Origin of the sequence: Streptomyces sp. NPDC093094, from assembly GCF_044754345.1 — a bacterium.
GTDB lineage: Bacteria > Actinomycetota > Actinomycetes > Streptomycetales > Streptomycetaceae > Streptomyces.
Genome location: NZ_JBIVOX010000022.1, coordinates 1 through 49,904, shown reverse-complemented (window position 1 = coordinate 49,904; position 49,904 = coordinate 1). Strand labels below are relative to the sequence as shown.

Below are 49,904 nucleotides of genomic sequence, written 5' to 3'. Positions count from 1 at the left end.
CCGTACTGATCTCAGTACCAGAGACAACAGGACCGGTACTGATGTGCGTACCGCTCTGCTCCGTACCGAACGCCGTCCCCGTACTGGTCTCAGTACCAGAGACAACAGGACCGGTACTGATGTGCGTACCGCTCTGCTCCGTACCGAACGCCGTCCCCGTACTGGTCTCAGTACCAGAGACAACAGGACCGGTACTGATGTGCGTACCGCTCTGCTCCGTACCGAACGCCGTCCCCGTACTGGTCTCAGTACCAGAGACGAGGGGGCCGGTGCTGATGTGCGTACCGCTCTGCTCCGTACCGAACGCCGTCCCCGTACTGATCTCGGTGCCGGACGCCCGCTCGTCACCGAAGAGCCCGCAGTCGTTGACGATCGGTACCAGGGCCTCGTCGACGGCGGCGGCCAGGTCTTCCCCTTCCAGGGCGAACCTCAGCAGCGCGAGTACGGCGGGGACCGACTTCCTCTCCGCCACCGCTCGGCCGAGGTCCACCATGAACCGGTCCCGGGACACCGGGGTGTCGCGGTGCTCGACGACGTAGTCCCGCAGCCATGCCAGCACCTCTGTGTCCGAGGCCACCGAGTGGATCAGCTGGTTGACGACCGATGCCTGCTGCGGCGAGAGCCTGCTGCCGCCGACATACTCGGACAGGATCTGCGCGGGGTCCGTGACGAACTGTTCGCGGAGCAGGAGGTCCGCCGACATGGCCCTGAACAGGGCGTCAACTCGTCGGCCGATGCCGACCGTTCGCAGCGACGGAGGGGCTGGCCTCTGATTCTCTTCGCCGACAACAGCCACGCGCATGCCCTTCTGTCCCGGGGAAATGCTTGCCCTCCACCCGTAGCACAGCGGCATATGCCAGGTGGGGGAGATCCGAGGTCGACTCGCTCAGCGCAGGCCCACATGCGCCCCTAAAGGGCCAATCGCGGCTGTCCGCTCCACGGTTCCCGCTCCGGATCGGCGCGCAGGAGGTGGAAGGCGTCCACCGGATCCGCCGCACGGGTGACCGCCCGTCCCACGACCACATGTGACACACCGGCGGCATGAGGGGCCGGGCCGCACGTGGAGTGCGACAAGCCCGCCCCGACTGCCGAAACGGGCTGGTCGGGTCTGACGGCCGTGCCCGGATCCGGTCAGGGGGGCGGCTCAGGTTCCGGATCCGGGCGGCGTGTGCCCGTGGTTGCGGTGGTCTCGTCGGAACGGGTCCGACGGCCGGCGAGGCGTCGGCCGGGGCTGGGCGGCTCGCCGGCCGAACGGGTCAGGTGCGCAGCCAGGCCGCGGTGTCGGGCGGAAGCTGTCCGTCGACGAGGGGGAGGGAGGACAGGAGGACGTCGGTGTGGGCGGGGAGGGGGGCGGGGGTGGTGGTGAGGTTGACGACGCACAGGAAGTCGTCACTGCGGGAGAAGGCGAGAACACCGTCTTCGGTGGGATGCCATCGCATGGGGCCGTCGCCCAGGGCGGGTTCCGCCGCGCGCAGGGCGAGGGCGGTGCGGTAGAGGGTGAGTACGGAGGCGGGCGTCCCGGCGAAGAACCCGAATCCCAGGCGATAGGTCATGACGCCGTGCGGCGGTTGCTCACGGGGGTGAAGGACGAGACCACGCGCACCGCGCTGTTCCTCATGCTGCGGGGATACACGATGAAGGAGATCGGCGAGTTCCTCGGCCTCTCGGCAGCGGCCGTCGCGATGCGCATGTCCCGGCTGAGAAAGAGCCGGCCGCAGCTGAGCGGCCCCGACTTCGCGACCTTGCTGAAGCAGTCCTCGCTCGGCACGCCCGGGGCGACGGCCCTGCGCGCTCGCACCGGCGCCGAGGCGCGTGAGCGCGTCGAGAAGCGGCTGGCCGAAATGGCGGGAGGCGCCCCCGGCACCGCACCGCCCGACAGCCCCGGTGAAGCCGAACCCGTACGAAAGACAGCCGGCCGACTGAGCGCTCTGCTGCGCGGCTACATCGAACAGCGCCGTCGGCAGACCGAGGAACAGCCGCAGAACAAGGATCGTCCCGACACCTCGGAGGTGGTCTGCGAGGTGGGCATGCGGCTGGTGGTCTCCAGCAGTTCCTCGGCGCGCGTCCCGACGAAGCTGCGATACCGGCGCTCGGATCCCTACGCCATCGAGGCGTGGTTCCGGACCGGCCCGGACGAAGAGGTGCACTGGGTGTTCTCCCGTGAGCTTCTCGCGGCCGGCCTTCGCACCCCCGCAGGCGAGATGGACGTGAAGATCCGGCCCGCCGTCACAGTCGGAACGGAGGTCGTCCACATCACCCTCCAGACCTCTGAGGGAACAGCTCTGCTGGAAGCCCCCCGAGCAGCTGTGCAGAGGTTCCTCCGACGCACGAACGAACTGGTGGCGCCTGGAGACGAGAGGCGACACGTCAACATGGACGACCTGCTCGAACTCGCCGCCTCCGATGGGCGGGACGCACCGGGCAGACCCGGCACCCCCGTCGAACCGGTGGCTCCGGAGGGCGAGTACGAGGACGACGAGTACGAGGGGGAAGAATACAAAGGGGAAGAGCACGAGGACGACGAAACAGCCGAGCCTGGTCAACTCCTCGACGAACAGCAAGGGCACGACCACTGATGCCGCTGCCGAGCCCGTCCTCCCGGGGCCGCGATCCGTGTCCGTCGACCGCAGTGCGATGAAAGGCGGCGCCACGCCCGGCGGGTTTCGTCGGACGGGGGCGAGGGCGCCGTGACGGATGGCTATGTGCTCCGCCGGTCTTGGGTGTCCTGGCGGAGCTGTCGGGTGTGCCGGGTCAGGGCGTCGATGCGTTCGGTGAGGTCGGTGTCCTGGGGCCGCAGGTGTGCCCGGGCCGCGGCCAGGGGCTGCACCAGGCGGGCGGCGTCGTTGTCGGCGAGGGCCAGGTTCAGTTCACCGACCGCGTCGTCGGCACCGGCGGGGAGGCCGGTGAGGGCGGTGACCTGTCCGGCCAGGCGGCGCAGGTCGGCTGCGTTGGCCCGGGCCCAGGTGGCCACGGTGCGGTCGGCGGCGCGGGTGTCGCGGGTGGCCTGGACCCGTTCCTCGCCGGTGCTTCCGGCCTTGCCGGGGCGCAGTCGCAGGTAGCGGCGTTCGGCGGCCTGCCTGCTGGCCACGCCGAGGGGGCCTGCGAGGTCGGCCCAGCTTGCGCCCTGCCCGCGGGCGGTTTCGATCAGTGTGCTCTCCCAGCCGGCGAGCTGTTCGCGGACCTCGCGCAGCATCAGCAGCGCGGCCAGGGCGTCGTCCGGGGCCGGTGCGGTGGTGGCGGGCGGTGGTGCGGGGTGCTGCTGTGCCTCTTTCAGGGACTGGCTGATGGCCTGCAGTGCTGCTGTGGCGGCGTGGAAGGGCATGGGGGCGGGGTGGGGGTCTGCCGGCGGCACGGCACGCTCCGTCTTCTTGTCGTCCTCCTGATGACGTTCTGTTTGTCATCGCTTCGATGACATGTTACAACGGGAGCACGTTGAAGCGCATTGGCAGTTCCTGCCTGAACCGTCTGGAGGTGTTTCGCGATGTTGATGCGCACCGACCCGTTCCGCGAGATGGACCGGATCGTCCAGCAGCTGTCGGGGACGTCCGGGACCTGGTCGAAGCCGTCGGTCATGCCGATGGACGCCTACCGCGAGGGCGACGCGTACGTGATCGCCTTCGACCTGCCGGGGGTGAGCACCGAGGCGATCGACATCGACGTCGAGCGGAACATGCTGACCGTGAAGGCGGAGCGCCGCCCGGTCGCGAAGGCCGACTCCGTCAAGATGGAACTCTCCGAGCGGCCCCTCGGTGTCTTCTCCCGCCAGATCATGCTGGCCGACACCCTCGACACCGAGCACATCCAGGCCGGCTACGACGCGGGGGTCCTGACCCTGCGGATCCCGATCGCCGAGCGCGCCAAGCCCCGCAAGATCAGCATCGGTACCGGGGCCGGCCCCAGGCAGATCTCCGCCTGAGGCTCCCGAGCCGGCCGGCAACGGAGGGCGGGAGAAGCCGATCCCCTCCGTCACCCGGCCGGCCTTCTTCACTCCTCCCCGGAGGTGATGCAGATGCCGATGCACAAAGAGTCGTTCCTGGCCCATGTCCAGGAACGCGGTGAGTACGAAACCGCCGAGGAAGCCGACCGCGTCGCCCGCGTCGTCCTGGCCCTGCTGGGCGCACACCTGGTCGGCACGGTGCGGGCCGAGCTGGCCGCCCGGCTCCCCGAGAGCTACGCGCTGATCCTCCTCAACCCGCTGCAGGCCGCGGAGCCGCTCTCACCGCAGCGGTTCGTCCGGGCGACCACGGCCTGGATCGAGGGCGCCACGGAGGAGACCGCCCTGTGGGACATCGGCGCGGTCCTGTCCACCGCGGCCGCCGCCGCGGGCGACGTCCTCACCCGCGAGATCCTGCTCCAGCTCCCGCCCGGCTACGACCTCCTCTTCGGCCGCCTCCAACCCGCCTGATCACCACCGACCACCGGCCGCCGGCCGGTTCCCTCCGCACAGAAAGGCAACCACAGCCATGCACGACCAGCCTCGTCGAGCGACCCCCTCCCGGCCCGTCATGACGTTCGACCAGATGCTGGAACGCGTGCGCTACGAAGGCGCCTACCCCACCCGCGAACGAGCTGCTGAAGCCGTCCACCACGTCCTGGGCGCCCTCGGCCGCCGGCTCACCGGGGACGAACGCGTCGACCTCGCCCAGCGCCTGCCCGTCGAAGCCGCCCTCACCCTGACCGCCCAGATCCCCGCCACCGAACACCTCACCGGCTGGGGCTTCGTCAAGGACCTGGCCGCCCGCACCGGCGCCACCCCGGCCACCACCCGCTGGGACACCGGCGCCGTACTCGCCGTCGTCAAACACCTGGCAGGCCCCGACCTCCTCACCAGGATCCTGCACCAGCTCCCGGACGGCTACGCCCTCCTCTTCGGCCAGGCAGAACTGCGCCGACCGCAGCCCACCGCCGCCTGACCGAACCACCCGCACGCCGACCCGACACGCCGTCGGGGCCGGGACCGCCGCGGCGGTCCCGGCCCCGACGGCGTGAGATTCAGTGCCTGAAGGCGTCCTTGCCCTTCTCCTTGGCCTCGCGCGCATCGCCCCTGGCCTGCTCCGCGCGGCCCTCGGCGGCCATCCGCTCATCGCCCGTCAGGCGACCGGCGGTCTCCTTGAGCTTGCCCTTGGCCTGCTCGCCCTTCGCCTTGGCCTTCTGCTCACCAGACACAACTGATCACTCCCTGCTCGATCGGAACGGCCTGACAGAACCCTCGTATGACCGCTGGGAGCCCCCATAAACGGGCAGTACCGCCCGACCTCAAGCACATCGCTGACAGGCCGGGTTCCACTCAGGCGGGCACGTGGGCCCGTCCCGGACGACCCCACCCGCTGCACCTCCGCCAAGACTCGCAAGAACTACGCCGGCACCAGCCCCGTGACCCGCACCTCCGGCAAAAGCCGCACCGTCCAGGCCCGCCGCGTCCGCAACAACCGCCTTGCCGACGCCCTCCAGCGCCATGCCTTCACCTCGCCGATGGCATCCCCGTACAGCACCTCACCGATCTCGTATCGCGGCATCGGCAGGCCGGATTCACCCATGAGCGCCATGCACATGACAGGGTCGAGCGGCATGAACAGGTTACGGACCAGGACCTGGCCCATGTGTGAAGGTCGACCCGCTCCCCCGGCGAAGGCCAAAGCCTGCCCGAGCCCGGGCAGCCCTGGCGCGGACGGAGCGTGTCCGACGCGGTGACTTCGAAGGCTCTCCCCCGTACCGCCGCTCACTCCGGTCGAACCGCCTGCCCGCGCAACCTCTTGACCCCGGCCGCGCCGGCGACTGGCGGCCCGGCCGGGCACAGCCTGACCCCGTATTGCACTAGTGCAAAATTAACTTGTTCCTAGCGCGAAACCTGGATACCTTCCGGTTCATGCCTGCCAAGACTCCGCTGCCCCTCACGCTCACCGGCCGCCAAGTACGCCTGGAGCCGCTCGCGGTGAACCACCTCGGCGAACTCTTCGAAGCAGGAGGCGGCGACGAGGAGGTGTGGCGGTGGCAGGGCGGGCCGACGCCCCGGACGCAGACGGAACTGGGCGGCAAGCTCACCGCCCTGCTCAAAGCCGCCGAGCAGGGCAGGTATGTTCCCTTTGCGGTCATCCACCGTGCCACCGGCCAGGCCATCGGCTGGACCACGTACATGGACGTCAACGCCGCCGAGGAACGGTTGGAGATCGGCTCGACATGGTACGGACGCGCGTACTGGCGCACCGCCGTGAACACCGAGTCGAAGCTGCTTCTGCTCACCCACGCCTTCGAAGACCTGGGCATGGGACGCGTACAGCTGAAGACCGATCACCTCAACCACCGCTCACAGGCCGCCATCGAAGGTCTCGGGGCACGCCACGAAGGCGTACTGCGCCGCCACCGCCGACGTCCGGACGGTACCTGGCGGGACACCGTGTACTTCTCGATCCTCGCCGACGAGTGGCCTGCGGCCAAGGAACGCCTGACCGCCCGCCTGCGAGCATTCGGTCATGCAGGACAGGGCCCGGCCATCGGCGTGACGGAACAGAGAACTGCCGCTCGGTCGGCCTGAGCTCGTTCAGCCCGGACTGATTCTCCGAACCGGGCATCCCCTCAAGGCGGCTCGCCGACAGCGACGCCTGCTGCGGCCGAGGGTCGCACCCGCGTCGGTTCTCCCGTCGCTCGGCAGCCCGCGCGTCTCGTGACCGAAGAACACCTGATGACGTCGAGTGACTCCATGACTGCATTCGGCAGTGATCATCGACGTCCGGTCTCCAGCGGCACACGAAGCGGTCGCGTTCCGGTGCACGCCTCCTTGTGTGCGCCTGCGTGTGCCCGGTGCTCCCGATACGCCCGAGCGGCGGGTGCGCTGTCGGAAAAGCAGGGAGGGGACGAACGACTCGTTCGACGGTGAGAGAGGCCGGATCCTGAGGTGCCTTCCAGCGTCCCAGCGGTACCGAGGACGTGTCCGCGACCACCGGCCTGGGCCCGCAGGAGCCGTGGTCCGGACGGCGACCGGGCTGACGGCCGGTCCCCGGCCGATCGATCAGCCGGTGGCCAGAGGCCAGGCATGTCACGGGCTCGGCGGGTTCTCGGCAGCCGGCCGGCCTTCCGGGTCCGGATTTCCCGGCGCCCGGAGGTCTCATGCACCCGGCGGCCGTCCAGCGCCCTACCGGCGCCGTCGCCTCGGCGGATACGAGTGCTTCGGCAGGTCTCAGGGACTCGGCGCGGTCAGGTAGCGCTGGATCGTCGGTGCCAGCCATGCCACGACCTCCGGCCGCGCCAGCCCCACCGCCGGAGGCATCCTCAGCACGTACCGCGTGAGCGCCAGCCCCAGCAGCTGCGACGCCATGAGTGCCGCCCGGGCCGGGACCTGCTCGGGGTCGGGGCACACCTGCCGGGTGACCGGGAGCAGTTGGTCCCGCAGGATGCCCTGCATGCGCTCCGCCCCGGCCTGGTTGGTCACGCCGACCCGCAGCAGGGCGGTGAGGACCTCGTTGTTCTCCCACATGTCGAGGAAGTGCTCGACGAGGATCCGTCCCGCGTCCTGCCGGCGGTCCGCCCCGCTGACGTCCGGCAGCCGCAGGTCGATGGCGACGGCCGCCGCGAAGAGGCCCTCCTTGTTGCGGTAGTACCGCATCACCATCGACGGGTCGATGTTCGCGTCCCTGGCGATGGCGCGGATGGTGGCTCGCTCGTAGCCGTCGGTCGCGAAGCGCTCGCGGGCCGCCGCGAGGATCGCGCCGCGGGTGACGTCGGAGCGGCGGGTGGCGCCGGAGCCGGAGCCGGGGGCCGTGGAGGTGCTGTCACTGCCGTTCATGCCAACAAGCGTAGGCCAACAAGCGTAGGCCAACAAGTGAGGGTCAACGAATGTTTGCCAACAACTGTTGACACCCCCCTCGGCGCCTCGCTACCTTCGTCAACGAGCGTTGGCCAACACTTGTTGGCCAACAGGCGACGGCAAGCAGGCACCGGCAACAGGAGGCCACCATGAACGGCACCACCGCCCACCGCACCGTGATCGTCGTCGGCTCCGGCCCCACCGGTCTCCTCCTCGCCGGTGACCTCGCCACAGCCGGCGTCGCCGTGACCCTCGTCGAGAAGCGGCCGCGCAGGACCAGCAACCTCTCCCGCGCCTTCGGGGTGCACGCCCGCACCCTGGAGCAGCTCGACGCCCGCGGCCTCGCCGACGAACTCCTCACCACCGGCGACACCATCACCGGCCTGCGGCTCTTCCGCCGCCTCTCCCTCGATCTGAGCACGCTGCCCTCACGTTTCCCGTTCCTGCTCATCACCCCGCAGTACGAGGTCGAGCGTCTCCTGGAGCGGCGGGCCCGCCAGGCCGGGGTCGAGTTCGCGTACGAGAGCGAGGTCGTGGGGCTGCGGCAGGACGACGAGGGGGTCGACCTCGACGTGCGCGGCGCGGACGGGACCGTCGTCACCCGCCGGGCGGCCTACGTCGTCGGCGCCGACGGCCACCACAGCGCCGTGCGGGAGGCGATCGGCCTGGACTTCCCCGGTGTCTCCGTCATCAAGTCGATGGTCCTGGCCGATGTCCGGCTGGCCGAGAAGCCCGAGGGTGTCCTCACCGTCAACGGCCGCGGCGACGCCTTCGCGATGATCGCCTCCTTCGGCGACGGCTGGTACCGGGTCATGGGCTGGAACCGCCGCAACGAGGTCTTCGACGACGCCCCGCTCGACCTCGACGAGGTCAAGGAGATCACCCGCCGTGCCCTGGGCACCGACTACGGCATGCACGACGCCCGCTGGCTGTCCCGTTTCCACAGTGACGAACGCCAGGCACCGCACTACCGCATCGGGCGGGTCTTCCTCGCCGGGGACGCCGCGCACATCCACTCCCCGGCCGGCGGGCAGGGCATGAACACCGGCCTCCAGGACGCCGCCAACCTCAGCTGGAAGCTCGCCGCTGCCGTCCAGGGCCGGGCGGGCGAAGGGCTCCTCGACAGCTACGAGACCGAGCGCCACCCGGTCGGCAGGGCGGTGCTGCGCAGCAGCGGCGGACTGGTCCGGCTGGCCCGCGCGCACCATCCGCTGCTGCGCGCCGCCCGCGCTGCGCTCTCCGCGTTCGTCGGCATGGCCCCGCCCGTCCAGCGCAAGGCCCTGGGGCAGATCACCGGGATCGGCTACGCCTACCCCGCCCCCCGCGGCGCCCACCGCCTCACCGGCACCCGCGTCCCCGACGTCGCCCTGAAGGACGGCCGGCTCTACGAGGCGCTGCGCGGCGGCCGGTTCGTGCTGATCACCTCCGGCACGTACGAAGGCCCCGGCGTCCGTGAGGGGTGGCTGACCGTGAAGCGCTGGGCGGGCGACCGCCGCACGACCGTCCTGGTACGGCCCGACGGATACGCGGCCTGGGCGGCGGAGAACGCGGACACGGCGGCAGTCGACGAGGCCACGGCCCGGTGTCTGGGACAGCCGGTGCTCTGACCGGCAAGGTTCGCCGGGTTGCGGTCGGACCGGGCGGTGACGTCCACGGCGACGCATGTGAGCGGTCGTGGCGGCCCGCCCCGGGCACCTCGATGCCCCGCCCCGTCCACGACGGTCGCACCGCCGACGGAACCGCTCGCCTGACGGGCCTCGAAAAAAGACGGGCCTCGAAAAAGATGTGGGCCGCTGTCGATCCGGCCGCGTCCCGTTCGACGTCATGGTGGGCGGCGCCTCGCCGCACGATGACGCGACAGGACCTGACGAGGACAGACGTGGACCAACTGCTGAGAGTGATGAACTTCAACGTCTCCAGGGACGGAATCGGTGCCGGCGAGCACCAGAGTCTTGAACGGCCCTTCGGCTGCGACCGTCCCGAGAGGCTGTTCGCCTGGGCCGGAGCCACGGCGAGCTGGCCCATGCGCACGGATCCCGGAGGGAGCCGGGGCCTGGACGACCACTTCACGCGGGACTTCGCGCGCAACATCGGTGCCGAGATCATGGGCCGCAACAAGTTCGGGCCCCAGCGCGGGCCCTGGCAGGACCATGAGTGGCGTGGCTGGTGGGGGGAAGAGCCCCCGTTCCGCACTCCGGTGTTCGTCATGACCCGCCACACGCGTCCGTCGTTCACGCTCTCCGACACCACGTTCCACTTCGTCGACGGGGACCCGGCCACGGTCCTCGAACGGGCGCGGGAAGCGGCGCAGGGCAAGGACGTCCGGCTCGGCGGCGGGGTCACCACCGTCCGGCAGTTCCTCGATGCCGGTCTCGTCGACACCATGCATGTGGCGGTGTCACCGGTGGAGCTCGGGTCCGGACTGCGGCTCTGGGCGTCCCCCGACGAACTGCTCGACCGGTTCCATCTGGACGTCGTGCCCAGCCCGAGCGGCGTGACGCACCACCTGTTCTGGCGAAGATGACGAGAGGGCCCCGGGTCCAGGCTGCGGCTGCGGCTGCGGCTGCGGCTGCGGCTGCGGCTGCGAGGAAACGTCCATGCCCGTCAGGGCACTGACCACGCCGTGGCGATTCCTGCTTCTCCAGCCCCTCGGCCCCGCATACAGCCCACCCCGTCGCGCAGGAGGCCGGGGTCCGAGGCCCCGGCCTCAGCGGGCCGACGACCTCGCGGCCCGCCTCCCCGAAGAAGCCGACAGCCCGGACACCGGCTGAACACGCCGAACATGAAGGTCCGTCAGGAATGCCCCCGCGGGCCGCCGACTCACGGTCAGCCGCGGCAGGGGCTTCGCGCGCGTCACCGCACCGCCGGAGGCGGAGGGCATCGGCCCCGCCGTGCTCGCCCCCTGCCGCGGCGATCCGGCTGCTCGTGCTCCCGGTCGGACCGGGTGAAGGTCTTCTCCGGCTGGGGCGCCTCGTACAACGCGGTCGTCGGCGTGGGCGACATCACGGACGACGGCCACGCCGACCTCCTCGCCCGCACGCCCGGCGGCCAGATGGGAGCAAGCCGATCGAATGCGGGTGCGATCCGGGCGATAGCATGCGCTCGCCGCGACGATGCTCCCTGATCACGCAGACCAGGGGCCGGCATTCCACCCGGGGGGTTTCCACATGGGCATGCGTGCCACCGCGACCGCGACCGCTGTCGCCTCGCTCACGGTCCTGTGCCTGAGCACATCACCGGCCACAGCCGAAACACGCCTGGGTGACACGCAGATCATCTCCGCCTCCGTCAACGGCGGGAAGCCTCTCGTGATCGGAACCGACGAGCGGGTGACCTTCACCGCGACCGTCACCGCCGGCGACCCCGCAGGCTTCGACCACATCGACGCCTGGCTGTACCGGGGCCCCGCCGCCGCGCCCACCGGCGCCCTGGGGGCATTCGACAAGCCGCCGTGCACGGTGGTCGACGCAGCCACCACCCGATGCGACTTCTGGTTCACCATGGGCGACGGCTGGTGGCAGAACGCCGACGCCGGCGCCTGGCGCCTCTATGTCGATGCCGAAGCACTGGACGGCGACCACCACCGCAAAGCGGCAGCGTCCTTCACCCTCCAGCGCGCCTCGAAGCTGACCGTCGACGCGGCGCCCGAGCCCGTGACCAAGGGCAAGCCGATCACCGTCACCGGCGCTCTCAGCCGCGTCAGCTGGAACGACTTCACGTACCACCGCTACGCCAACCAGCCCGTACGCCTGCAGTTCCGCACCCCCACCGGCCACTACACCACCGTCAAGACCGTCACCGCCGGCCCCACCGGCCACCTCAGGACCGTTGTCACCGCCACCCGCGACGGCTACTGGCGCTACAGCTACCCCGGCAACACCACCACCGGCCCCGCCAACGCCCCCGGCGACTACGTCGACGTGCGCTAAGGGGAGCGCCTTCGGGTTCACGTCCAGCCCGGTGAAGAGGGGCGGAGCTTCGCGGTCTGCCGTCGCGAAGCCGCGTCGGCGTGAGCGCTCTGCGTGATGAGGCAGGGGGTGCCGTCAAGCCCGTGGAGGTGCGCCTCGTCGGGCGTGGCTGACCAGGTTCTGGGCGTCGTCGGCGCCGTACACGGCCGACTCGCTCAGGGTGCACCACACGCGCTGGCAGGTGGTGACGGAGTCGGTGTCGTCGCCGTCCTCATGCTTCATCCGGCCGGCTCAGAACGAGGAGGGAAAGGGCTCGACGGTATGCGTGAGCATCCCGCTCATGCATACCGCCTTCGTCTGGCGCTGTGACGGGAGACTCTTTCGGCCGAGATCGACTCCCGCATCAGGCACGGCAGTGGCACGAGCCCCGGCCGACGGCAGTCAGCCACGACGGCGGGTGCGCCGACCTGGCACGTACGGGTATGCCTCGCCGCACCCCACCGGCCTCGGCCACGCCGTCGATGTGTGTCTTCGACCAGGGCGAGCTGCGCCGATGGGACCGTGATCACAGATCCGGAGCCCTCAGCTCGGGAGCTGCGATCGTCTGCGGCTCATCGGGACACCGACCCGGACGAACGTCAGGGGTGCGGCCGGTGGCTTCCTGCCGGAACGGCAGCAGAAACCGGGGACGGCGTGGGAATCTATGCCACGAGCTCGCCGGGGTGTCCGTCTCCAGCTGTCCGTGGGCTTCCTCGGCCGGCACGGGATGCACGATGCTGCGGCCTGGAGTGTCACCCAGTTCCACCGCTTGGAAGAATCTGGTACCGGAAGGGTGTCAGGATCCTGGACCAACTCGCCTTCTCAAAGTTCCTCCGGCGTCGACCCCGGGTTCGAATCCGGGAGGTTGTCCCGCCCCTCATCCGGCAAGCCACTGAAGTTTCCCCGCCTCACTCGCAGGAGACATGCTTTCATGCCCGTTGAGTTACAAGCCGGCCTGATCAGCGCTGGCGTGTCAACGCTGATCCTCGTCCTCGGTGAGCTTTTCCTCCGGCAGCGTGCCCGCCAAGAGAAGAGGCAGAGCACCCAGGACACTTACCAGAAGTATTCCGAGCCACTCGCGTTGAGTTCGGTGGATCTCTTCTGGCGCCTGCGCGAGGTCTTCGACACAAGCGGTGCGGGCTTCTACCTTCAGGGTCAGGTCCATCTCACCAAGTTCGAGCACTACAAGGCTCTCAGCACGCTGTATCGCCTCGCGGTCGTGCTCGGCTGGGTTCGTGCCCTGCGACGCGAGTTGTTCTTCCTTCCCGAGGCGAGCAAGGGATCCGTCAAACGGCTTGACGATGCGCTGCACTCCTTCACCTCGGCTTTTGCGGAGGGAAGGCATGTGGAAACAAGGAAGGTCGCTTCATTGATGAGCCTGTGGACCATCAGTGCCGACCCCTCGACCGAAGTGGCCACGCAGGCGGGCATACGGATCGACCGCGAGCAGAGAAGGTTTCTCCACGAGGCGCAGATAGCCAGCGCCAACCAGTTGCCTGACGATGACAAACTGCGTCTGTGCCAAGCGGTGGCCGACATACTGGCGGACACGATCGAATCTCCGCGCGTCACTGTCGGTATCGTCGAGGAGACACGTCACCGGGCGATTTCATGTCTGGCGGTCCGCGAGGCATGGATCTACCGTGACTGGCAGGCCGCGATCGGTGACCTGGTGCTCCGTGAAGCCCAGATGGGCCAACGACAGTTCGAAGTCATCGGATACAAACAATTCGAGGAGATGAGCGTCAACGGCGAGGAGGAAGACCGCCTGTGGTTGCGCCGCCTTCACACCGTCATCGACGACCTCGACGTCGGTGGCGACCGCACGCGCGATGCGCGTATCGACCAGCTTTCGGAGATCTACGTGGCCGCCGCGCGCATCATCAAGGCATTGCATGACGCCGACGCCGCCCAATCCAGGATCTCTTCGGCGACGGTGCGCGCTGTCCATGAAGTGCTGGCTTCCACAGAAGTCAGCTGATGACGCAGAGTGTTGACCAGGAGGGACGGGGCACCAGCCAACGGAGGGTGCGCCGAACAATCAGGCGCGTGTGCCTCGTACATCCCCATCGGCCTCGATCACGCTTGCTCTGCGGCATCCGTCAGAGTCGGCTGTGACGGCGGAACCGTGGTGGGGGCATTGGGGAATGACTTCTTCGTCCCGAAGTAATCTTGGTCGCTGTCCGGCCGAGGAGGAATCGGCGCGCTGACCTGCGCCGGCCGTCCATGAACGTGCGTGAAATCGTGCCACCGTACGCGGACGTTGTCACACAGCTGGACTCGAGCCGCCCCTTGAAGCATTACCGGTCAGATGTCGCGCAAAATCGGTACGAGTCGATCAGATAGCGAAAAGTGTGGCCAAGCTAACACACTCGCGGTAAAGTCAATCGTATGACTCAACAGTCCCAAGAGATGCCGACATGTTTTGTTATTTCCCCCATCGGGAGCGAAGACTCCGAGGTGCGGATGGCCGCGGACGACTTCTTGGAATTACTTCTCGAACCAGTATTATCCAGCTACCGCTTCAAAGTGGTGCGCGCCGACCGGATGGCGACGCCGACTGCCATCACGACGGACATTGTTCGCCTTGTTCAGGAGGCGGAACTCTGCATCATCGATCTGACCGGCCATAATGCGAATGTATTCTACGAGTGCGGTCGCAGGCATGAGACCGGTCGGCCGTTCATCCAAATGGTGTCGAAGAACTGGGAAAATCAACTCCCTTTCGATGTCGCCGGAATTCGCACGCTGACCTACGATCTAGGAAACCCTCGGGCCGTTCTGGCATCTCAGACTGCGCTTCGTACATTCATTGACGCCATTGCGAGCGGAGAGGTTGATCAGAGGTCCACGGGGGCGTCCATGTCCACGGTCGCGCAGAGCCTTCAAAGAATTGAGCGGAAACTCGATACGCTGACTTCAGCTCGCAGTCAATCCGCTGACTCAGGAGGCTCCAGAGACAGTTTCGACCTGCTGGTCATGTCGCCTCGCGAAGCCTGGTTCACCTGTATGCGAGCAGGCGACTTCGCCGGCGCGACGGCACAGCTGGACCGACTCAAGCGGGCGGGCGACTCGAAAGAATACCTAGCGGCCATCAGCTTCCTGCTCGCCGCCGGTCACGAAGAGACCTTTCCCCGCATGGAAAGCGAGATCAATGCATTAGTGGATCGCGCCGATGCCGGGGAGCTCGACGATCAAGGCTGGGATGCTCTCGCTTCCGCGCTGGCCGGGCTTCGGAGTTTTTTTGCAAATTACGGTCGCGCACGAGAAGGCGTCAACTACGTCAGGAGAGTGATCTCGCGACTCCCTGACGCCGGTGAACATTCCAGCGAACTCGCAAGAATGTACAACATCGTCGGCATGCTGGCATGGGTCTGCAAGGATTTCGATACCGTCATCGAATACACGTCGCGAGCCTTCAATACATTCGACGGAGAACCAGCATACGTCTACAACTTGCTTTTGGTGTACGAGGAGACACGCGGACGGGATGACCCCACATTCCAGCAGTGGCTCGACCGGCTCGCCGCGTACGATCGACTGCCTGTCGTCCACCAGGAATACCTTGCGCAATATGGCCGGACCTACTCCGGCGGAACAATCGAGGGGTCTCCGGAGGACGGGGAGGACGAATACTCGGCTTGAACCATGGACGGCGTCGTCGAGAAGAGTGGAAGGTCGACCGCGGGTGCCGGACCGGCAGGCTCTGTGCGGGATCCTGTTCGTTCTGCACACCGGCACCCGGTGGGAGCACCTGCCCAGGAGCTCGGCTTCGGCTCGGGGATGACGTGCCGAAGCCGCCTGGCGGCCTGGAACGAGGCCGGTGTCTGGGACCAGCTCCATCAGGCCCACCCACGCCGTCCTGGTCCCTGACACCCGCGAGCCCGCCACTTCTTCGGCGGAGCAGCGCCGCTCTCGCAGGGTGGCTGCGTTGTCCGTTCAGAGGTGCCCGGCCGCAGACCGAGGTGCCCTCCGGAGGAACCGTGCAGTTCACCGGCCTGGCCGTCCGCGGGCGGCCACCTCGCCTGTGCCGTGGCAGGCATTCCCGGTAGTGGTGTGTGGTGGGATGACGGGACTGCGCCGTCGATCCTCCGGGAGCCCTTCGTGACGTCCTCGTACCCGTCCCTGACGCACGCCTTGGGCGAGGCTTTGGTCGATGTCCTGTGGTTCATCGACGGAAGCGAGGACGAGCAGATGGCTCCGGACGACGCGGTCAAGGTCCTGGAGGGCGTCGCCCGCTTGTTCGGCACGCTGTCGAACGATCAGCAACAGGAGTTGCTCGCCCTGGTCGGGGAGATGGCGGTTGCCGAGACCGATCCGGCTCGCCGCACGTTCCTGGAAGAGTTCCCGGAGGGCTTCGGGCTCATCGCCGATGTGTCCTGAAGGATTTCAGCCTGCCGTACAGGACAGGCACCGAACCAGGTCGCGGTGGTTGCCCCTCCGCCCCCGCTCATCACCATGAACCCGACGATGTCGGACAGCGGCATGGTGGGACGCGAAGAAGCGGCCCGTCCGGGGCATTCCGAAGGGGATCGTCCTGTCGACGACGCCGGAGGGCCGGCGCGCCGGTCGTCTTCACCGGGGGCGAGGAACATCGGGACGAAAACCGGCGCCAAGCCTCTGCCGGCCCTGGTGGGCGGCTGACGGGGTGTCGGTCGTGGGGCCGGTCTGGAGTTGCCTCACGGGCAACGTCCTATCATCTGCGGGAGCTTGGTTCGTCGCCTGAGGTGACGTTCTCCGGGCCGCACATGAAGCGGCCCTGTCGTCCCGTGGCAAGGGGGAAGCGGTGCCCGCTGTCGTGCAACTGCCGGCCGGGAAGGCGTCGACCGCCCGCGCAGCGGCCGTTGCCGACTTCGTCGACGGAGTACACCGTGCCCGCCGCACCGCTGCATGACCCCCCTGGAGAACAACGACCACCAAGCCCTTGTGGCAGAGGTGGTGGGGCATCGGCTGCCTGGTCGTCGGCGCCTCGTTCGCGTCGGTCTCCGGCCTGCGCGCTCATCGGCGACCGCGGCGGCCGCGGCTCGCCGTCCCCTGCCCGGGACGCGTCAGGTCCCGCTCGGCAGGCCGGTCCTGCACCGCCCGCCTGCGCACGTCGCGCTCTTCCCCCTGATCTCGGACGTCGTCGTGCTCACGCACGTGGTCACGCCGGCGACCCGACCGCGGCCCTGTGGGCCGCCTGCCTGGCTCCTTGGCCGGGCAGACCCCCTTTCCGCACCACCATGCAAGGAGTCCACACAGTGAGGCCGCAAGCCATGAAGATCCCCACTCTCGCCAAGCGTGCCCGTCTCGGGCACCGCACCGCCGCCGCCCTGTTCGGCGCCGCCGCCCTGACCGGGCTGGCCGCGGTCGTCGCGCCGTCGGCCGACGCCGCCGAACTGCCCGGAGGCATCGTCTGGGACCACACGTACACCGGCACGGGCGTCAAGGTCTACGTGGAGGAGCACGGAGACATAGTCTCCGTGTGCGACACGTCCGCGAACGGCCACTCGGCCTGGGTGGCGGTCTCCGACATCACCAACAACATCTCGGGCTACAAGCTCACCGTCACCGGCGGCAAGGGCAGTTGCGCCACGCACCGGGCCAGTGACGGCACCAGGTACAACATGGAGGAGAACGCCCGGATCGCCCTCAACTACGAAGGCGCGGGCGGCCGGGGCTCGTACTACGTGAGCTTCGTCAACGACCACTGACAGCCGGACGGTCCGTGCGCGTCGCGCACGGACCGCTGCCCGTACGTGTCCCGGCCGGCCGGGCCGGACCGCGGCCCGACCCCACAAGCACGCCACGGCCCACGGTCACCCCTATGCCCCGGTCAGACTCGTCGTCGACCACGAGAATCTGCGCAAGGATCCCCGTCTCGCCAAGTGGGTCGTCGCTCACACCCGCCTGGGCGACCCGCTCGCCATGTCCTTGATGCCGGACAGGCTGCGAGAGACGGGGGCGCCGGAGCAGCTCGACGCGCCGGCAGCACGCGCCGCCGCCCACGTGCCACTGGATCGCCCGGGGACGGTCGCCTGGCTGGTGTCCACTTTGCGGATCGTGGGGGCGCGCAGGCAGGTGGATGTCCTGGCCGCACGCGCCGCCGCCTGTGGCCCATCGGCATCATCGCGGTTCTGGCTGTTGGGTAGGCTCTCGGCCGCCTGCCCCGCAAACCCTTGTCCATGGTGGGCTCACGGAACGAGTGGGAGGGCGGGCGATTTTGGCCGGACAGATACTCGCGGGCCGTTATCACCTGGACCGGCTGCTGGGCCGAGGCGGAATGGGCGAGGTATGGGCGGCACGCGACCGCGTGATCCAGCGGCACGTGGCGATCAAGCTGCTGCAGCCATCCGCAGGAGCCGACGGAACCGACCTGTTCCTCCGCGAGGCCCGCACGGCCGGCGGCCTGAACCACCCCGGCGTGGTCACCATCTACGACTTCGGCCAGGATCCCGATGGATCCCTCTATCTCGTCATGGAACTGCTGCGGGGGCGGGATCTGTCCGCCGTCCTGCGCCACGAAGGTCTGCCGACCGTCTCGGACGCCGTCGACTGGGGCGTACAGACTGCTGATGCCCTGGCCGTCGCCCATGCGGCCGGCATCATCCACCGCGACCTCAAGCCCGCCAACCTCATGCTCACTCTCTCCGGCAACATCAAGATCCTCGACTTCGGCATCGCGCGGTACGCCTCCACCGTCACCCAGGCCAGCCGCATCATCGGCACCCCCCGCTACATGCCGCCCGAACGGCTCCTGGGAAAGGTCGGCGACGGCCGCGGCGACCTGTACTCACTGGGCTGTCTGCTGTACGAACTCCTGACCGGCTCAGCCCCGTTCGGTGATCTCGACACGGTCGGGCTGATGTACGCGCACCTGCATCGGTCCCCCGAACCTCCCAGCGTCCGAAGCCCCGGTGTCCCAGCAGCCTTCGACCGGCTCGTCCTGGACCTGCTCGCCAAGGACCCCGACGACCGCCCCGCCACCGCTGAGCAGGTCCGCAACCGCCTGCGTGAACTCGGCACCACAACCGCGGAACCGACAGCCGATCTCTCCGAGTCGTCACCCCCGCACGGCTTGCACGCCTCGCCACCGTCGCGGGCCGCACCAGCGCACTCACCACCGCCCACGGCTCGGACGGTACGCGCCCTCAGCCCCACAAAGCGCCTCCCGGGCGCTGTCGGTACCCCGTGGACCCGCAAGCTCGGCGAGGACTCGCTTTCCTCGCCGGTCCTCGCCGACGGCACTGTCCACATCGGAAACAGCCGCGGCCTGGTCCACGCATTGGACGCCGTCACCGGCACCGAGCGGTGGACCCGCAACACGCGCGGCCGCATCAGCTTCGACTCACCGCCCGTGGTCGTCGGCGGAACCGTCTACATCGGCAGCGACGACGGCCGGGTGCATGCCCTCGATGCCGCCACGGGCACCGAGCAATGGACCTACACCACCCACGATGACCGGTTCTCCTCGCCTGCGGTCGTCGGCGGAACCGTCTACATCGGCAGCGACGAGCGCAAGGTGTACGCCCTGGATGCCGTCACCGGCGCCGAGCAGTGGATCCAGACCACAGGTGGCAGCGTCCGCTCCTCACCCACGGTCGCCGACGGCATCGTCTTCCTCAGCAACAGCGACGGGCGCGTGTACGCCTTGGACGCCGCCACCGGTACCGAGCGGTGGAGCCATCGCGCCGACGCCTTCGAATCCTCCTCCCCTGCAGTCGCCGACGGAAGCGTCTACTTCGGCAGCGGTGACGGCCTCGTGTACGCCTTGGACGCCGCCACCGGCGCCATGCGGTGGACCCGTCCCGCCTACGCCTCCAGTTCTTCCTCACCCGCAGTCGCCGACGGAACGGTCTACGTCGGTGGCTCAGGGGACTGCCTTCTGTACGCCCTGGACGCCGCCACCGGCGCCATGCGGTGGACGGCTGCAGGTCTCGTCCGCTCCTGGGAGCCCGATGAGGACAACGATGACCTCGTCCACCTCGACGACGTCCTCTCCTCGCCCGTGGTCGTCGGGGGAACCGTCTACATCACCGGCAATGACGGCAACACGCTGCACGCCCTGGCTGCCACCACCGGCGCCGAGCAGTGGACCCACACCTCCGTCGACGGCGTCCTTGCCACACCCGCGGTCGCCGGCGGTACGGTCTACGTCACCAGCGAAGAGGGCAGGGTGTACACCCTGGACGCCGCCACCGGCGCCGGCCCGACCGCCTGACACGGCAATGTCCCCGGGCCGGAGGGAAGATTCGGCCCAGGGGTTCTCAGCGTCTACCAGGTGCTGCCGCCGGCAGGTACCTCGCCTCCGGCGACCATCCGGTCGTGCCACTTCATGTGGACGTCGTCGAAGCGTCGGCCGTTGCTGCGGGAGACATACACGTCGGCCGTGTCGCCTCGGGTGAAGGCGGCGATGTCGTCCTTGCCGTCCCCGTTGAAGTCGCCGACGCCCGGGATCTCGTCGAAGGCGGCGAAGTCGTTGTTCCACACTGCCGCGGTGCCGACGAACGACGAGCCGTTGCTCAGCGCCACGAACACATCGGCCTGGCCGCCCCTGGTGAAGGTGGCGATGTCGGCCTTGCGGTCGCCGTTGAAGTCGCCGACGGCCGGGATCTCGGAACCGAAGCAGAAGTCGCCGTGCCAGCGCTGCGGCGTCCCGAACCCGGTCGCGTTGCTCAGCGCCACCCACACGTCGCCCTTGCTGCCGCGCGTGGAGTCGTTGCCGCGGGTGAAGGTGATCGCGTCGGCGCGGCCGTCGCCGTTGACGTCGGCAAGGGCCGGGATCTCGTTGGACTTGGCGATTCCGTTTCCCCGGAACGTTGCGGCGCCGAAGGCCGTACCGTTGCTCAGTGCCACCCAGGCGTCGCCCGCGGAGCCGCGGGGGAAGGCGACGATGTCGTCCTTGCCGTCGCCGTCGACGTCGCCGACGGCCGGGATCTCGTCGCCGGGGGTGAACCAGTTGTGCCAGACCCGTCGGGGCGCGAACCCGGTTCCGGTGCTCAGCGCGACGCCGACGGTGCGCACGTTTCCGCGGGTGAAGACGGCGATGTCGTCCCGTCGGTCGCCGTTGAAGTCTCCCACCAGCGGGAAGTCGCTGGTGTCGGCCACCGATGACGCCCATTTCGTGGACGCGCCGAACGGTCCGGCACCGGACGGGTTGCTCAGCGCCACCCACGCCGAGTAGTTGTCGGGGCTGCCGGGTTTCACGACGCCGCGGACGAAGGCGGCGATGTCGTCCTTGCCGTCGCCGTCGAAGTCGCCGCTGCGGCTCATCCAGCCGTCGTCGGCCAGAGTGGGGACCTGTTCGATGATCCAGCGGGACAGGGGGCCCTCGCCGACCCGGGCGAATCCGCTGCCGGTGACCGCCAGCCCGCACGAGGTGTTGCTGAAGCTCGTGACCCCGATGAGCCTGGGAGTTCCCTGTACGAACGTGAGCAACGGCCCGCCGGAGTCGCCGCGGCAGATGCCGCTGCCCGCCCTGGCCACGCCGACGGTGAGCATCGTCTCGGCCCGGTAGAACGAGTAGGTGCTCCGAGCGGCTGCGTCGTCGGCGATGTCGAGTCCGCGGACCTGCAGGACGTCGGGGAAGCCGCCGGGCGAACCGGTCACCGCGCCGCCGACCCATGTGGTCGCGCCCCAGCCGAGTGCCGTGGCGCCGCTGCCGGGGAGCCAGGTGTTGCGGTTGTGCGTGGACGCCATGCGGACCGGGGTGATCGCCGACGGCGTCGACAGCTTGAGCAACGCGACATCGTAGTCGTGCGTGTTGTTCCAGGTGCGAATGTACTGGGGGTGGCGGACGATGCTCGTGACCCCGCGGACCTCACCGGCGGAGCTGGTGAGGCGGGTCCGCCCGATGACCACGCTGATCTGCTGGGGTGTCAGACCCTCGGTGCAGTGGGCGGCGGTGAGCACCCAGCCGCGTTCGATCAGCGATCCGCCGCAGAACTGGGTGTCGAGGGCGGTGCCCGGCTTGTCCGCGCGCGTCAGCGCGGCCATGAACGGAAACTCTCCTTCGGCGGCCGGTAAGCCGTTGAAGATCGCGTGGGCGGGCACGGCCGGGACCAGGAGGGCCGCCGCCGCGACCATGGCCGACGCCACCCGTCGCAGGATGGTGAGCATGAAGGATCCCTTCATCGGGTCGCAGGTGTATGAGGAACTCGTGCGCGCAGGAGGCGGACTCGCCGGGGGGCGCGCGGCCGCGCGTCCCCCGGGCTCGCGGATGCGGGCAGCAGTGGTCGGACAGGTTCTCGTCATGCGGCTTTCTCAGCCGGGCTCACCGCACTCGTACAGGGCCAGCGACCTGAGAACGGTGTCGGTACGGTTGTTCTGTGTGTCCGTGGCCGTGACCGACAACTGCAGTTGCTGCGTTTCGAGGAACCTGGGTCCGGTCCGGTGGGCCGGGACGTCGAAGCGGAAGGTGCCGCCGTCGGCGACCCCGTCGACGGTGAAGGGCGCGTCCGTGGGGTGCTGGACGGTGAGCTGCACGTTCCCGATGCCGGACGGGTCCGAGACCGCCGCCCACACACTGAACGTCGTCGGCGTACCGGTCGGGCCACAGGTCTGCATGAGCACACCGTTGTGGTCCACGACCTCTTGTCCGACCGCCTCGGTGCTGATGCCGGCCAGGCCGACCGTGGGGCCGACGAGATCCTGCGCCGACGTGTCGTCATGCGTGGTGGTCTCGTCGTCGTCCGTCGCCGTCGTCTCGTCCTCGTCCTCGTCCGTGGTGGTCCCGCGGTCGTCCGTGTGAGTGACGTCGTCGTCGTTCTCGTCACTCTCTGTGGAGCCGTCCTTCTTCTCGCCGGTCTTCGTGCTCTTGGTGCTCCTGCCGTCCGAGGCGTCGCTCTCGACGCCTTCCACGGTGTTGCCCGTTCCCGTTCCCGTGCCCGTGCTGTCGCCGCCGGTGTCGTCGTGCGCGGCACTGCCGTGGTTCGAGCCGCCGGTGCTCGCGGAGGAGCCGCCGTCGGAGGCCGGGCCCTGTGGAGTCGCCTCGGAGCCCGTGATCGTACGCACCCCCGGGATGCTGCTGATGTCGGGCAGCGAGACGTTCGCCCCGCTCCGGGCCGCGAGTGCGGAGGCCGACACCACCGCGGCGAGGCACGCCGTGAGGACCGTTCCGACACGCCGACGTGACCTCCGGTGAGGGTGCCGTACGGCCGCCCCTGCAGTCTCGCCCCGAAGAGCGGGGCGGAGTTCTCCGCCGTCGGCGAGGTCCTGCGGGGAATCGGGAGTCCGTGGCCGCCGCGGCTTCCGTGCCGTGCCTGCCTCGGTCCTCATGGCCGTCGCATCGCAGATGTTGCGGATCCGGTCGTACAGCTCCGGTGACGGGGCGATCACCACCCCGGGAACCCAGTGGCGGTCTTTCACCTTCTCCCGCTCTGTCCGACAGGACGCACACTCCTCGATGTGCGCCGTCCCGGCCGCCCGGCCCTCAGGGGTCAGCCGCGGACCCTCCTGACCGGGAGTCACGTCACATGCCTGCAGCAGCCCCTGGCACGGTTCGGCCTCACGCAGCATGTGCAGCAGGATCCGCGCCTCCCGTGCCTGCTGCCGTGCCCGGCGGGATGCCGGGTAGTAGTCCCTGTGCAGTTCCATGCCCAGTGCCCGCGCCTGCTCACGTGCCGCGCCGCCCATGGTCCTGTCGTCGACGGCCGCCGCCATGATGCGGCGTTCCGTCACGTCCAGTGCCTGCAGGAGGCAGATGAACGCCCGTTGCTCGTCCACCTGCTCGATTCCCTCGTCAGAGGCGGGCAGTGACTCCTCCACCTGGCCGCCGGAATCCGGCTTGCCGGCACGGATCCTGTCCACCGCCTTCCTGCGGACCACTTTCCTGAGCCAGGCACCCGCGCTGAGGATCGGCTCGTCGCCCCGGTACGCCGCCAGGGCGACGAACGCGTCGACGACGGCCTCCTCGGCGTCGTGCCAGTTGCCTCCCAGCCTGGGCAGCGCAACCTTGATCAGCGCATGCCAGTGGCGGTCCAGCAGCCGTCGGCCGGCTTCGTACTCCCCAGCGCAGTACCTCGCGACGAGTTCGCAGTCGTCGGTCGTCATCGCGCCTCACTCCTTCCGTTCGCTCGGCGAGGCAGTTCCCGCCCTTCGTCGTCGCCTTCGAGGAGAAGTCGTTGCGGCACCACCAAGATTGTTGGGAGGAGAGCCCGCGGGTCTCGGCGCACTGTTCGGCCGACCCCCTATTCTGGCGGGATTCCAGCAGGTCAGGCGGCGTATCCAAGGCCGGTGACGGCCAGTTCAGGATCCTTCCGGCCACCCGGGCGGACACTGTGAGCGCTCCACATGCGCATCATGTCCCGCGCCCCGTCGACATGACGGGGCCGGCGTCTACGCCCGGGTGGACTCCTGGGGCGATCCCCGGCACGAGGGGACGGCAGGAGGAGCGGCTCCGGCCCGCAGCCGGGATGCTGTCGGTGATCTTCAGTCGGCCGGAGTTCGGCAGAGCCGCTCGAACCGACTCCCGGGACGGGGCCCGCGTGGTGGTGAAGTGTCTGGCGGGAAGTGCCCGCTCAGTCCGATGGTGTTCGTGCCGGCAGTGGTCAGGACGTGCTGGACGCGAGTCCTGGCCGTGCCCCGGTGGCGGCAGTGCCGTGGTCCGTGGGCGTGGACGGTTTCGTAGGCCGTGGGTGTTCCGGCGCACAGGTTCGGGATCGCCACGGGCGGCACGGACAAGCTGCCGGACAGCCTGGGCCGCGGTCGTGGCGAGTGGAACAGGAACTGAGAGTGATCGTTCTGCCCAGACTGCCGAGCGACCTGCTCGACGAGGTGACCCCCGAACCGTGCGGCGCACCTGTCGCTCGACTTCGCCGGGCATGTGCCGGACGTCGAGCGGGACGAGGTCCCCGAGCCGGTCCTGGACGCGTGCCGGGAGTTCTTCGCGGCGGCCCATGAGGCGATCGACCTCGGCGAGGGCCACACCCCGGCTGTTCCAGGCCCGTGAGCGGCTCCGGGAGGCCGCCGCGCGATGGGAGGGCAACCGGTACGTGCTCGCCCGGGGTGCGGGGCTGGTGCTCGACGCCGCACGGGTCGGCACGTGGTGAAGCCGTCGGCCGGCAGGGAGCCGTCGGCCGGGAAGGTGATCCACCGTTCCCAGTCGGTGCCGCCCGTCACGGCCACGGTCTGCTCGATGTCGTCGCCCTCGGCCGGCACGGTGGTGACTTCCCTGGCCTCCGGGGCGCCGTGCTCGTCGAGGACGAGGGTCTTGGTGGTGTACGGCGAACCGACCGGCTTGAGGACCGAGGCGTACGCCTCTCCGGTGTCCGGGTCGGCGCGGCGCGGCGAGGCGAGGCGCGGCGCGGCGCGGCCACCGAGTGCACCAGGTGGTCGAGCCGTCCCCCGAACCGCTCGGCGAGGAGTTCGGCGACCTGCTCCTTCATCGTGTCGCTGAACGCGTCGCCGTTGAGGAAGACCATGTCCCGCCCGTGCTGCCGGGCGAGCCGGGCAGAGGCGGTCCGGGGCCCGGCCCTCCATCGACAGGGCTGCGACGGCCCGTTGCAGTCCGACGTCACCGTTCGGGTCCGTTTCCGCAGCGATCTCCGCGGCGGCGTCCTGCATGTCGCGGACGATCTCGTCCGGGGTGTCGTCGGCGTCCTCGCCGCCCGCCGGACTGCGCCTCAGGGGCTGAGCGGACCGCACGCCAGCCGGTACGCCTCCTGGATCCAGGGTTCTTCGGTGCGGGGGTCCACGCCGCAGGCCAGGGAGGTGCTCACATCGCCGAACCAGGTGGTCACACTGCCGTGGACGTCACGGCCGGGGCAGGTCACGGTGAAGCTCGCGTCGACGACCTGGACTCCCCCGGCCTCGACGAAGCGCCCCGCGTGCCCGAGGGAGTCGACCTCGACGGGGTGGCGCCGGCGATCGGCGGACTCCTCGCCCGGAGCGGCCAGCTGCTCGACGTCCCACCACTTGAGGTGCCTGGCGAGTGCGGCGAGCACCTGGCGCTCCGACACACGGTCGTCGCTCGTGCCGACCCGGGGCACTATGTTGCGCACGGGCCCCAGGTGAAACGTGATCCGGCCGTCGTCCTTGCGGACGTTCACGACCGGCGAGACCTCGGTGAGCCGCCGCTCCCGGTGCACCGAGGTCCACCGGACGGCCCCGTCCGCGCAGGACGGTGTGGATGCGGTGGCCTTCGTCTCGACCTCGGCCGTCTCCTTCGCCGTCGTCTCCTTCGCCGTCGTCTTCGCGGCCGCTGCCGTACAGGCCGCCGCCGACGGCACCACCGTGCACAGCAGCGCTGCCATCGCCCATCCATGACGTCGTGTCATCCTGCTGCGTGCCATTCGCTGTCGTTCCGCTCGTTCGAGTACGGGACCCGGCCGTTCGGGCAAGAGGGTCCAAGATCCGGGAGTCCGCGACTATAAGCCCTCTGACCAGCAGAGACAGAGTTCGTGATGCAGTCGTGACGGTGTGCGCGTACGCGGGAGGTCCGCTCGCCGGTGCACAGGTGCGCGTCGCGTGGTTCCTGCCGTCGGCGCGGGACGAGGACCTCCGCAGCCGGGTGATCGAGCTGACCCGTTCCCGGGCCCGGCTCGTCACAGAGCCACCCTGGTCCGTCCGGTCCCGCCGAGGATCCGGGCACGCGCCGGGGCGTGTTGGCTGCGTGTTGATCGTTCGTTGAAGGCCGAAGCGACGATCGGGTCATGCACAAGATGACGAAAGCACTTGTCACTGCGGCTTCCAGCGCCGCCCTGATCCTTGGCCTGGCAGGCTCTGCCGGCGCCAACGGCAACGTCAAGTGGGAGAGCGACACCAATCACCTCTGCCTGGCCCACACCCCCGACTTCTGGGGCCATCCCTACGAGGTCGCCATGCGCAGCTGCGGCAGCAACGGCCAGGCCCAGAACGGCTGGTACGAGGAGCTGCAGAGTGACGGTACATGGCTGTTCAGGGCCGACAACGACCGCAGCTACTGCCTGACCGCCTACAGCGACCACGACGTCTACATGGAGAAGTGCTCCGGCAACGACTGGCAGCGCTGGTACGAGAACAAGTACGACAACGGCTGGCGGCTCGGCCACAAGGCCACCAACTGGTTCCTGGAGGACGACGACAACGGCACGGGCATCCAGGTGAGGCCCTGGGACGGGGCAAGCGACCAGCTCTGGCACTGACCTCGGTCCGAGCGGTCCCGCACCGGCCGGCACGGAGCAGGACGGTGCGGGACCGCTTCACGTCACGAGGCCGGCGCACAGCGCCGTGCCCGGCTGCGGGCCACCGGTCAACATCCCTGGCCACGGACCGGCCACGCAGGCCGCGGCGCCGGGCAGCCCCTCTTTCTCCCCCTCCCCCGACGCTGCGGGAGCCGGGTCACCCCTCCCCGGCTCCCGCGGCCTCTCCTCCGGCTCCCGCGGCTCCGTGACGCCGACGGACACTGCGACACGCCGACTTCGGACCCATGACCCGCATCGCCCCGGCCGCGACTACGATGCGCTCGCGCGGATCCCGTCTCCGCGCGTTCGACCGGGGGATGAAAATGCGCTTTGCGCTGCTGGGGCCGCTGGCCGTCGGCGACGGCCAGGACAACGACCTCACGCCGCCTTCTCCGAAGCCGAAGGTGCTGCTGGCGGCGCTCCTGCTCTCGCCCAACCGCGTGATCTCCATGGACCGGCTCGCGGACACCGTCTGGGACGGGCGCCCGCCGGCCAGCGCCAGAGCCTCCCTGCACAACCATGTGACAAGGCTTCGGCGTTGCCTCAAGGACGCGTCGCGGGTGCGGAGCCGGGACGGCGGACTCGTCCTGCAGGTGGAGGCGGATGAGCTCGATGCCGACCGTTTCCTGCGGGCCCTCGACGAGGCGCAGCACGCCCGCGACGCCGAGGACTGGGCGCAGGTCGGACGGACGACGGAGGCGGCACTGGCGCTCTGGCGCGGCACGCCCCTCGCGGAGTTCCCCGCGCTCGCCGCCCGAGCGGCCTCGGAGGTCGCCCGGTGGCAGGAGGCACGGCTGCAGTGCCTGGAGCTCTGGTTCGACGCGGGCGCCCGTCTGGGCCGGCACACCGAGCAGCTCCCCGAACTCCGCAGGCTCACCAGCGAGTTCCCCTTCCGGGAGTCGTTCCACTCCCACCTCCTCCTCGCCCTGCACCGGACCGGCCGGAGAGCCGAGGCGCTGGAGGCGTATCACGCGCTGCGGCGCACACTCGCCGACTCCCTGGGCATCGAACCGGGACCGGGTGTCCGGTCCGCGTTCCAGCATGTGCTGGAGAACGCCGCGCCCGGCGCTCCCGGCGCCCCCGCCGGGGGTGGCGCACCGTCCTCCTCTCCTCCCGCCGCGTCCGGCGCACCGTCCTCCTCTCCTCCCGCCGCGTCCGGCGCACCGTCGTCCCCTCCTCCCGCCGTGCCCGTGACGCTGCCCCGTGACCCGGTGGGCTTCGCCGGCCGCGACTCCCTGCTGCACGGCCTGCTGACGGAACTGAAGGAGGACGGCGATCGCGCGGTGCCCGAGGTGCGGGTCCATGCCATCGACGGCATGCCGGGCGTCGGCAAGACCGCCTTCGCCCTGCGCATCGCCCACCAGGTGCGCGCCGACTACCCGGACGGGCAGATCTTCCTCCCCCTGCACGCGCACACCGCCGGCACCTCGCCCGTCGCTCCCGAGGACGCCCTCGCCGAACTGCTCCTCGCGGCGGGAGAGAACCCGCAGCGCATACCGGCCGGACTCGACGCCCGTGCCGGGGCGTGGCGCAGCCGGGTCGCGGGCCGCCGGATGCTCGTGGTCCTCGACGACGCCGCGAGCTCCGACCAGGTCGAGGCCCTGCTGCCCGGTACTCCGGGGTGTCTGGTCCTGGTGACCAGCAGACGCCGGCTGGAAGCCCTGACCGGTGCTCGGCCCCTCACCCTGGACATCCTGTCCGAGGACGAGGCGGTCCGCCTTCTCCTCGCGCGTTCGGGCCGCCGGGACATCACGAGCCATGACCCCGCCCTCGTCCGGCTGGCCGGGATGTGCGGACATCTTCCGCTGGCTCTCCACCTGGTCGCCGCGCGTCTGCGCCACCGGCCGCAGTGGACGCCCGCCGACCTCGCCGAGGATCTCGCGTCGGCGGCGAGCCGGCCGGCGGCGCTGGCCGCCGAGAACGTGTCGGTGGCCGCCGCGTTCGACCTGTCCTGCCGCTCCCTCTCCGAGGCGGCCCGTACGCTGCTGCGCCTGGTGGGCCTGTTGCCGGGCACCGACCTCGATCCCTTCGCGGCCGCCGCGCTGTACGGCTGCGACCTCGCCACCGCGCGAAGGCTCCTGGACGAGCTGTGTGACCAGCACCTGCTCGACGAGCCGTCCCCGAGAAGGTTCCAGACGCACGATCTCGTGCGCGAGTACGCCCAGGCCCTGAGCCGGGACGGCGATCCGGCCGCGGGCGACGCGGCTGTGCGGCGCCTGCTGGCCCACTATCTGCACACGGCCATGGAGGCGAGCCGGCACCTCGCCCGCCACCGGGCGGCCCCTCCGGCCCTGACGCTCGCACGCCCCGCGTCACTGCCGGCGTTCGCGGACGAGTACGAGGCCACCGCCTGGCTGAACACCGAACACGCCAATCTGCGTGCCGCCGTCGCCCACGCCTCCCGGCACGGCATGGACGAGGTGACGGTGTACCTTCCGACGGCCCTGCACGACTTCCTGCGCAGCAGCGGTCACTGGGACGAGGCCCAGGCCCTGCACCGGGTCGCGCGAACGGCGGCCCGCAACGCCGGTGACCGGCTCGGGGAGGCCGTCTCCCTGCACCACCTCTCTCTCGTCGACGCGCTCAAGGGGCGGTACGAGCGGGCGGAGGCAGGGCTGCGTGAGGCCCTCGGCCTGATACGACCGCTGAAGGACCCCGCGCGCGAGGGCCTGATCCTGGAGGGGCTCGGCCGCGTGCTCCGGCTCACGGGCCGGTACGAGGAGTCGATCACCACCCTGACGGAGGCGCTGCGGCGTCTCGGGGACTCCTCCGACCGTCTCGGCGAGGCGAGCGCGCGCATAGAGCTCGGGCACGTCCTGCAGCTGACCGGCCGTTTCGCGGAAGCCGCGGCGGCTCTCGGCGAGACTCTGGCCGTGCTGCGCGGGTCCGGGGACAGACGCGGTCTGGCGAACGCCCTCACCACGCTCGCGGACGTCTACCGGTCGCTGGGGCGCTACGCCGACTCCGTGGAGCATCATCGGCAGGCTCTCGGTCTTTTCCGCGGGCTGGGCAACCGGCTCGGTGAGGCGAACGTGCTCGCCGACCTCGGGGACGTCCTCAGACTCACCGGCGCCCACGGGCAGGCGGCAGAGGTTCTGACCGATGCAGTACGCAAGTACCACGAGCTGGGCAGCCGGCTCGGCACGGCGCACGCGTTGACCTATCTGAGCCGCGTACAACTGCGCTGCGGCGAGGTCGGGGAGGCGAAGCGGAACCTGGAACGGGCCCTCGCGATCTGCGACGAACTGAACAGTGCGATGGGGCAGGCGTACAGCCGGCTGCATCTGGCCGAGGCCGCTCACCGGCAGGGCGACCACGGCAGGGCGGAGAAGGCCGCCGAGGACTGCGTCGTCCGGTTCCGGGACCTCGGTGACCTCGGCGGAGAGGTGGCCGCGACACATCTGCGCGCCTGTGCGCTCCGGGCCGCCGGCCTCCCGGAGCAGGCGCTCACCCACCACCGGGAGGCTCTCACCCTGGCGAGGCGGATCCAGGCGCCGTACGAGGAGATGCTCGCCCTCACAGGGGTCGCGGACTGTCTCACCGACCTCGGCGCCGTCGACGAGGGCCTCCCCCACCTGCGCGCCGCCCTCGCGACGGCCGAACGTCTCCAGGTCCCGGAAGCCCACGAACTGCGCCGGCGTGTCGCCACGGACCGCAGGGGCACGGCCCGGGCCGGGGTCCCCTGCACGGCGCCCGCGGACGAGCAGTCGTTCCCGGCCCTCGGCAAGGCGATCGGCCCCTGACATCGCCCTGTGGCTGGTACGGCGGCGTCCGCGGAACCGCCCTACGGACAAGGCTGTTCACCCGCCGGCCGAGGGGCAGCCGGCGTACCGCTCGTCCGCTCGGAACGGCGCTCGCTCCCTCTGGCTTCGCACGGGGCCAACTCCCGCCGGGGGAAAAGGAATTCCGCGACAGGTGCACAACCTTGCGCACGGCTCGTGAGTCGACTGGGGCGGATGTCACGCCCGAGTCGAAGGAATCCCGTTGCGCAGATCCGTCATGGCGGCCGCCGTCGTGCTCACCGCCCTCGGCCTCACCCCCGTCACCCCCTCGGTGGCCGCCGCCCCGTACAAGGGCGCCAACACCGCGTCCGTCCAGGACGACTTCAACGGTGACGGCTACCGCGACCTCGCCGTCGGCGCCCCGCACGCCGCGAACGGCACCGCGGAAGGGGCCGGTGCGGTGGTCGTGCTGTACGGGTCGAAGTCCTCGGTGAGCACCGCCCGCCGTCAGGTCGTGTCCCAGAACACGGCCGGAGTCCCCGGCACCGGCGAGGAGGGGGACGAGTTCGGCGCGGCGGTCTCCAGCGCCGACCTCGACCGCGACGGGTACGCCGACCTGATCGTCGGGGCGCCCGGCGAGGACGTCGGCTCCCTTCAGAGCCGCGGCGCCGTGACCGTGCTCTGGGGCGGCGCGCGCGGCCTGGGCGGGGCCGCGCCGGTCGCGCTGCCGGCCGGTTACGGCGAGGGACGGACCTTCTGCCGGTTCGGGGCGTCCCTGGCCACCGGCGACATGAACGGTGACGGCGCCCACGAGCTGTCCGTGGGCTCCCTGTGCGACGTCGCCTCGTACACCGGTCCTTTCACGCGCGCAGGTGTCGCCGCCGACCGCTACAGGGAGAACCGTGTGGGCGACGTCCCCGCGGTCGTCATGGGCGACGTGAACGGCGACGGCCGCGCCGAGCGCTTCTGGCTGACCCGTGCCGGCGCGGAGCGGCGCGGGACGGTGTGGCTCGACCTGCGCGGTACCAAGCCGCGCGGCGCGTACATGGACAACTGGCCCCTCGAACTGCCTCACGCCGACGGCTCCACCGGCCGGATCGGTGACGTGAACGGCGACGGATACGGCGACCTCGTCACCGGCATCCCGTCCGACGCCGCCCTGGGCGGCGGAGCCCGCAAGGGCGGCGAGATCCAGGTCCTCTACGGCAGCGCCCAGGGCATCACCACCGCGCAGAAGCCGAAGGTGTTCCACCAGGACACCGCGGGCGTCCCCGGCACGGCACAGAACGGCGACGGCTTCGGCTACGCGCTGAGCGTGGGTGACGCCGACGGCGACCGGTACGCCGACATCGTGATCGGCACCCCCTTCAAGAAGATCGGCACGGGCACCTGGGCGGGCGCGGCCGTTCTGCTGCGCGGCTCCGCAGGCGGCCTGACCACGGCCGGGGCCGGCTTCTACAGCCAGAACACGGCCGGTGTCCCGGACACCGCCGAGACCTACGACTTCTTCGGCTCCGCCGTCCACCTCGCCGACCTCACCGGGGACCGCCGGGCCGAGACCGTCGTCGGCGTGCCCGGCGAGAACACCGACGGCGCCCTGTGGACCGCCCGCGGCGCAGGCACCGGCCCCGTCCGCACCGGCTCGGCACACATCACGGGCAAGAGCGCCGGTGTCACCGTCCGCGGCCTCGACGCCGAGTTCGGCGCCGCGCTCCCGAGCGTCCACGAGGCCAGGTGACCCGAACGCGGACCTGACCGGCGCCACGGACGTCACGCTGCGCCTCGCCCAGGACCCCGAAGGCTCCGTACAGCGCGTGAGGGCCCGTAGAGGATCGCTGTGGCGCCGGTCGCCGCGTTCTTGCGCGGCTCGGGCCGCGTGTCCGCGCCGCGGCGACCGGTCCGGCGGCAGGAGCGGCGCCCGCGCGGAGCCGGAAGCGTGCCCGGCCGGCTCCGCTGCCGGCCGCGCCGACGTCCCCGGCAGGAGGGTGCCCCCTGTCCGGACCTCGGAGAGCCGCGGTCGTACGGGACGGACGCAGGCACCGGTCAGGGCGCCGGCAGGCACTGGGCCGGATGTCCCGCAGGCTGGTGCGGACGGGGGCGTCACGGACGGCCGTCATGGGCACGGCCAGGATCACGCCCGTCGGGTGCACCGGTGCCGGGGCCGGCGACCGCAGGCGGCCGGGCCGCCTGCCCCGACCGGGGGACATGGCCGCTTCCCTCGTTTCGAGGCCGTCCCGGGCGGCTGCAGCGTGTGACGATCAGTGGATGGTGAGCAAGGATCCGGCCGGCGGCGGGGCGGACATCGATGCGGTGCTGCAGACGGCGCTGCAGCGTCTGGCTCTGCTGGCCGAGGCGACCGACGCGCTCTCCAGCACCCTGGACGGCGCGTTGGCACTGCGGCGGTTGTGCCAGGTGCTGCTGCCGCAGCTGGGTGACTGGTGCGCGGCGGACCTGCTGGACGAGCACGGGCATCCCCACCGGGTGGTCGTGGCGCACTGGGACCGGCTGCCCACCGCGCATCTGGAAGGGCCGCTCCCGGCGGTGCCGGAGGACTCCCCCGATCCGCTGGCGCGGGTGCTGCGCGGTGCCGGGCCGCTGCTGGTCGATCCGTCCGCCGCCGCGGCGGCGGACGACCCGAGCGACCTGCATGCCGCTCAGCGCGCCTTGTTCTCCCAGCTGAACGCGCATTCGGTGGTGATCGCGCCGCTGCGCGCCAGACGGCAGGTCCTCGGCGCGCTGACGCTGGCCCGCAGCGGGGAAGCCTTCGCGCTGACCGAGAACGACCTGGCCCTGGTGGAGGACGTGGCGCACCGCACCGCTCTGGCCGTGGACAACAGCCGCCTGTACACCTCGGTGCAGAGCACCGCCGAGCAGCTGCAGCGCGCTCTGCTGCCGGCCCTGCCCCGCCTGGGGCCGCTGGAGGTCGCCGCCCGCTACACGCCCGCCCGCGCCGTGGCGGAGGTGGGCGGAGACTGGTACGACTGCTTCCGTCTCCCCGACGGTTCCACGGCGCTGATCATCGGAGACGTCACCGGCCACGACCTGCCCGCCGCCGTCACCATGGGCCAGCTGCGCAACATGCTCCGCGCGCTCGTCTGCGACCGGCTGGAGCCACCGGGCGACATCCTGCGCCGCCTGGACACCATCGCGCACACCCTCTACGGCGGCCACACCGCCACCTGCATCAACGCCCGCCTCGACACCGGTGCGGACAGCGGCTGGCACCTGCACTTCGCCAACGCCGGACACCCGCCGCCCCTGCTGGTCACCCATGACGGCGACACCCTCTACCTGACCACCGGCCACAGCATCCTGCTCGGCATCGAGCCCGACGCGCCCCGCCCCAGCAGCAGCCACGCCCTCCCGCCGGCCTCCACACTCCTGCTCTACACCGACGGCCTGATCGAACGCCCCGGCGAGGACATCGACCGCGGGCTCAGCCGGCTGCGCCAGCACGCCGCCGCTCTGACACGTGAACCGCTCCACGTCTTCTGCGACGAACTCCTCTCCGGCTGCGCCCACGGCAGCAACGACGACATCGCCCTCCTCGCCGTCCGCCTCCCCCACCCGCCGTGAACAGGCCGACGGGGTCCTGACCGTGCCGCGCGCCGGGGGCCGGTGTCGTCGTCCCGGGCCGGAGGACCGGCATCGGGCCTGCTCCACCTCGATGCCGAGATCCTGGACGAGTTCCTCCAGGCCGCCCGTGCAGCCCTTGCCGCCCAGGACGAAGTCCCGGTCCCCGTTCGGCCTTCGGCGGAAGGAGCCGAGCACCAGGGCTGTTTCACCCGGCCGGCCGTCAAAGACCTCCAGTCGTCCGAGCTCGGCCGGCCGCGGGTCGAGCAGGCGGATGCAGGCATCCGTGAAACCCGAGAGGCCGGCGTCCGGGTCGGCCTCCGGGTCGACGGCGGCCACGAGCACGAACCGGTCGGCCTCATCGGGCAGCCAGTCGATAGAGACGCAGATCGCGGCCTTGTCGGGTGCGGCGGCGGGAAGAGCGCGCACCGAGCCGTCCGGCGTCCGGGGGTTGCTGAAGAAGACGAAGTGGTCGTCGCCGAGGACACGGTTGCCACGGCAGACGAGGGCGCACACGTCCAGGGCGACGCTTCCGGTCCACGCCATGCCCAGGACGTCTCCGTCCCTTCCTCGGCTACAGGTCGAGGACCGCGCGCAGCGCGTTGTCGACCTGTTCCTGCTGCTCGGGGCCGATGTTGCCGTGCCGTGTCGCGGTCTCGAACCGGGCCGCCGCGAGCTGCAGGAGGTTCACGGCGACCACGGACGCGTCGACCGGCGAGGTCAGACGTACGCTCATCGCCGTGTCGGGATGGTGTGCCGGGGCGTGCAGGACCAGGGCGACCACGGCGCCGTACGCCTCGGCGAGGCCGTCGAGGCTGACGACGAGGACGGTACGCGTGCCCTTGCCGGTGTCGACGTCCCAGACGTCGCCCTTGCGGACAGTCACAGGGCGTCGCCCTCGCCGGACAGGTCGAGGGGCTCGATGGATGCCAGCTTGCGGGCGGCATCGAGCGTCATCTGACGTCGCACGGCCCGCAGAATGTATTCGTTCAGTGACGGAGAGTCGGCGGCCGCGTCGCGCAGTTGCTTGTCCATCGCGTCGGGGACACGCAAAGTGATGGCAGTCATGCCACCAAATCTAGTGGCACGACTGCCGTCACACCAGCTTCCGTCGCAGATCCGCGCCGGGAAGGCGAAGGGCCCGGAGGTCCGTGCACCTCCGGGCCCTTCGCCTGCGGCCGGTACCGGGCGGCCGGTGCCGCCCGTGGGTCAGAGCCAGGTGTCCCAGATGCCGTACGCGTTCTCCCACATGACCTTCTCCGCGCCCGTGCCGTCGCTGTAGACGGCGCGGTAGTAGTAGATGCCGAGGCGGTCCTCGTGGACGGACTGGTCCAGGTAGGACTTCGGGTCCGTGGTGCTGCCCGTGGTGAGGGTGGTCCAGGACCGGGCGGCCGGGTCCCAGCGTTCCAGGCGGTAGTCGGTCCAGTTGTCGCACGGCGGGTCGTAGACGGTCTGGCCGCAGCGGACGTACAGGTCCGGGTACTGGTCCGTGGTGATGCGGGTGCCCGTCCAGCCCGGCGGGCGGGTGTCGGGGAGGGTGACCTTGATGTCGGCGGTGTGGAAGGTCTCCGGGCCCTCGTCGAGGTACACGCGGTCGGTGGCGGCCACGCGGTAGACGTGCTCACGTCCGTCCGGCACGGTCGCGCAGAGGATCTCGGTCTCGGCGAGGGAGTCGCCGCTCACGCAGCCGCGCTTCCACACCGTCTCGCCCGTCTCCGGGTCGGTGGTGCCCTGCCAGACGTAGTAGCCGATCACGTCGTCGTCGGCCGGCGGGTTCCAGGTGAGCCGGACGCCCATCGGGACGACCTCGGCCTTCAGGTCGGCGACCGGGGCGGGGCGCACGGTGTCGCCCATGGCCGCGGTGACCGGGGCGCTCGCCGCGGAGCGGTGTCCGTAGCGGTCGACGGCGACGATCCGGTACTCGTACGTGGTCTCCGAGGCGCCCGAGCCCTCCACACAGTGGGCGTACACGACCGGGTTGGGCCAGGTGACGTAGGCCGGGTCGTGGCTGTCGCTCGCGGGGACGGTGTGCAGCGCGGGCGGCTGCGGGCCGGTGCCGCCGTCCGTCGGCGAGCACTGGGTGAGCGTCGTGCTCTGCCCGGTCGCCGGGTCGGTGCGCACGATCTCGTAGACCGGCAGATGCCCGTCGTCCACGGTCCACGGGTCGGTGCTGCGCCAGGACAGCGCGACGGAGTCGCCCCAGCGGCCGGCGGTGACCTGGTAGGGCGCGATGGCCTGCGGGCGGTCCGCCATCCGCAGGACGACCTCGGTGGGCGCGGAGGCGTTGCCGACGGCGTCGAAGGCGCGTACGGCGTAGCGGTACTCGTCGGCGAGTGCCGTCTGCTGGCGGGGCACCACGTCGGTCGCGGTCGTGGCGGCGGTGTCGCCGAACGCCTTGAGCCAGCCGCCGGTGGCCGGGTCGAGCTGGAGCACCTCGTGGCGGACCGCGTCCGGGTCGGCGTTCCACAGCAGGTGCGGGACGCCGCCGCGGTACTCGACGCGGGCGGCGGGGGCGGCCGGAGGGATGCCGTCGGTGACCCTGAGGGTGGCGGCGGCGGAGTACGCCGACCAGTTGCCGGCCGCGTCCCGGGCGCGTCCGCGGTAGGTGGCCTTCGTGCCGTCGGCGGGGCGGCCGCGGTCGCAGAAGGCGCCCTTGGTCCCGGTGTACACGTCGGCCCACAGGCCGGTCGCCGGGTCCAGGCGCTGCGCCTGGTACTGGGCTGTGTCGGCGGCGTTGGCTGCCGTGGTGACCAGCTCGGGTCCGGCGACCTTCGCGTCGTCCGGGCAGATGTCCATCTCCGGCCAGGGCGCGGCGGGCGGCGTCCGGTCGACGGTGGTGACGGCCACGTCGGCGCTGCCGTACGACTCGTTGCCCGCCTTGTCGTAGGCGCGGACCTCGTACGCGAATGCCTGTCCGGTGGCGGGCGGCGTGTCGGTGTAGGAGGTGCCCGTGGTGGCGGCCAGCCGGGTCCAGCCGCCGCTGCCGAGCCGGCGGTAGACGCGGTAGCCGGCGAGGTCCATCTCCTTGTTCCGCGCCCAGGTCAGCGTGGTCCTGCGGCTGGTCCGGTCGTACGCGGCTGAGGGGCCGGCCGGCGCGAGCGGCCTGACCCTGTCGACGGTGGCCGTGGTCCGCGGCAGGTACGTGAACCGGACGTCGGCGTTGCCGGTCCAGTTGACGTAGTCGATGCGCAGGGTGTGCCTGCCGCCGGGGACGGTGAGGTTGACCGTCCGGGTCGCGGTGGAGGAGGTGTTCTTCCACAGGTCGATCTTGAGCGTGCCGTCGACGCGGACGCGGACGCCGTCCTGGGCGGCGACGGTGAGGGCGAAGGGGCCGCCGGAGCCGAAGTCGCGTGTCACCGTCCAGCGGACGCCGAAGGAGTTTGCGGGCAGGCCCGCGGCGGGGGCACCCGCGCCCCAGTTCTCGCTGATCGCGCTGTCGCAGTCGGTCTTCCTCGGGGTGCCGGAGAAGGTGGTGTTCGCGAAGAACTGGCGCTGGTAGACGGGGGAGGTGCAGTTCACGGCCGCCGAGGCGGGGGTGGGGGCCGCGGCGAGAAGACCGCCGGCTGTGGCGAGCACGACGGCGGTCGCCGTCACGTTCTTCCGGCCGGCGGTGGTGGGCTTCACTGGTGTCAGGCTCCGTTCGGTGCGGTCGCCGCGGAGAGGGCGGGCGGCGGTCTTCGGGCCGTCCGCGGTGACCGCGGTGATCGTGTCCGGGTGTCCCGGGATCCATGGATCCCGTGAACCCGTCGCGATCATGACTCCCGGAGGGACCCGATGGTTGTGCGTGACTTCGCAGAAGTTCCGCGCCCTGGACGCGGAGCGGCGCCGAACCGCTCCGGGGATGACGGAGGCCATGGAGCCGTCGGCCGGCGCCTCGAACCCCACCCTCAGGTGCCCTCCGAAGGTGACCAGGTCCACTTCCGCCACCGCTTCGACGGCGCCGACGAGAGCTCCGGCCCCGCGGTGGACGCCTGCGCGGTCGACGAGGAGCGCGTGGCGCTGGGATGCCGGACGGTCCGTTCCTCCCGGGCGTTCGGGCCGGACGGTCCCCTCACGGGCGACGACCGGCTCGGCGTCGAGCACCCTGGGCAGGTCGCCGGAGTGCTGCTGATCCCCGACGACCAGTCCCACGACGGACGCACCTGCGAGCAGGACGTCAAGGACGGCGGCGGGCCGCATCCTCCGGAACCAGCCGGCGCGGGGGACCGGCTGTGAGCCGTCGTGCCCGCTGGACCGTGCGCCGGAGGACCGCGCCGGACGCCTTCCGCGCGGGGACGGGAGCGGGCGGCTTCACGTCACGTGCCGACAAGGCCACTTCGAGGGGAGCACGGGGAGAGGCCGAGCCGGCGGAACCCGCGTGCCGTCACGGTGCGCCCTGCCTCTCGATCCGCAACGCGATGTCGCAGTCCAGCGTCTGGTCGAAGCTCCTCCCGCCCTGCCGGTACTCGTACCGGCATCCACCGAGGTTTCCGGAGATGCGCCCGGTCACCTTCAGCCACGCCCCGTAGTAGACGTCGCTCTCGCTCTTCGCCCTGACGCGGTTGACGTCGTGCAGGTGGTTCTCGAACTCGTCGAGCCTGGGCATGCCGACCGAGCCTTGCTGCATCAGCAGGACGACCCCTTCGGAGTCGTCCTGCGCGTAGGCGCCGTACCCGACGACCTCGAGCCCCTCGGGCACCTGCGTGAACCTCGCGTCCGTGATCTCGACGGGCCTGCCGGACCGGTTGTACGGCACGGGGAGCGAGGCCCACCAGCGCTGTCCCGGCCTGACATGGTCGTTGCCCAGTGTCCCCGCGGACTGCATTCCGCCGTCCAGGGCGCTCCCGTCCGCCTGCCCGCCGCCGGGCAGAACGGGCACACAGCCGGCGAGCAGCACGAAGGCCACCAGCCAAAGGAGCCGGCCCGTCCGCGGATCCGTACGCGTCCCGGTACGGGAAGAAGAGACCCTGCCTGCCGGAGAGGCGCCCGTTCTTCCTTCAGATGTCGTGCTCGCCATGCTTGCTTTCCGCGGTGATCCGCCGGCTGTGCTCCCGGTCGTACCGGGTCGAAGCGCCGAAGGTGAGGGTGTGCACCAAGGCGGCGCCGGTCCGCTCGATGCTCTTCACGGAGGGCAGCCGGAAGCAGGTGCTGCGCACTGTTCGCCCTCCCCTGTGTCATACGGCCAGGGAGGACAAGAGCCCTGCCCGTCAGGCCGGGCCCTCACATCCCCCGTGGTCGAACAGACCGTAACAGCACCCTCATCGGCGGCGTAACAGCTCTTGAGGAACATCTGAGCCGAGCCGCCCACTCGGCCACACACCGAGCGCGACTCACAAAAGGAACACATCCCGTGCACCGGGATCCACGGCCACCCTGTGCGTCGGCTCCTCCCCCGACCCGCCGGAAGGCCAGCGCCCGAACTCGGGCTGTGACCGGCGCACAGCCCGGCTCCGGACTGTCCGGGGCCCGCAGGTCACGCCGGCTGTGTGTCCTCGTGGAGGCGGGGGAACAGCGGCTGCGGGGCGGGCAGAAGTCCCTCGACCGGTGTCAGCCGGCCGTTGATCCGCGCGGCGGCGTCCGGGACGAACGGGTGGAGTTCGTCGGCCAGCACGCGGCACGCCGTGAGCAGTGTGGCGAGGACGGTGTCGAGGCGCTTCGCGGCTTCACCGTCGCCCTTGCGTTCTTCCCGGGCCAGTTCCCAGGGCCGTGTCGCGTCGATGTACCGGTTGGCTTCCTCCACGATCTCCCAGACGGCGTGGAGGGCCTGCCGGAAGTCGAAGCCGGCCAGGGCGGCGTCGACGAGGCCCGGCGCTTTCCGGCAGACGTCCACCAGCGCCGGCTCCCTGACGTCGGCGGGCGCGGCGGGCGCGGCGGCGGGGACGATCCCGCCGCGGAAGCGGTGGACCATGGTCACGGTGCGGTGGACGAGGTTGCCCAGCCCTCCCGCGAAATCCGCGTCCGCGCGGGTGGTCAGCCGGTCGGGTGTGAAGTCCGCGTCCCCGACCCGGGGCACATCACGCAGGAGCCACCAGCGCAACGCGTCGGTGCCGTGGGCCGCGGCCAGCGCGGCCGGGTCGACGGTGGTCCCGGAGGACTTGCTGATCTTGCGGCCGTCGACGGTGAGGTAGTCGTGGACCAGGAGGTCGGTGGGCAGCGGCAGTCCGGCCGACAGCAGCATGGCGGGCCAGTGGACGGCGTGGAAGCGCACCACTCCCTTGCCGGCCAGGTGCACGCGGCGCTCGCTGTTCTCCCACCACTGGCCGTAGGCCGTGTCGCCGGTGCCGTAGCCGAGGCTGGTGACGTAGTTGCCGAGGGCGTCCCACCATACGTAGACGACCTGGCTCGGGTCGTCGGGCACGGGGATGCCCCAGCCTCGGGCGCGGCTGTGGGAGCGGGAGACAGAGAAGTCGTGCAGGCCGCCCTCGACGAGAGCGAGGACCTCGTTGCGCCGGGCGGCGGGCTCGATGCGCAGGTCGCCGTCGGCGATCAGCCGGTGGAGGCGGTCGGTGTAGCGGGACAGGCGGAAGAACCAGTTCTCCTCCGCGACGAGTTGAGGTTCGGTGCCGTGCTCGCCGCAGCGTCCGTCGACCAGTTCGCCGGGGGTGTAGAACTGCTCGCAGCCGACGCAGTACAGACCTTCGTACGCTTTGCGGTAGAGGTCGCCCGACGCGGCGCACCGGCGCCACAGCCGTTCGACTCCGACGCGGTGACGCGGGTCGCTGCTGGTGCGGATGAAGTCGTCGAACGAGAGTGCCAGTGGGTCACGCAGTGCGGCGAACGCGTCGGCGTTGCGGTCGACGAACGACTGCACGTCGGTGCCGGCCGCTTCGGCGGCCAGGACGTTCTTCAGCGAGTTGTCGTCGGTTCCGCTGAGCAGCCGTACCTGCTCGCCTCGCCGGCGGTGGTGACGGGCCAGGGTGTCGGCCTGGACGAGTTCCAGGGCGAAGCCCAGGTGCGGGCGGGCGTTGACGTAGGGAATGGTCGTGGTGATGTAGCGGCGTCGTGCGGTCATCGGTCCTCCTGCCGGGGAGCGAGACCTGGTCGCGGAAAAAGATCGAGGCCCCGTCCCGGGGCCTCGGATTCGGTACGCGTCCGTGCTCAGCAGCCCCGTCGTCGACGGGGCATCATCCGGTGCTGGGGCGGAGGCGTGATCATGCGCCGAGCCTAGCGAGCAGAGCGGCGTCCCGGCACCCTGTTTTCCGCTCCCGCACGGCAGGTTTTCCGCTCCCGCACGGCAGCCGCACACGCCGGGACGGGGCTCGCGCAGGGCCACCGGGCACCGGCCGGGAGCGGCCGCCCGCCCTCGCGGGTCCCGAGAGGTCCGGCCTCTCCGCGTCAGGGCCTGGTGCTCACTCGGTGCCGCGGTGGCTGAGGAGATCGCCCGGCTGGCACTCCAGCACCTCGCAGAGGCGGGTCAGGGTGGTGAACCGCATGGCCCTCGCCCGGCCGTTCTTGAGGATCGACAGGTTCACGTAGGTGACTCCGACCCGGTCGGCGAGCTCCGCCAAGGTCATCCCGCGTTCCTCGAGCAGTCGGTCGAGGTGGACCTCGATCGCGTGCTCCTGTTTCTCTTCGGACATCAGACCGTTCCGTCGAGGTCTTCTCGCATGACGATACCGACGCGCATGATCCGGGCGAAGGAGAGGACGCCGAGGCCGGTGAGGATCGCCATGAAGGGAGCGTCCCACATCCACAGCCCGGAGACGACGCTGATGTCGTCGGCACGGCTCAGGGAGTCGATGAGTGCCTTCTCGGCCGTGGACACGGCCATCGCGGCGAGCACACTGCCGGCCAGCAGCCACCAGCCCAGCCGGTGCAGCTGCCGTGCGGTCCGTACGGTGTAGAGGCCGTCGCGCTTCGCACTCCGGATCAGGCGGAGGACGAGCAGGAGCGCCCCGACGGTGAAGACGAAGGGGGCCAGCCGGGTCGTGGTGTTGAGCAGGCTCTGCACCAGGCTGGGGCTCTCGGTGCAGTAGTCCGGGTGGGCGCTCAGGCCGACCGTGGCTCCTGGTACGTGCTCGAAGACCCTGGCCGGCTCGTCGCCGACGCCGACCGTCGTGCTCGTGTCCATGACGCAGACGGACTCGTCGCCGATGCCGAGGACATGCACGCCGTCCACGAACAGCGCGCTGAACAGGCTCACGCCCATCAGGACGGCTATCAGCGTCACGATGGACGTGACCGCCGTCGACATCGGCTCCAGCGGATTGCGTACCCTCGCCATGACGACCCCCGTATCGATTATCGATGCTATCGAAAAACGATACACAGGGCGACGGGAGCACGGCAAGTCCCGCCCGGGCGCGGCCATTTCCGCTCCTTGAGACGGCGACGCCCGGCCGCGCGGCCTCCCGCACGGAAGCCCTTGCGGCACGACCGCCGTCGACGGCACCGGGAGGCGCCCCGCCCCGGAAGGCGAACCGGCCGGACGAAGCCGCCGCCCGGCACGGGCGGGGCAGCGCCTCCGCCGGGTGGCGACGAGCCGGATCCCCCCGGGACGGCAGCCCCGGCACGGCTGACACATCGTCAGGTCATTTGGCGCGTTCCCGACTCAACGCCTCGCGCGTCCTGCCCCTCTTCCCCGGTGGCAACGGCGGAACGAAAGGATGCGACAGGTGCGCAACAGACAAGCCGGACGAGTGATCCTCGCTCTCACCGCGGCGGGGGCGGTACTGGCGCCACCCGCCCTGGCCCGGGCCGCCGAGCCCCTCCGGATCGACCTGCGGGCCGACGTCGACCGGAACGGAACGGTCGACATGACCGGCACCGCGGACGAGGCCGGAGAGGACACCTGGTCCGTGGGGCGCGGGGCGCTCTTCCTGCCCAACATCGACGACGACGCCCGGCGCTGCCGGGCCGTTCTCGGCCCCGGTGTCCCCGACACCGTGCTCGCCCGCTGCAACGACGCCGCCGACACCTCGGTCAACGGCGCGGCGGACGCTGCGGATCTGGCACGGGTGCGCTCGGTGCCGGCCGCGGACCTGCCCGACGACGCGACCGGACGCCTCCAGGTGACAGCCGGCGCCGCTCGGGTGCGGGTGCACGTCAAGCGGGCCGGTGCCTGGACGCTCGTCACCTCGCAGACCCGGCTGACCGCCGAGGAACTGCGTGCGGGCGTGGAGTTCGGCGTCGAGGGCCGGGACGTGATCCGCGACAGCGGCGTCTGGGACGGGCGCGCGGTGATCCGGCTGACGGTGACCTCCGCGGCCGGCACCGCGAGCGACGACGTGACGCTGCGCGCCGCCCCGCTGCTCACCCACCACAACCTGCAGAACACCCAGCGGCTCCTGGTCACCGAGGTGAAGGGCGACGACCCCTGGGCACGCCGCCAGCAGAGCTTCGTCAAGAGCCTGGAGCAGCGCGCCAAGGACGCCGGCGTCACCGCGCCGACGGTCAAGTTCACGTCCTACGGCGACATCTGGGCGCAGGACTTCGTGGAGCCCGCGTACGTGAGCATGACCGGGCCGGACGGCCGGCAGCAGGCGATACGGGTCATGCTGCGCTCGGCGCAGAACCGTCCCGCCGGGCGGGAGCTGTACGCCAGGCTGCGCGGCCCCGGCACCGGCGTGGTGCAGGCCCACGGACGGGACATGCAGGGCTGGGAGACGCTGAACTCCTACGGCAACCTGGAGACCGTCCCGCCCTACCGGCACAACGGCCGCTCCTACCCCGCCGGCCGGATCATCATGGGCCAGCGCACGGACGGCAACGGCGTCAGGCCCTCGAACGAGATCCGTACGCTGCTCAGGTCCCAGGGGATGCAGAACCCGCTGCTGCTGGACACGTCCTGGCTGCACGTCGGGCACGTCGACGAGTTCGTGCAGTTCCTGCCCGCCGACACCCCGCGCGGCTGGCGCATCGGCGTCGCCGACCCGAAGGCCGGGCTGGACCTTCTGCGGGCGGCCGAGCGGGACGGGCACGGCAGGACGAAGATGTTCTCGGTGAAGCCCTTCGACGGCATGCTGGCGCCGCAGGAGACCATCGCGCAGGCCCTCGCCTCCCGGAAACTCCTCGCCGACAACAACCTGGCCGCCGCCCGCATCGAGGCGAACCTCGGCATCCTCAAGCGGGAGACCGGCATCACCGACGCCGAGATCGTGCGGGTGCCCGCCCTGTACACGCGGGGCATCGACACCACGGTCACCGGCACCCGGATGCCCCTGCTCCGGCGCATCGGCGGCACCGTCGGCGCCGCCGGGGAGCACGGTCAGCAGCGCCTCCTCGCCCGCGACGGCGCGGCCGCCGGCCCGACCGTCCAGACCAGCGCGTACGTCCCCGGCGCGGTCAACGGCATCCTGCTGGCCCGCGACCGCTACCTCGCCCCGCGCCAGTGGGGCCCGGTCGTCGACGGCAAGGACATCTTCACCGCGGCCGTGAGCAAGGTGTACAACGACGCCGGGATGAAGGTCTCCTACATCGACGACTGGTACACGTACCACCTCGGCATGGGCGAGGTGCACTGCGGCACCAACACCCTGCGGGACACCTCGGCACCCTGGTGGCGGAGCTGACCGACCGGCAGGATCCGATCGGCCCGTGCCGCCGGGAGCCGCAGTGCCGTCCCGGACGGTGAGCCCTCCTCGACGACACGGGCGATCAGGGCACCCGGTCGGGAGCGGCGGGAGCAGCCGCGCAGGTCGGCCCGGCCGGGCCGACCTGCGTACGCCGCCGGTGCCGGTGCCGGTGCCGGTGCCGGTGCCGGTGCCGGTGCCGGTGCCGGTGCCGGTGCCGGTGCCGGTGCCGTCTGCGATGATCCCCGCGTCGTCCACGGGCCGCCACGGTGGGAGGGATCATGTCCTTCGGTTACAAGACGTCATGGCTCGCGGTGCGGGACGCCGGACCGGAGGAGGTGGCCGACGCACTCGGCCTCCGGCACCGGCGGAGCACGGACTGGGCGAGCGGCACCGAACTCGCCTACCGGCAGGGGGTCTTCGTGGCCCGCCCCGTCCCGGGCTGGACGCTCGCCCACGGCCGGATCCATCTGACGCGCGAGACCGACGCCACTCACCCGGACTTCCCCGCCTGGCTGCGGACGCTGGCCGCACGGGTCGGGGACCTCCAGTACTTCGGCACGGACCGCATCTGCGAGTACCACGCCTGGGCCAGGGTCGAATCCGGTGAGCTGACCCGCGCCTACTGCTACATCGGCATGAGCGGCGCGGTCCCGCTGCGTCTCGGGGAGCCCACCACCGTCGAGAAGGAACTCGGCGTCGGGCTGGTGGGGCGCGAAGAGGTCCGGCAGGACTGGGGAGATGCCGAATGGGACGCCTGGCACGCCGCCATGCCCGGCGAACAGCATGTGATGCGCATCGCCGCGGACTGGAGCATCTGTCCCCACGACATCGCCGACGACTCCGTCGGCACCCCGGGGATCCACGGGTTCCCGCCGGGGATCGAGCCCGGGCCCACGCCCTGACCGCCACCCGGCGGCAGCCGGGCGCCGTACCGCAAACGGGCCCCCGGCGCATCCGGAACGACTCGAAGGCCCTGGCTCCTCACCGGTTGCGGGGCTACCGTACTCGTCCTGGGCGCGCTGACGAGCGGGTGGTGGGCCTGTCGTACGGCGGGAGATGCGGGAGGAGACGGTGACGGGGGTCCGGAGACGGCCGAACGTTTCCCGCAGCTCGCGCGTCACAGAAGGACACAGGGAGGAATCGTTCATGCGCAAGGAACGCGGCACCGGGTTACGGCGACGCGCTCTAGGGGCTTCCGCCGTCGCTGTCGCCACGGCAGCCCTGCTGGCCTCAGGGTGCGGAAGCGACGACCGTCGCGACCGGGACGACAGCGCCGGGCAGAGCGGCCATGGGCAGACCCTCACCGAATGGATCGCCTGTTCCCGGACCATGGCGTTCGGTGACGTGGTCTCCGTGCAGGAGTCCGCCGAGGCGGGCAACGTCGTGCTGACCTTCGACGTGGCGGAGTGGCTGAAGCCGGCCCAGGGGCAGAAGCGGGTCACCCTCGACGTGGTGGACCCGGGTACGTACGACGAGCAGCGCCGGCTGGAGCCGGGGCAGCGGCTGCTGATCGCGGTGCCCGAGCGGAGCGACCAGGAACTGGGGACGCTCCGGGGCGACGCGGCGACGCTGGAACGCAGACGGGTCAGGGCTGCGCTCGACGAGGCACGGAGCACCTCCTGTCCGTCGCCGTGGAGCGAGAGCTCCGGCTAGACCTCCCCGCCGCCGGAAGCGGTGACCGACGTTTCCGGACAGATGCCAACTCCTTTGTTTCTTGCGCCAGTTGACCACAGGTGCGGTAATAGGTGCTCGTGTGACTCGTGGAGCGTCCCCTCGTCCTTCATGCGCTCCGCGAGCCGCATGCTGTCCGAACGCCCGAGGGGGAACCTTGACGCACGTCTCGATACGCAACGTCGGCCGTCTGACCGGCGTCATCGCCCTGACCATGGGCACTCTGTTCGGCGTGGCCCCGAGCGGCACGGCCGACGGCATCGAAGCGGAAGCGGCCGGCTCCATCGACAACATGATGCCGACCGCGCACTACGACCCGCCCTGCCGCAGGGGGCTCGTCTGCCAGACCGACAACGCGGCGCTCACGTACTACATGGACTCCGGCGGGAGCAACAAGCTGGAGGACGACGACAAGCGGATGGTGCGCGATGTGATGTCCGGCGAGTACAACCCGACCGATCTGTCGGTGAGTTACGACTCGACACCGTCCTGGTCCGGCGACGCCGAGACCGACATCTACTACAGCGAGGGCACCGTTTCCGGCAGCGACGAAGGGTTCACCTACTGTGAGAACGCCGGGGGCTCCGGCATCTACAAGTGCGACCAGCAGTACCTGAAGATCGAGCCCGGTCACTGGGGATACGGCCTGACCTGCCATGAGACCGGACACGCCGTCGGTCTGCTGCACGGTGACGACTCCATGCCCACGGTGGGGATGCAGGACTCGCGACTCGGCTGCATGAAGAAGAACACCAGCATCGAGGGGCTCGGCGACAACCAGCGCCGCAACATCAACGCGACGTACTGAACTGACACGGGGGTCGGGATGAACAGAAGAACGGCGTTGATCGGCGCGGGGGTGGCTGCCGCGACGGCGGCGTCCGCGCTGACCGTGACGGCCGTCGCCGGCGGCGGTGGTCCGGCCGGGGAGGGCCGCGGCGAGGAACGGGGGATCATCCTCGCGGAGGGCGCCGACCGGCACCCCGCACAGACCGCGCAGGACTGGGTGACGTACGCCGACCACGCCGTGGTGGTCACCGCTCTCGGGGAGAAGGCGGTCGAGCCGGCCACGGACGACCCCGACGACCCCGACGACCAGGTCGGTCCCGTCCTGCGCAAGGTCACCCTCCGGGTCGACAGGGTCCTGTGGTCCGCGGACGACCCCGCCCACACGGCACCCACGGTGTTCGAGTGGGACGCCTACGGCTGGCACCAGGACGAGGACGGACAGCGCGTGGAGATGTCCGGCCACAACGAGCCCCGGATCGAGCCCGGCCACAGCTATGTGATGGCGCTGGAGTGGGAGCCCCCGCAGTGCCCGGCCGGCGACGACCCGACGCCCGGCCGGTGGCGCGGCCTCGGCGACGAGTCCGCGATCCCCTACGACGACCGGTTGCTCGGTCAGGGCGAGTTCCAGGGGCAGCCGCAGACGGTCGAGCAGGCCCGGGCCGACGCCGAGCAGGCGGCGTCGACCGGTGCCGGCACCCTCGGCGCCCTTCCCGAGGGCGAGCCGGAGTACATCCTCCGGAACGAGCTCACCGGACACAGCGCGGACGAACTGGCCCAGCGCCTGGCCACCGCCCGGCCGGCCCCGGCCGCGCAGCAGGAGGAACGGGGCGCGGCTGCCGCCCAGCCCCTGGCGAGCGAAGAGTGTGCCTGACGGAGCGTCCCGAGGGTCCGTGAACCGTACGGCCCCGCCCCGTCCGTGGTGATCGGGGCGTGGTCACCGGTCCGGCTCGACGATCCGACGCTCCGGAGGCAGCGCGCCTCCGCCCCGGCCGTACAAGCCTCAGCGTCCTCTTCGGAGGACATCGAACCGTCGCCGCCGGACGGGCGCAGACCCTGAACGCCTCGTGGAGCGCCGGGTCGGACGGACTTCGCCGGCACCGGACCCGCACGACGGGTCAGCGCGGGTGCTCGCGCGCCCCGTCGCGCTCGGCCGGGGTCCCGAGCCGGAACTCCCGGGGAGAGAGACCGTAGGCGGCCCGGAAGACGCGGGTGAAACCCGAGGCGGCGGGCAGGCCCCAGCGGGCGGCGACGGCGTGGATGGGGACGCCGCGCAGTGAGCTGTCCGCCAGGTCACGACGGGCGCCCTCCAGCCGCCGGGCGCGGATCCAGGCCGACACGGTCTGCCCGGGCATCTGCTGCTGGAAGATCCGGTGCAGGTAGCTGAGCGAGATGTGATGCGCGTCGGCGATCACAGGCGGTGTCAGCTCCGGGTCGTGCAGGTTCTGGCGGATGAACGCCAGCACGCGTTCCGCCATGACCGTGCCGTGCGCTTCGGGCGACAGTGCGGACTCCGTCTCCAGCACCTGGGCCAGCCATGCCGACAGCAGGTCGAGCACGACCGTGCCCAGACGCGGCGCGTCCGCGGGCCGCAGCCGCTCGCTCTGGTGCTCCAGCCCGACGAGGAACTCCGCCAGCAGGGCTCCGAGCCCCTCTCGTCCCGACAGTCCCCGTCCGACCGCCTCATGGACCCGATGCGCCGGCAGCGGCAGCAGCGCTTTCGGGAAGTCCACGCCGACACCCGTCACGAGCCGCGATCCCGGACCGGCCTCCAGCTGCAGGTCGTACGGATGCGAGCTGTCGACCAGATGCAGGTCGCCGCCGCGGAAGATTCCGGTGGACCCGGTGTGGTCGAGCGCCATCTCTCCGTCGAGACACAGCGACAGGTGGTAACGCTCGGGATCCGCACGGCGCACCATCCGCTCGCTCCGCCGGTAACGCGTCGGTGTGCAGGCCACCTGCAGCACGGTGACCGCGCCCAGTTCGGACAGGCGGCACCGCGCCCGGAACTCGGAGGCATCGGTTCTGGTGATCTCGCTGGAGCGGGTCCCGTCGAGCAGCTCCCGCCAACGCTCGAACCGTTCTTCCGCAGGCATGTCCTCGCTGCGGAACATCGTTCCCAACATTCGCCTCAACTCCGGTGCCCTGCCGCCCCACCGCATCCGCGAGGACCGAGGACATCTCCCGTGCCAGGGGTCCGTGCCCGCACACCGCTCTCGATCGGATGCCCGTGCATCATGAGGCCGGTGTGTGAGCCATGATGTCCCCCAGCCGCTCTCCACCCTCAAGCAGGCCCCGATGCAAGGGACTTGAGTGATTCGAGTGAAGCGTAACTTGTGAATCTTCATGCAATCTGCGTCACTTTCGGACGAAAGATTCCATCTGTTGGCTGTTTTCCGTCTGAGGCCGGAGACATCCGGCGCTGCGGCCCCTCTCCGGGGTGAGGGTGGCGGTGGAGACGGGCGTCATCCGGTCCGGCCGCACCGGGACGTGCGGGAGATCCGCCGGGACTGACGTGCGGGGGATCCGCCGGGACTTCGGTCGGGCGACACCACGCCCGGCCGGGGAACGGGCTGCGGACGGCCCGCGGTCGGCGGCTCGCCGTGCCGGCGCGAAAAGAACGAGGGCCTGCCCCACCGGCGTGCGGTGGGGCAGGCCCTCCGGACGGGAGTACCGTCCGGTGTTTCGGGTGGTCAGTGGGCGATGACGGGGATCTGGGCCTCGTCCTGGGCGCCGTCGCCGGAGGCGACGGTGGTGCCGCCCGGCCGGCC

General features: G+C 70.7%; 42 protein-coding genes and 4 pseudogenes. 25 read left to right on the top strand and 21 right to left on the bottom strand.

The genetic code is table 11. From position 1 onward, the window contains the following. Together ACIQGV_RS33485 and ACIQGV_RS33480 are read right to left on the bottom strand one after the other, a co-directional pair. A partial coding sequence (locus ACIQGV_RS33485; RefSeq protein WP_402501521.1) for a hypothetical protein occupies positions 1-796 on the bottom strand: 796 nt, incomplete at its 3' end. Positions 797-1,256: 460 nt separating this feature from the next. Then, entirely contained in the window at positions 1,257-1,553 is a 297-nt protein-coding gene (locus tag ACIQGV_RS33480) for a DUF3459 domain-containing protein (RefSeq protein ID WP_402501518.1), read from the bottom strand. Positions 1,554-1,580: 27 nt separating this feature from the next. Here ACIQGV_RS33480 and ACIQGV_RS33475 point away from each other — a divergent pair, with 27 nt between their 5' ends. Continuing rightward, complete coding sequence (locus tag ACIQGV_RS33475) at positions 1,581-2,576, top strand: SsgA family sporulation/cell division regulator (RefSeq protein ID WP_402501515.1); 996 nt, start codon at positions 1,581-1,583, stop codon at positions 2,574-2,576. 122 nt (positions 2,577-2,698) lie between these two features. Here the strand turns inward: ACIQGV_RS33475 and ACIQGV_RS33470 are convergent, their stop codons facing one another. After that, positions 2,699-3,322, bottom strand: a complete 624-nt coding sequence (locus ACIQGV_RS33470) for an HSP18 transcriptional regulator (protein WP_402501512.1) — start codon at positions 3,320-3,322, stop codon at positions 2,699-2,701. A 159-nt stretch (positions 3,323-3,481) separates the two neighbouring features. On the opposite strand from ACIQGV_RS33470, the gene ACIQGV_RS33465 reads away from it, so the two are divergent. The 3 genes from ACIQGV_RS33465 (at position 3,482) to ACIQGV_RS33455 (ending at position 4,913) form a co-directional block, all read left to right on the top strand. Beyond that, positions 3,482-3,916, top strand: a complete 435-nt coding sequence (locus tag ACIQGV_RS33465; RefSeq protein ID WP_402501509.1) for an Hsp20/alpha crystallin family protein — start codon at positions 3,482-3,484, stop codon at positions 3,914-3,916. Between the two features lie 93 nt (positions 3,917-4,009). Then, positions 4,010-4,405 carry a DUF2267 domain-containing protein gene (locus ACIQGV_RS33460; protein WP_402501506.1) on the top strand — a complete coding sequence of 132 codons (396 nt, stop codon included), beginning with the start codon at positions 4,010-4,012 and terminating at the stop codon, positions 4,403-4,405. Between the two features lie 58 nt (positions 4,406-4,463). Then, positions 4,464-4,913 (top strand): DUF2267 domain-containing protein, encoded by a 450-nt coding sequence (locus ACIQGV_RS33455; RefSeq protein ID WP_402501503.1) that lies wholly within the window; start codon positions 4,464-4,466, stop codon positions 4,911-4,913. 79 nt (positions 4,914-4,992) lie between these two features. Here the strand turns inward: ACIQGV_RS33455 and ACIQGV_RS33450 are convergent, their stop codons facing one another. Continuing rightward, the gene (locus ACIQGV_RS33450) at positions 4,993-5,166 is read right to left on the bottom strand and encodes a CsbD family protein (RefSeq protein ID WP_402501500.1); all 174 of its coding nucleotides are present in this window, start codon (positions 5,164-5,166) and stop codon (positions 4,993-4,995) included. A gap of 188 nt (positions 5,167-5,354) precedes the next feature. Further along, a complete protein-coding gene (locus tag ACIQGV_RS33445; protein ID WP_402501497.1) occupies positions 5,355-5,600 on the bottom strand; it encodes a hypothetical protein in 246 nt (81 codons plus the stop codon). A 266-nt stretch (positions 5,601-5,866) separates the two neighbouring features. Between ACIQGV_RS33445 and ACIQGV_RS33440 the strand changes: the two genes are divergently transcribed. Next, positions 5,867-6,532 carry a GNAT family N-acetyltransferase gene (locus ACIQGV_RS33440; protein WP_402501494.1) on the top strand — a complete coding sequence of 222 codons (666 nt, stop codon included), beginning with the start codon at positions 5,867-5,869 and terminating at the stop codon, positions 6,530-6,532. 642 nt (positions 6,533-7,174) lie between these two features. Here the strand turns inward: ACIQGV_RS33440 and ACIQGV_RS33435 are convergent. Then, positions 7,175-7,780: a TetR family transcriptional regulator gene (locus ACIQGV_RS33435; RefSeq protein WP_402501491.1), complete on the bottom strand. Its 606-nt coding sequence runs from the start codon at positions 7,778-7,780 to the stop codon at positions 7,175-7,177. A 170-nt stretch (positions 7,781-7,950) separates the two neighbouring features. On the opposite strand from ACIQGV_RS33435, the gene ACIQGV_RS33430 reads away from it, so the two are divergent. The 3 genes from ACIQGV_RS33430 to ACIQGV_RS33420 all read left to right on the top strand — a co-directional run bounded on the left by ACIQGV_RS33430 (position 7,951) and on the right by ACIQGV_RS33420 (position 11,730). Next, entirely contained in the window at positions 7,951-9,408 is a 1,458-nt protein-coding gene (locus ACIQGV_RS33430; RefSeq protein ID WP_402501488.1) for an FAD-dependent monooxygenase, read from the top strand. A gap of 272 nt (positions 9,409-9,680) precedes the next feature. Continuing rightward, positions 9,681-10,325, top strand: coding sequence for a dihydrofolate reductase family protein (locus ACIQGV_RS33425; protein WP_402501485.1), 645 nt, complete (start codon positions 9,681-9,683; stop codon positions 10,323-10,325). Positions 10,326-10,974: 649 nt separating this feature from the next. Next, positions 10,975-11,730: a calcium-binding protein gene (locus ACIQGV_RS33420; RefSeq protein WP_402501482.1), complete on the top strand. Its 756-nt coding sequence runs from the start codon at positions 10,975-10,977 to the stop codon at positions 11,728-11,730. 114 nt (positions 11,731-11,844) lie between these two features. Here ACIQGV_RS33420 and ACIQGV_RS33415 read toward each other — a convergent pair whose 3' ends face one another. Then, the gene (locus tag ACIQGV_RS33415; protein ID WP_402501479.1) at positions 11,845-11,991 is read right to left on the bottom strand and encodes a hypothetical protein; all 147 of its coding nucleotides are present in this window, start codon (positions 11,989-11,991) and stop codon (positions 11,845-11,847) included. 688 nt (positions 11,992-12,679) lie between these two features. Here ACIQGV_RS33415 and ACIQGV_RS33410 point away from each other — a divergent pair. The 6 genes and pseudogenes from ACIQGV_RS33410 to ACIQGV_RS33385 all read left to right on the top strand — a co-directional run bounded on the left by ACIQGV_RS33410 (position 12,680) and on the right by ACIQGV_RS33385 (position 19,948). After that, positions 12,680-13,729 (top strand): hypothetical protein, encoded by a 1,050-nt coding sequence (locus tag ACIQGV_RS33410; RefSeq protein WP_402501476.1) that lies wholly within the window; start codon positions 12,680-12,682, stop codon positions 13,727-13,729. A 410-nt stretch (positions 13,730-14,139) separates the two neighbouring features. Beyond that, on the top strand, positions 14,140-15,393 hold the full coding sequence (locus tag ACIQGV_RS33405) for a hypothetical protein (protein ID WP_402501473.1): 1,254 nt from the start codon (positions 14,140-14,142) through the stop codon (positions 15,391-15,393). A gap of 28 nt (positions 15,394-15,421) precedes the next feature. After that, positions 15,422-15,594 (top strand): annotated as a pseudogene (locus ACIQGV_RS33400) (transposase); the annotation flags it as partial. A gap of 258 nt (positions 15,595-15,852) precedes the next feature. Further along, the gene (locus tag ACIQGV_RS33395) at positions 15,853-16,131 is read left to right on the top strand and encodes a hypothetical protein (protein WP_402501470.1); all 279 of its coding nucleotides are present in this window, start codon (positions 15,853-15,855) and stop codon (positions 16,129-16,131) included. Positions 16,132-17,003: 872 nt separating this feature from the next. After that, positions 17,004-17,441: a hypothetical protein gene (locus ACIQGV_RS33390; RefSeq protein WP_402501467.1), complete on the top strand. Its 438-nt coding sequence runs from the start codon at positions 17,004-17,006 to the stop codon at positions 17,439-17,441. A gap of 509 nt (positions 17,442-17,950) precedes the next feature. Then, entirely contained in the window at positions 17,951-19,948 is a 1,998-nt protein-coding gene (locus tag ACIQGV_RS33385) for a PQQ-binding-like beta-propeller repeat protein (RefSeq protein WP_402501464.1), read from the top strand. A 53-nt stretch (positions 19,949-20,001) separates the two neighbouring features. Here ACIQGV_RS33385 and ACIQGV_RS33380 read toward each other — a convergent pair whose 3' ends face one another. Both ACIQGV_RS33380 and ACIQGV_RS33375 read right to left on the bottom strand, forming a co-directional pair. After that, positions 20,002-21,846, bottom strand: a complete 1,845-nt coding sequence (locus tag ACIQGV_RS33380) for a trypsin-like serine protease (protein ID WP_402501461.1) — start codon at positions 21,844-21,846, stop codon at positions 20,002-20,004. Positions 21,847-21,990: 144 nt separating this feature from the next. Beyond that, the gene (locus ACIQGV_RS33375) at positions 21,991-23,778 is read right to left on the bottom strand and encodes an RNA polymerase sigma factor (RefSeq protein WP_402501457.1); all 1,788 of its coding nucleotides are present in this window, start codon (positions 23,776-23,778) and stop codon (positions 21,991-21,993) included. Between the two features lie 772 nt (positions 23,779-24,550). Between ACIQGV_RS33375 and ACIQGV_RS33370 the strand changes: the two genes are divergently transcribed. Then, positions 24,551-24,676, top strand: a complete 126-nt coding sequence (locus tag ACIQGV_RS33370; protein WP_402501694.1) for a hypothetical protein — start codon at positions 24,551-24,553, stop codon at positions 24,674-24,676. Between the two features lie 92 nt (positions 24,677-24,768). Here ACIQGV_RS33370 and ACIQGV_RS33365 read toward each other — a convergent pair. After that, positions 24,769-25,184: pseudogene (locus ACIQGV_RS33365) on the bottom strand (enoyl-[acyl-carrier-protein] reductase FabV); the annotation flags it as partial. Positions 25,185-25,349: 165 nt separating this feature from the next. After that, entirely contained in the window at positions 25,350-25,979 is a 630-nt protein-coding gene (locus ACIQGV_RS33360; RefSeq protein ID WP_402501454.1) for a hypothetical protein, read from the bottom strand. A gap of 399 nt (positions 25,980-26,378) precedes the next feature. On the opposite strand from ACIQGV_RS33360, the gene ACIQGV_RS33355 reads away from it, so the two are divergent. From ACIQGV_RS33355 to ACIQGV_RS33340, 4 genes are all read left to right on the top strand, one after another. Further along, complete coding sequence (locus tag ACIQGV_RS33355; protein WP_402501451.1) at positions 26,379-26,849, top strand: hypothetical protein; 471 nt, start codon at positions 26,379-26,381, stop codon at positions 26,847-26,849. 356 nt (positions 26,850-27,205) lie between these two features. Then, positions 27,206-30,631, top strand: coding sequence for an AfsR/SARP family transcriptional regulator (locus ACIQGV_RS33350; protein ID WP_402501448.1), 3,426 nt, complete (start codon positions 27,206-27,208; stop codon positions 30,629-30,631). Between the two features lie 241 nt (positions 30,632-30,872). Further along, a complete protein-coding gene (locus ACIQGV_RS33345) occupies positions 30,873-32,348 on the top strand; it encodes a hypothetical protein (RefSeq protein ID WP_402501445.1) in 1,476 nt (491 codons plus the stop codon). Positions 32,349-32,875: 527 nt separating this feature from the next. Next, complete coding sequence (locus ACIQGV_RS33340) at positions 32,876-34,186, top strand: PP2C family protein-serine/threonine phosphatase (protein WP_402501442.1); 1,311 nt, start codon at positions 32,876-32,878, stop codon at positions 34,184-34,186. Between the two features lie 81 nt (positions 34,187-34,267). On the opposite strand, the pseudogene ACIQGV_RS33335 reads toward ACIQGV_RS33340, so the two are convergent. From ACIQGV_RS33335 to ACIQGV_RS33320, 4 genes and pseudogenes are all read right to left on the bottom strand, one after another. Beyond that, positions 34,268-34,747 (bottom strand): annotated as a pseudogene (locus tag ACIQGV_RS33335) (TerD family protein); the annotation flags it as partial. Positions 34,748-34,757: 10 nt separating this feature from the next. Then, positions 34,758-35,069: a type II toxin-antitoxin system PemK/MazF family toxin gene (locus ACIQGV_RS33330; protein ID WP_402501439.1), complete on the bottom strand. Its 312-nt coding sequence runs from the start codon at positions 35,067-35,069 to the stop codon at positions 34,758-34,760. Continuing rightward, positions 35,066-35,251, bottom strand: coding sequence for a hypothetical protein (locus ACIQGV_RS33325; protein ID WP_402501436.1), 186 nt, complete (start codon positions 35,249-35,251; stop codon positions 35,066-35,068). The genes ACIQGV_RS33330 and ACIQGV_RS33325 overlap by 4 nt, the downstream gene beginning before the upstream one ends. 141 nt (positions 35,252-35,392) lie before the next feature. Continuing rightward, complete coding sequence (locus ACIQGV_RS33320; RefSeq protein WP_402501433.1) at positions 35,393-37,807, bottom strand: PA14 domain-containing protein; 2,415 nt, start codon at positions 37,805-37,807, stop codon at positions 35,393-35,395. Positions 37,808-38,053: 246 nt separating this feature from the next. On the opposite strand from ACIQGV_RS33320, the pseudogene ACIQGV_RS33315 reads away from it, so the two are divergent. Beyond that, positions 38,054-38,398: pseudogene (locus ACIQGV_RS33315) on the top strand (hypothetical protein); the annotation flags it as partial. A 148-nt stretch (positions 38,399-38,546) separates the two neighbouring features. On the opposite strand, the gene ACIQGV_RS33310 reads toward ACIQGV_RS33315, so the two are convergent. The 5 genes from ACIQGV_RS33310 to ACIQGV_RS33290 form a co-directional block, all read right to left on the bottom strand. After that, a complete protein-coding gene (locus tag ACIQGV_RS33310; RefSeq protein WP_402501430.1) occupies positions 38,547-39,068 on the bottom strand; it encodes a hypothetical protein in 522 nt (173 codons plus the stop codon). 91 nt (positions 39,069-39,159) lie between these two features. After that, positions 39,160-39,288 (bottom strand): hypothetical protein, encoded by a 129-nt coding sequence (locus ACIQGV_RS33305; RefSeq protein ID WP_402501427.1) that lies wholly within the window; start codon positions 39,286-39,288, stop codon positions 39,160-39,162. A gap of 347 nt (positions 39,289-39,635) precedes the next feature. Beyond that, positions 39,636-41,174 carry a methionine--tRNA ligase gene (locus tag ACIQGV_RS33300; RefSeq protein ID WP_402501423.1) on the bottom strand — a complete coding sequence of 513 codons (1,539 nt, stop codon included), beginning with the start codon at positions 41,172-41,174 and terminating at the stop codon, positions 39,636-39,638. A 337-nt stretch (positions 41,175-41,511) separates the two neighbouring features. Next, the gene (locus ACIQGV_RS33295; RefSeq protein ID WP_402501420.1) at positions 41,512-41,742 is read right to left on the bottom strand and encodes a helix-turn-helix domain-containing protein; all 231 of its coding nucleotides are present in this window, start codon (positions 41,740-41,742) and stop codon (positions 41,512-41,514) included. Beyond that, positions 41,742-42,386, bottom strand: a complete 645-nt coding sequence (locus ACIQGV_RS33290; RefSeq protein ID WP_402501417.1) for a DUF2975 domain-containing protein — start codon at positions 42,384-42,386, stop codon at positions 41,742-41,744. The genes ACIQGV_RS33295 and ACIQGV_RS33290 overlap by 1 nt, the downstream gene beginning before the upstream one ends. A gap of 382 nt (positions 42,387-42,768) precedes the next feature. Between ACIQGV_RS33290 and ACIQGV_RS33285 the strand changes: the two genes are divergently transcribed. From ACIQGV_RS33285 to ACIQGV_RS33265, 5 genes are all read left to right on the top strand, one after another. Next, entirely contained in the window at positions 42,769-44,673 is a 1,905-nt protein-coding gene (locus ACIQGV_RS33285) for a protein-arginine deiminase domain-containing protein (protein WP_402501414.1), read from the top strand. A gap of 281 nt (positions 44,674-44,954) precedes the next feature. Continuing rightward, positions 44,955-45,578 (top strand): hypothetical protein, encoded by a 624-nt coding sequence (locus ACIQGV_RS33280; RefSeq protein ID WP_402501411.1) that lies wholly within the window; start codon positions 44,955-44,957, stop codon positions 45,576-45,578. A gap of 244 nt (positions 45,579-45,822) precedes the next feature. Next, positions 45,823-46,329 (top strand): hypothetical protein, encoded by a 507-nt coding sequence (locus tag ACIQGV_RS33275; protein WP_402501408.1) that lies wholly within the window; start codon positions 45,823-45,825, stop codon positions 46,327-46,329. Between the two features lie 175 nt (positions 46,330-46,504). Beyond that, a complete protein-coding gene (locus ACIQGV_RS33270; RefSeq protein WP_402501405.1) occupies positions 46,505-47,155 on the top strand; it encodes a hypothetical protein in 651 nt (216 codons plus the stop codon). Between the two features lie 18 nt (positions 47,156-47,173). Then, positions 47,174-48,007, top strand: coding sequence for a hypothetical protein (locus ACIQGV_RS33265; protein WP_402501402.1), 834 nt, complete (start codon positions 47,174-47,176; stop codon positions 48,005-48,007). Positions 48,008-48,251: 244 nt separating this feature from the next. On the opposite strand, the gene ACIQGV_RS33260 is transcribed toward ACIQGV_RS33265, so the two are convergent. After that, complete coding sequence (locus ACIQGV_RS33260; protein ID WP_402501399.1) at positions 48,252-49,259, bottom strand: AraC family transcriptional regulator; 1,008 nt, start codon at positions 49,257-49,259, stop codon at positions 48,252-48,254. Positions 49,260-49,904: the final 645 nt, after the last annotated feature.

Coding starts and splice junctions, on each gene's coding strand:
- ACIQGV_RS33480 (WP_402501518.1), bottom strand. CDS start 1,553: ATGACCTATCGCCTGGGATTCGGGTTCTTCGCCGGGACGCCCGCCTCC.
- ACIQGV_RS33470 (WP_402501512.1), bottom strand. CDS start 3,322: ATGCCCTTCCACGCCGCCACAGCAGCACTGCAGGCCATCAGCCAGTCC.
- ACIQGV_RS33465 (WP_402501509.1), top strand. CDS start 3,482: ATGTTGATGCGCACCGACCCGTTCCGCGAGATGGACCGGATCGTCCAG.
- ACIQGV_RS33460 (WP_402501506.1), top strand. CDS start 4,010: ATGCCGATGCACAAAGAGTCGTTCCTGGCCCATGTCCAGGAACGCGGT.
- ACIQGV_RS33455 (WP_402501503.1), top strand. CDS start 4,464: ATGCACGACCAGCCTCGTCGAGCGACCCCCTCCCGGCCCGTCATGACG.
- ACIQGV_RS33445 (WP_402501497.1), bottom strand. CDS start 5,600: ATGGGCCAGGTCCTGGTCCGTAACCTGTTCATGCCGCTCGACCCTGTC.
- ACIQGV_RS33440 (WP_402501494.1), top strand. CDS start 5,867: ATGCCTGCCAAGACTCCGCTGCCCCTCACGCTCACCGGCCGCCAAGTA.
- ACIQGV_RS33435 (WP_402501491.1), bottom strand. CDS start 7,780: ATGAACGGCAGTGACAGCACCTCCACGGCCCCCGGCTCCGGCTCCGGC.
- ACIQGV_RS33430 (WP_402501488.1), top strand. CDS start 7,951: ATGAACGGCACCACCGCCCACCGCACCGTGATCGTCGTCGGCTCCGGC.
- ACIQGV_RS33420 (WP_402501482.1), top strand. CDS start 10,975: ATGCGTGCCACCGCGACCGCGACCGCTGTCGCCTCGCTCACGGTCCTG.
- ACIQGV_RS33415 (WP_402501479.1), bottom strand. CDS start 11,991: ATGAAGCATGAGGACGGCGACGACACCGACTCCGTCACCACCTGCCAG.
- ACIQGV_RS33410 (WP_402501476.1), top strand. CDS start 12,680: ATGCCCGTTGAGTTACAAGCCGGCCTGATCAGCGCTGGCGTGTCAACG.
- ACIQGV_RS33405 (WP_402501473.1), top strand. CDS start 14,140: ATGACTCAACAGTCCCAAGAGATGCCGACATGTTTTGTTATTTCCCCC.
- ACIQGV_RS33390 (WP_402501467.1), top strand. CDS start 17,004: ATGAAGATCCCCACTCTCGCCAAGCGTGCCCGTCTCGGGCACCGCACC.
- ACIQGV_RS33380 (WP_402501461.1), bottom strand. CDS start 21,846: ATGCTCACCATCCTGCGACGGGTGGCGTCGGCCATGGTCGCGGCGGCG.
- ACIQGV_RS33375 (WP_402501457.1), bottom strand. CDS start 23,778: ATGACGACCGACGACTGCGAACTCGTCGCGAGGTACTGCGCTGGGGAG.
- ACIQGV_RS33360 (WP_402501454.1), bottom strand. CDS start 25,979: ATGGCAGCGCTGCTGTGCACGGTGGTGCCGTCGGCGGCGGCCTGTACG.
- ACIQGV_RS33355 (WP_402501451.1), top strand. CDS start 26,379: ATGCACAAGATGACGAAAGCACTTGTCACTGCGGCTTCCAGCGCCGCC.
- ACIQGV_RS33350 (WP_402501448.1), top strand. CDS start 27,206: ATGAAAATGCGCTTTGCGCTGCTGGGGCCGCTGGCCGTCGGCGACGGC.
- ACIQGV_RS33340 (WP_402501442.1), top strand. CDS start 32,876: ATGGTGAGCAAGGATCCGGCCGGCGGCGGGGCGGACATCGATGCGGTG.
- ACIQGV_RS33325 (WP_402501436.1), bottom strand. CDS start 35,251: ATGACTGCCATCACTTTGCGTGTCCCCGACGCGATGGACAAGCAACTG.
- ACIQGV_RS33300 (WP_402501423.1), bottom strand. CDS start 41,174: ATGACCGCACGACGCCGCTACATCACCACGACCATTCCCTACGTCAAC.
- ACIQGV_RS33295 (WP_402501420.1), bottom strand. CDS start 41,742: ATGTCCGAAGAGAAACAGGAGCACGCGATCGAGGTCCACCTCGACCGA.
- ACIQGV_RS33290 (WP_402501417.1), bottom strand. CDS start 42,386: ATGGCGAGGGTACGCAATCCGCTGGAGCCGATGTCGACGGCGGTCACG.
- ACIQGV_RS33285 (WP_402501414.1), top strand. CDS start 42,769: ATGCGACAGGTGCGCAACAGACAAGCCGGACGAGTGATCCTCGCTCTC.
- ACIQGV_RS33280 (WP_402501411.1), top strand. CDS start 44,955: ATGTCCTTCGGTTACAAGACGTCATGGCTCGCGGTGCGGGACGCCGGA.
- ACIQGV_RS33275 (WP_402501408.1), top strand. CDS start 45,823: ATGCGCAAGGAACGCGGCACCGGGTTACGGCGACGCGCTCTAGGGGCT.
- ACIQGV_RS33265 (WP_402501402.1), top strand. CDS start 47,174: ATGAACAGAAGAACGGCGTTGATCGGCGCGGGGGTGGCTGCCGCGACG.
- ACIQGV_RS33260 (WP_402501399.1), bottom strand. CDS start 49,259: ATGTTGGGAACGATGTTCCGCAGCGAGGACATGCCTGCGGAAGAACGG.